General features: G+C 71.1%; 48 protein-coding genes and 2 pseudogenes (1 of these 50 running past the window's edge). 23 read left to right on the forward strand and 27 right to left on the reverse strand.

Annotation, left to right across the window (positions count from 1 at the left end; all coding sequences use genetic code 11):
- Nucleotides 1-813 (reverse strand): lytic polysaccharide monooxygenase auxiliary activity family 9 protein (locus STRTUCAR8_RS36390; RefSeq protein ID WP_006381336.1); only part of this gene is annotated, 813 nt, incomplete at its 3' end.
- A 415-nt stretch (nt 814-1228) separates the two neighbouring features.
- Between STRTUCAR8_RS36390 and STRTUCAR8_RS36395 the strand changes: the two genes are divergently transcribed.
- Entirely contained in the window at nt 1229-3034 is a 1806-nt protein-coding gene (locus STRTUCAR8_RS36395) for a S8 family peptidase (protein WP_006381335.1), read from the forward strand.
- A 142-nt stretch (nt 3035-3176) separates the two neighbouring features.
- Here STRTUCAR8_RS36395 and STRTUCAR8_RS36400 read toward each other — a convergent pair whose 3' ends face one another.
- Nucleotides 3177-4028, reverse strand: a complete 852-nt coding sequence (locus STRTUCAR8_RS36400; RefSeq protein WP_006381310.1) for an NAD(P)H-binding protein — start codon at nt 4026-4028, stop codon at nt 3177-3179.
- Nucleotides 4025-4666 carry a ScbR family autoregulator-binding transcription factor gene (locus STRTUCAR8_RS36405; protein WP_006381293.1) on the reverse strand — a complete coding sequence of 214 codons (642 nt, stop codon included), beginning with the start codon at nt 4664-4666 and terminating at the stop codon, nt 4025-4027. Before STRTUCAR8_RS36405 ends, STRTUCAR8_RS36400 begins: the two co-directional genes overlap by 4 nt.
- Nucleotides 4667-4925: 259 nt before the next feature.
- Between STRTUCAR8_RS36405 and STRTUCAR8_RS36410 the strand changes: the two genes are divergently transcribed.
- The 5 genes from STRTUCAR8_RS36410 to STRTUCAR8_RS36430 all read left to right on the forward strand — a co-directional run bounded on the left by STRTUCAR8_RS36410 (nt 4926) and on the right by STRTUCAR8_RS36430 (nt 11253).
- Complete coding sequence (locus tag STRTUCAR8_RS36410) at nt 4926-5822, forward strand: ScbA/BarX family gamma-butyrolactone biosynthesis protein (protein WP_044473507.1); 897 nt, start codon at nt 4926-4928, stop codon at nt 5820-5822.
- Between the two features lie 72 nt (nt 5823-5894).
- Nucleotides 5895-6545: a ScbR family autoregulator-binding transcription factor gene (locus STRTUCAR8_RS36415; RefSeq protein ID WP_044473511.1), complete on the forward strand. Its 651-nt coding sequence runs from the start codon at nt 5895-5897 to the stop codon at nt 6543-6545.
- Between the two features lie 237 nt (nt 6546-6782).
- Nucleotides 6783-8015, forward strand: a complete 1233-nt coding sequence (locus tag STRTUCAR8_RS36420) for a damage-control phosphatase ARMT1 family protein (RefSeq protein ID WP_006381323.1) — start codon at nt 6783-6785, stop codon at nt 8013-8015.
- 146 nt (nt 8016-8161) lie between these two features.
- Nucleotides 8162-10315, forward strand: coding sequence for a germacradienol/geosmin synthase Cyc2 (cyc2, locus tag STRTUCAR8_RS36425; protein ID WP_006381318.1), 2154 nt, complete (start codon nt 8162-8164; stop codon nt 10313-10315).
- A 260-nt stretch (nt 10316-10575) separates the two neighbouring features.
- Entirely contained in the window at nt 10576-11253 is a 678-nt protein-coding gene (locus STRTUCAR8_RS36430) for a PDZ domain-containing protein (protein ID WP_006381304.1), read from the forward strand.
- 10 nt (nt 11254-11263) lie between these two features.
- Here the strand turns inward: STRTUCAR8_RS36430 and STRTUCAR8_RS36435 are convergent, their stop codons facing one another.
- Complete coding sequence (locus tag STRTUCAR8_RS36435; RefSeq protein WP_006381334.1) at nt 11264-12019, reverse strand: metallophosphoesterase; 756 nt, start codon at nt 12017-12019, stop codon at nt 11264-11266.
- A gap of 191 nt (nt 12020-12210) precedes the next feature.
- Between STRTUCAR8_RS36435 and STRTUCAR8_RS36440 the strand changes: the two genes are divergently transcribed.
- The gene (locus STRTUCAR8_RS36440; RefSeq protein ID WP_006381340.1) at nt 12211-13344 is read left to right on the forward strand and encodes an aminopeptidase P family protein; all 1134 of its coding nucleotides are present in this window, start codon (nt 12211-12213) and stop codon (nt 13342-13344) included.
- Nucleotides 13345-13399: 55 nt separating this feature from the next.
- A complete protein-coding gene (locus STRTUCAR8_RS36445) occupies nt 13400-14368 on the forward strand; it encodes an aminoglycoside phosphotransferase family protein (protein WP_006381333.1) in 969 nt (322 codons plus the stop codon).
- A 71-nt stretch (nt 14369-14439) separates the two neighbouring features.
- Here STRTUCAR8_RS36445 and treZ read toward each other — a convergent pair whose 3' ends face one another.
- The gene (treZ, locus tag STRTUCAR8_RS36450; protein ID WP_006381306.1) at nt 14440-16185 is read right to left on the reverse strand and encodes a malto-oligosyltrehalose trehalohydrolase; all 1746 of its coding nucleotides are present in this window, start codon (nt 16183-16185) and stop codon (nt 14440-14442) included.
- A gap of 183 nt (nt 16186-16368) precedes the next feature.
- Between treZ and STRTUCAR8_RS36455 the strand changes: the two genes are divergently transcribed.
- The 3 genes from STRTUCAR8_RS36455 (at nt 16369) to STRTUCAR8_RS36465 (ending at nt 18866) form a co-directional block, all read left to right on the forward strand.
- The gene (locus STRTUCAR8_RS36455; RefSeq protein WP_044473512.1) at nt 16369-16920 is read left to right on the forward strand and encodes a DUF1707 and FHA domain-containing protein; all 552 of its coding nucleotides are present in this window, start codon (nt 16369-16371) and stop codon (nt 16918-16920) included.
- A 165-nt stretch (nt 16921-17085) separates the two neighbouring features.
- On the forward strand, nt 17086-18411 hold the full coding sequence (locus tag STRTUCAR8_RS36460; RefSeq protein WP_044473513.1) for a M14 family zinc carboxypeptidase: 1326 nt from the start codon (nt 17086-17088) through the stop codon (nt 18409-18411).
- The gene (locus tag STRTUCAR8_RS36465) at nt 18408-18866 is read left to right on the forward strand and encodes an SSI family serine proteinase inhibitor (protein WP_044473508.1); all 459 of its coding nucleotides are present in this window, start codon (nt 18408-18410) and stop codon (nt 18864-18866) included. The genes STRTUCAR8_RS36460 and STRTUCAR8_RS36465 overlap by 4 nt, the downstream gene beginning before the upstream one ends.
- A gap of 41 nt (nt 18867-18907) precedes the next feature.
- On the opposite strand, the gene STRTUCAR8_RS36470 is transcribed toward STRTUCAR8_RS36465, so the two are convergent.
- The 3 genes from STRTUCAR8_RS36470 to glgX form a co-directional block, all read right to left on the reverse strand.
- Nucleotides 18908-20167 carry a M14 family zinc carboxypeptidase gene (locus STRTUCAR8_RS36470; RefSeq protein WP_006381321.1) on the reverse strand — a complete coding sequence of 420 codons (1260 nt, stop codon included), beginning with the start codon at nt 20165-20167 and terminating at the stop codon, nt 18908-18910.
- A gap of 305 nt (nt 20168-20472) precedes the next feature.
- Nucleotides 20473-22869, reverse strand: a complete 2397-nt coding sequence (gene treY, locus STRTUCAR8_RS36475) for a malto-oligosyltrehalose synthase (RefSeq protein ID WP_006381296.1) — start codon at nt 22867-22869, stop codon at nt 20473-20475.
- A 110-nt stretch (nt 22870-22979) separates the two neighbouring features.
- Nucleotides 22980-25124 carry a glycogen debranching protein GlgX gene (gene glgX, locus STRTUCAR8_RS36480; RefSeq protein WP_006381342.1) on the reverse strand — a complete coding sequence of 715 codons (2145 nt, stop codon included), beginning with the start codon at nt 25122-25124 and terminating at the stop codon, nt 22980-22982.
- A gap of 191 nt (nt 25125-25315) precedes the next feature.
- On the opposite strand from glgX, the gene STRTUCAR8_RS36485 reads away from it, so the two are divergent.
- The 4 genes from STRTUCAR8_RS36485 (at nt 25316) to STRTUCAR8_RS36500 (ending at nt 29767) form a co-directional block, all read left to right on the forward strand.
- Complete coding sequence (locus STRTUCAR8_RS36485) at nt 25316-26140, forward strand: hypothetical protein (RefSeq protein ID WP_006381320.1); 825 nt, start codon at nt 25316-25318, stop codon at nt 26138-26140.
- A gap of 78 nt (nt 26141-26218) precedes the next feature.
- Nucleotides 26219-27547, forward strand: a complete 1329-nt coding sequence (locus tag STRTUCAR8_RS36490) for a copper amine oxidase (RefSeq protein WP_006381339.1) — start codon at nt 26219-26221, stop codon at nt 27545-27547.
- Nucleotides 27548-27662: 115 nt separating this feature from the next.
- The gene (locus STRTUCAR8_RS36495) at nt 27663-28901 is read left to right on the forward strand and encodes an SAV2148 family HEPN domain-containing protein (RefSeq protein WP_006381324.1); all 1239 of its coding nucleotides are present in this window, start codon (nt 27663-27665) and stop codon (nt 28899-28901) included.
- A 143-nt stretch (nt 28902-29044) separates the two neighbouring features.
- The gene (locus STRTUCAR8_RS36500; protein WP_006381330.1) at nt 29045-29767 is read left to right on the forward strand and encodes a 3'-5' exonuclease; all 723 of its coding nucleotides are present in this window, start codon (nt 29045-29047) and stop codon (nt 29765-29767) included.
- 79 nt (nt 29768-29846) lie between these two features.
- Here STRTUCAR8_RS36500 and STRTUCAR8_RS36505 read toward each other — a convergent pair whose 3' ends face one another.
- Nucleotides 29847-30821 carry a DMT family transporter gene (locus STRTUCAR8_RS36505; protein WP_006381303.1) on the reverse strand — a complete coding sequence of 325 codons (975 nt, stop codon included), beginning with the start codon at nt 30819-30821 and terminating at the stop codon, nt 29847-29849.
- Between the two features lie 94 nt (nt 30822-30915).
- On the opposite strand from STRTUCAR8_RS36505, the gene STRTUCAR8_RS36510 reads away from it, so the two are divergent.
- A complete protein-coding gene (locus tag STRTUCAR8_RS36510) occupies nt 30916-31818 on the forward strand; it encodes a LysR family transcriptional regulator (RefSeq protein WP_006381319.1) in 903 nt (300 codons plus the stop codon).
- Between the two features lie 86 nt (nt 31819-31904).
- On the opposite strand, the gene STRTUCAR8_RS36515 is transcribed toward STRTUCAR8_RS36510, so the two are convergent.
- Nucleotides 31905-32771, reverse strand: a complete 867-nt coding sequence (locus STRTUCAR8_RS36515; protein WP_044473509.1) for a phosphotransferase enzyme family protein — start codon at nt 32769-32771, stop codon at nt 31905-31907.
- Between the two features lie 204 nt (nt 32772-32975).
- Between STRTUCAR8_RS36515 and STRTUCAR8_RS36520 the strand changes: the two genes are divergently transcribed.
- The 4 genes and pseudogenes from STRTUCAR8_RS36520 to mgt all read left to right on the forward strand — a co-directional run bounded on the left by STRTUCAR8_RS36520 (nt 32976) and on the right by mgt (nt 37296).
- Nucleotides 32976-33917 (forward strand): carbohydrate ABC transporter permease, encoded by a 942-nt coding sequence (locus STRTUCAR8_RS36520; RefSeq protein WP_006381341.1) that lies wholly within the window; start codon nt 32976-32978, stop codon nt 33915-33917.
- Entirely contained in the window at nt 33914-34747 is an 834-nt protein-coding gene (locus STRTUCAR8_RS36525) for a carbohydrate ABC transporter permease (protein WP_006381332.1), read from the forward strand. The genes STRTUCAR8_RS36520 and STRTUCAR8_RS36525 overlap by 4 nt, the downstream gene beginning before the upstream one ends.
- Nucleotides 34747-36012 (forward strand): annotated as a pseudogene (locus STRTUCAR8_RS36530) (ABC transporter substrate-binding protein); the annotation flags it as partial. The gene STRTUCAR8_RS36525 and the pseudogene STRTUCAR8_RS36530, both read left to right, overlap by 1 nt.
- Nucleotides 36013-36032: 20 nt before the next feature.
- Nucleotides 36033-37296, forward strand: a pseudogene (mgt, locus tag STRTUCAR8_RS49040) (macrolide-inactivating glycosyltransferase).
- 96 nt (nt 37297-37392) lie between these two features.
- Here the strand turns inward: mgt and STRTUCAR8_RS36535 are convergent.
- Nucleotides 37393-39663, reverse strand: coding sequence for an MMPL family transporter (locus STRTUCAR8_RS36535; protein WP_006381312.1), 2271 nt, complete (start codon nt 39661-39663; stop codon nt 37393-37395).
- A 235-nt stretch (nt 39664-39898) separates the two neighbouring features.
- On the opposite strand from STRTUCAR8_RS36535, the gene STRTUCAR8_RS36540 reads away from it, so the two are divergent.
- Nucleotides 39899-40480 (forward strand): DUF1697 domain-containing protein, encoded by a 582-nt coding sequence (locus STRTUCAR8_RS36540; protein WP_006381309.1) that lies wholly within the window; start codon nt 39899-39901, stop codon nt 40478-40480.
- A 5-nt stretch (nt 40481-40485) separates the two neighbouring features.
- Nucleotides 40486-40884: a nuclear transport factor 2 family protein gene (locus STRTUCAR8_RS36545; RefSeq protein WP_006381313.1), complete on the forward strand. Its 399-nt coding sequence runs from the start codon at nt 40486-40488 to the stop codon at nt 40882-40884.
- A 25-nt stretch (nt 40885-40909) separates the two neighbouring features.
- Here STRTUCAR8_RS36545 and STRTUCAR8_RS36550 read toward each other — a convergent pair whose 3' ends face one another.
- Nucleotides 40910-41746, reverse strand: coding sequence for an aldo/keto reductase (locus STRTUCAR8_RS36550; protein WP_006381294.1), 837 nt, complete (start codon nt 41744-41746; stop codon nt 40910-40912).
- A gap of 49 nt (nt 41747-41795) precedes the next feature.
- On the opposite strand from STRTUCAR8_RS36550, the gene STRTUCAR8_RS36555 reads away from it, so the two are divergent.
- A complete protein-coding gene (locus tag STRTUCAR8_RS36555) occupies nt 41796-42821 on the forward strand; it encodes a ketopantoate reductase family protein (RefSeq protein WP_044473515.1) in 1026 nt (341 codons plus the stop codon).
- 51 nt (nt 42822-42872) lie between these two features.
- Here the strand turns inward: STRTUCAR8_RS36555 and STRTUCAR8_RS36560 are convergent, their stop codons facing one another.
- The 15 genes from STRTUCAR8_RS36560 to STRTUCAR8_RS36630 all read right to left on the reverse strand — a co-directional run.
- Complete coding sequence (locus tag STRTUCAR8_RS36560; RefSeq protein ID WP_006381344.1) at nt 42873-43640, reverse strand: sirohydrochlorin chelatase; 768 nt, start codon at nt 43638-43640, stop codon at nt 42873-42875.
- Between the two features lie 5 nt (nt 43641-43645).
- Nucleotides 43646-44524, reverse strand: a complete 879-nt coding sequence (locus STRTUCAR8_RS36565; RefSeq protein ID WP_006381295.1) for an ABC transporter permease — start codon at nt 44522-44524, stop codon at nt 43646-43648.
- A complete protein-coding gene (locus STRTUCAR8_RS36570) occupies nt 44511-45296 on the reverse strand; it encodes an ABC transporter ATP-binding protein (RefSeq protein ID WP_006381327.1) in 786 nt (261 codons plus the stop codon). The genes STRTUCAR8_RS36565 and STRTUCAR8_RS36570 overlap by 14 nt, the downstream gene beginning before the upstream one ends.
- A gap of 37 nt (nt 45297-45333) precedes the next feature.
- The gene (locus STRTUCAR8_RS36575; RefSeq protein WP_006381326.1) at nt 45334-46437 is read right to left on the reverse strand and encodes an aliphatic sulfonate ABC transporter substrate-binding protein; all 1104 of its coding nucleotides are present in this window, start codon (nt 46435-46437) and stop codon (nt 45334-45336) included.
- Between the two features lie 222 nt (nt 46438-46659).
- On the reverse strand, nt 46660-47997 hold the full coding sequence (locus tag STRTUCAR8_RS36585) for a sulfate adenylyltransferase subunit 1 (protein WP_006381329.1): 1338 nt from the start codon (nt 47995-47997) through the stop codon (nt 46660-46662).
- Between the two features lie 2 nt (nt 47998-47999).
- Entirely contained in the window at nt 48000-48941 is a 942-nt protein-coding gene (gene cysD, locus STRTUCAR8_RS36590; RefSeq protein ID WP_006381345.1) for a sulfate adenylyltransferase subunit CysD, read from the reverse strand.
- Entirely contained in the window at nt 48938-49474 is a 537-nt protein-coding gene (cysC, locus tag STRTUCAR8_RS36595) for an adenylyl-sulfate kinase (RefSeq protein ID WP_006381298.1), read from the reverse strand. The genes cysD and cysC overlap by 4 nt, the downstream gene beginning before the upstream one ends.
- Before the next feature lie 44 nt (nt 49475-49518).
- Entirely contained in the window at nt 49519-50229 is a 711-nt protein-coding gene (locus tag STRTUCAR8_RS36600) for a phosphoadenylyl-sulfate reductase (RefSeq protein WP_006381322.1), read from the reverse strand.
- Nucleotides 50226-50414 carry a hypothetical protein gene (locus tag STRTUCAR8_RS36605; protein ID WP_006381299.1) on the reverse strand — a complete coding sequence of 63 codons (189 nt, stop codon included), beginning with the start codon at nt 50412-50414 and terminating at the stop codon, nt 50226-50228. Before STRTUCAR8_RS36605 ends, STRTUCAR8_RS36600 begins: the two co-directional genes overlap by 4 nt.
- Nucleotides 50411-52105, reverse strand: a complete 1695-nt coding sequence (locus STRTUCAR8_RS36610) for a nitrite/sulfite reductase (RefSeq protein WP_006381317.1) — start codon at nt 52103-52105, stop codon at nt 50411-50413. Before STRTUCAR8_RS36610 ends, STRTUCAR8_RS36605 begins: the two co-directional genes overlap by 4 nt.
- Before the next feature lie 123 nt (nt 52106-52228).
- On the reverse strand, nt 52229-52312 hold the full coding sequence (locus STRTUCAR8_RS55445) for a putative leader peptide (protein WP_309486338.1): 84 nt from the start codon (nt 52310-52312) through the stop codon (nt 52229-52231).
- 106 nt (nt 52313-52418) lie between these two features.
- Complete coding sequence (locus tag STRTUCAR8_RS36615; RefSeq protein ID WP_006381311.1) at nt 52419-52994, reverse strand: GNAT family N-acetyltransferase; 576 nt, start codon at nt 52992-52994, stop codon at nt 52419-52421.
- 179 nt (nt 52995-53173) lie between these two features.
- Nucleotides 53174-54571: a hypothetical protein gene (locus STRTUCAR8_RS36620; protein WP_006381316.1), complete on the reverse strand. Its 1398-nt coding sequence runs from the start codon at nt 54569-54571 to the stop codon at nt 53174-53176.
- Between the two features lie 215 nt (nt 54572-54786).
- On the reverse strand, nt 54787-56064 hold the full coding sequence (locus tag STRTUCAR8_RS36625; RefSeq protein ID WP_044473516.1) for a helix-turn-helix domain-containing protein: 1278 nt from the start codon (nt 56062-56064) through the stop codon (nt 54787-54789).
- Between the two features lie 351 nt (nt 56065-56415).
- Nucleotides 56416-57035: the end of an acyl-CoA dehydrogenase family protein gene (locus STRTUCAR8_RS36630; protein ID WP_006381328.1), read on the reverse strand. 1015 nt of this gene lie beyond the right edge of the window; 620 of the gene's 1635 nt are visible here — the last part of the coding sequence; its start codon lies beyond the right edge, outside the window; its stop codon occupies nt 56416-56418.

The raw sequence follows: 57035 nt of genomic DNA on the forward strand, positions 1-57035 counted from the left end.
CGCCTCTTCCGTGTCCGCGGCCCGGGCGGGCTGCTCGGCAGGCGTCGCCGGAGCGGTGGGATCGGCCGAACCGGACCGCGCCGGGGACGGGGTGGTGGCCGACGGGGCGGACGCGCCCGAGCCGCCGGTGCCACCCGAGACGCCTGCGTTGCCCTTCGCTGCCGGGAACACCACGTCCGAGCACGAGTAGTACGTGTCCGGCGTACTGGAGTTCTGCCAGATCGTGTACAGGACATGGCGGCCGGTCCGGTCGGACGGCAGTGTCATCCCGATGCGGTACGCGTCGCCCGTCATCGCGGGATCCTTGACCTCGGCGAACGGCCGGTCCGGCAGGTCGGACCACTTCAGCGGGCCGGTCGGGTCGTACCCGGGCTTCGTCAGGAACATCTTGAACGTGCCGGTGTGCGGGATCGTCGAGCGGTACGTCATCGTCAGCCGCGCTCCCGGCGTCAGCCTGGTCGAGGGCCAGTCGGAGCGGGCCAGGTCGAGTCCCCGGTAGTCGGGCAGGCCGCCGCTGCACAGCCGGCCGTCGGGGATCACCGCGCGATCCCGGCCGCCTACGTTCGCGACCCGCAGGTTGTCCCAGAAGGTGAAGGGCGCCCCGCCGTTCGCGGTGACCGCCGCCCGGCAGGCCGCCGTCGTGGCCAGGCCGCCGCCGTCGGGGGAGCAGGCGAAGGCGCGGCTGACCGGCTGCGTCGGCGCACCGTGCGCCTGAGCCGGACCCGCCGCCGACAACGTGAGCAACAACGGCGCCGCGAAGGCGGCGGCCCCCGCGAGTGCGGCGGCCGGGAGCGTGCGGCGGTGGGCGGTCATCCGGGACGTCTCCTCGACCAGGGGAACAGAGCTGCTGCGGGCCGACCCGAGTAACAGGTCTGCTTTCGGGCAGTACGGGAAGCGGGCGGCCCGCGTTCAGCCGGCGGGCGGCGCCGGCAATCCGCGCGCAACCCGCCCAACCCGGTCAACTGGCCGTCGTACAGGGGCGGTTTCCGGCGTTCGAGGGTGGTGATCCGGACCGATCGAGGGTTTCCCCTGTATCCGGATGACCTTCCCTTTGCCTACTGTTCCACCACAGCCGCCCCACAGGTAACCCCGGAACGGGCCGCTCGCGCTTGGCCGGCCGCCGCGCCGCTTTTCGAACCGCACCCCCCGCCGCTTCGACGACGAAGCGAATCGCCCGCCACTCCTCGCTGCCCGCGCGGCTCGGAGTACGGCCCCGAAAGGCAAGCCCTTGCGTTCTTCACTTACCCGTGTCACCGGGCGGAAGCTGATATCCGTCGCCGCCGTCTCCGCGGCCCTGGTGGCCGCGGCCACCACGTCGGTCGCCGTCGCCCAGGAGCCCGCCGCCCCCGGCGCCACCCTGGACGCCACCGCGCAGGCGGTCGCCGTCCCGGCCGAGCGACTCATCGTCGGCTACAAGGCCGGCGCCGCCGAGGCCACGTCGAACCAGGCCGCCGACGCCGACGCCGCCGCCAAGGGCAAGGAGGCCGGCGAGAGCCTGGACTTCCAGCGCCGCCTCGGCACCGGTGCCGCCCTCGTCGACCTGGGCGAGGAGCTCAGCAAGACGGACGTCGCCGACGTCATCGCCGAGTACCAGGCCGACCCGCAGGTCGCCTACGTCGTGCCGGACCGCCTCAAGAAGCCGATGGCGGACCCGAACGACACCGAGTACGCCAAGCAGTGGGACCTCTTCGAGTCCACCGCGGGTATGCGCGTCCCGGGTGCCTGGACCACCTCGACCGGCACCGGCGTGACCGTCGCCGTCATCGACACCGGCTATGTCACGCACTCCGACGTCGCCGCGAACATCGTCGGCGGCTACGACTTCATCTCCGACACCGCGGTCTCCGTGGACGGCAACGGCCGTGACAGCAACCCGGCCGACCCCGGCGACTGGTACGCCGCCGGTGAGTGCGAGCAGACCGAGGGCAGCGACTCCTCCTGGCACGGTACGCACGTCGCGGGCACCATCGCCGCCGTCGCCAACAACAGCAAGGGCGTCGCGGGCATCGCGTACAACGCGAAGATCTCCCCGGTCCGCGCGCTCGGCAAGTGCGGCGGCTACGACTCCGACATCATCGACGCCATCACCTGGGCGTCCGGCGGCACCGTCTCCGGTGTCCCGGCCAACACCAACGTCGCCAAGGTCATCAACATGAGCCTCGGCGGAGGCGGCGCCTGCTCCGCGGCGACCCAGAGCGCCATCACCGGCGCGGTCAACCGCGGCACCACGGTGGTCGTCGCGGCCGGCAACGAGAACGCGAACGCCTCCACCTCCAACCCGGCGAACTGCAACAACGTCATCACCGTCGGTGCCACCGGACGCACCGGCGCCCGCGCCTCGTACTCCAACTACGGCTCCGTCGTGGACATCTCGGCCCCCGGTGGCGAGATGAGCACCGGCACCGCCAACGGCATCCTCTCCACGCTGAACTCCGGCACGAAGACCCCGGGCACCGAGTCGTACGCCTACTACCAGGGCACCAGCATGGCCACCCCGCACATCGCGGGTCTGGTCGCGCTGATGAAGTCGGCGAACTCCTCGCTCACCCCGGCGCAGATCGAAACGGCCATCAAGAGCAACGCCCGTGCCCTGCCCGTCAGTTGCTCGCTCGGCTGCGGCGCGGGCCTGGCCGACGCGACCAAGACCGTGCAGGCCGTGAGCGGCAGCACCGGTGGCGGCACGACGGGGACCGTCTTCTCCTCCTCCACCGCTGTCTCGATCCCGGACAACAGCTCCGCCATCGAGTCCTCGATCGCCGTCACCGGCCGGACCGGCAACGCCCCCTCGGCTCTCCAGGTCGGCGTCGACATCACCCACACCTACCGCGGTGACCTGGTCATCACGCTGGTGGCGCCCGACGGCTCGACGTACCCGCTGAAGGCCTCCAGCACCTCGGACTCCGCCGACAACGTGAACACCACGTACACGGTGGACGCCTCCAGCGAGACCGCCAACGGCACCTGGAAGCTGCGCGTCCAGGACGTGGCCGCCTCGGACACGGGCAAGATCAACAGCTGGAAACTCACCTTCTGAGCTTCCGGCCAACGGCCCCTCGGGCCGAACCACCCGCCGGTTCAGGCGAACTGACGGTGTGACACGAACGGGCGGGTCGGTCGGCGTGGATGGACGCCGGCCGGCCCGCCGTCGTGCGTGGACGGTCCCGTACGCCCCTTGCTCAGCCGCCGAACTCCGCCAGATGCTCCGTCGCCCACTCCCGATACCCGCGCCCCGGCCGCCCGAGCAACTCCTGTACGTCCGGCTCCACTTGCCCCTTGCCCCCGTCCCGCCCCCGCGCCGCACTCTCCACCAGGGCAAGGGCCACCGGCTCCGGATGGCGCGCGAGCAGCCCCCGTAGCAACTGAGCCTCCGTCAGTTCCATGAATGTCAGCTGCCGCTGCAGCAAGTGGCCCAGGATCTCGGTCTGTTCCGCCGGGGTGATGCCCGCGGGACCGGTCAGGGCGTAGGCCCGCCCAGCGTGGGCTTCGGGGTTGGTGAGGGCCTGGACCGCCGCGTCGGCGATGTCCCGCGGGTCGACGTTCGCGTTCCGCGAGGCGCCGTCGAGACCCCGGACGACCCCTTCCTCCTGGACGGAGCGGGCCCAGCCCAGGGTGTTGGACATGAAGGCGCGCGGACGCAGGAAGGTCCACCCCAGGCCGGAAGCGCGCAGCAGCCGCTCGTTCTCCCGCTGCCAGTCCGTGATCAGGTCGATGGCGGCGGGCTCGGTCACCGCCTGGGCCGACAGCTTCACCACGTGGGACACCCCCGCCGCCCGGGAGGCCGCCACGAAGTTCCTGTCCTGGGCCGGCGCCAGCGGGTTCGCGGTGACGAGGAGAGCGGACCGCACGCCGACCAGCGCCGCGCGCAGCCCGGCGGGGTCGTCGAAGTCCCCGCGCACCACCTCGATTCCGGGACCGGCGAGGGTGACGCGCTCCGGGCGGCGGGTGAGCAGGCGCAGCGGGCCGGCGCCCGACAGGCGTTCGGCGACCAGACGGCCGACGGTGCCGGTGGCCCCCGTCAGCAGGATCACGCGACGGGGACCGGAGAGAGGATGCGGACACCGCGATCGGCCCGGCTGTCCAGTCCGAGCAGGAGCCCCGGTACCGCGATGCCGGGCAGGATGTGGGACCACAGGACCGAGATACGGTGCGCGAGATCCGCCCGGTCGGTCAGGGCGCGCGACATCAACTGGATGCCCGCGAAGCCCCCCACCAGCAGCTCCACCGTGTCCCGAGGATTCACCGTGGGCAGCAACTCGCCCTGTGCGCGGGCCTGTTCCATCAGTACGGCCAGCCGCTCCCCCCACTGCCGGAACGGGCCGCTGTGGTCGACCCCGGGGGGCGTCGCCTGGTCCACCGTCAGCCGCACACTCCCTCGCAGCAGGGAGTCGGTCAGCAGCCGCTGTGCCACGACGAAGGTCATGTCGATGATCTCCTGCAGCTTGCAGGCCTGTTCCGGGACCGTGCCGAACGGCACCTGCTCGTCCAGCACCGCCTGGGCGAGCGATTCCTTGGAAGGGAAGTGGAAGTACAGGGCACCCTTGGTGACCTCGGCCCGCTCCAGCACCATCGAGATGGTCGTGGAGGTGTAGCCGTGCTCGTCGAAAACCGCGCCCGCGGCTTCCAGGATCGCCCTGCGCGTCCTGATGGCGCGCTCCTGTTTCGCCATAAGAGGCCCTCCCTGGCGCCCAGTTGGCCGGTGTCCCTGTCAGTCCCGAATTGGTGCCGTGCCGATGCGTGACGGTGTGTCGTCAGATGCGCCGGAACCCGCCGATCATAGGGCCGGACCGACTGATCTCGTTGAAAACAAACCGGTCGCCTCGTACTCTATCGCTCACGAAGCGGGCGCCTTTCCGTCTGCCACGCCATAACGGGGGGACCGAGGAGAGACATTGCTTCCAGCGCCGCAGTCTGCAGAAACCCCAACCATGACGGCGAGTGTTCCGCGTCAGCTCGTGCACCGCGCGTCGATCGCGGAGACGTTTCCGACGGGTTGGACCCGCACAGAAACCGACCGCTTCAGCGTCTCCGCGCAGTGGCCGCGTGTCCACTGTTTACACGTGTCGCCGGATCGGACGGCATACGATCCGCTGCTCGTCGTGGAGACCGTGCGGCAGGCCGGAACCCTGCTCAACCACACCGAGTACAAGGTGCCGTTGGACCACCAGTTCGTGCTCCAGGAGTTCCGGATCACCACGTTCGCCGAGCACCTGGGCGTGGGACCGGCCCCGGCCGAACCCGTCGTCGACATCACCTTCTCCGACGTCCGCCATCGAGGCAAGCGCCTGGTGTCGGCCCGCTACGAGGCCGACGTACGGCTCGACGGTGAACGGGTCGCCCACGCCGACGTCGCCTTCACCTGTACCAGCGGCGCCGTATTCAGCAGACTGCGCGGCGGCCGTACGGCGGCCACCGTGACGCCGCTGCCCCTGCCGCCGGGGCTGGCGGCCGCCGACGTGGGCCGGGACTCGGCGGCGGACGTGGTCCTGGCGCCGCCCCAGCAGGACGACGGTAACTGGCAGTTGCGAGTTGATACCGGTCATGCTGTTTTCTTTGATCATCCTCTCGATCACATACCGGGCATGCTGCTCCTCGAGGCCGCACGGCAGGCCGCGCTGGCGCGAACGGGCCTAGGCAGCCGACGGATACCGGTGTCGTTCGACACGACCTTCCATCAGTTCGCCGAACTGGACCTACCCACCTGGATCGACTCGACGGACGAGGGTGGCGGAGCCCTGAAGGTGGTGGGAACCCAGGAGGGACGCACGATTTTCGAGTGTGTGGTGGGTACCGCTGAGCGGTCGGCTATCTTGTACAGGCAGTAAGAAACAAACGGCATATCCCGTTTTTCTTCGGGGAGTTCGGGAGCACCGCGACGGTGGAGAGGGGTGGCGTCGATGCCGAGGCAGTTACGCGCCGAGCAGACTCGCGCGACGATCATCACGGCCGCGGCCGACCTGTTCGACCGTCATGGCTACGAATCGACCAGCCTGAGCGACATAGTCGAGCACGCCCATGTCACCAAGGGCGCCCTCTACTTCCATTTCGCGGCGAAGGAGGACCTGGCCCACGCCATCCTGGAGATCCAGTCCAGGACCTCCCGGCGGATGGCCAGGGACATCGACGGCCGCGGCTACTCCTCGCTGGAGTCGCTGATCCGCGTCACCTTCGGGATCACGCGGATGGCCGTCGAGGGTCCGATCGCCAGGGCGGGCCTGCGCCTGGCCGCCGGTGACGTCGCCGTACGGCCTCCGCTGCGGCACCCGTTCCGCGAGTGGTCGGAGATGGCCTCCGGGAAACTCCTCGGCGCTGTCAAGGAGTCCGACGTCCACCCTGATGTCGATGTCGACGCGATGGCGCACTCCCTGGTCAGCTTCTTCGTCGGCAGCCGCATGGTCAGCAGGGCGGTGGAGCCGGTGGCCCGCCAGCCCCGCCGGACGGCTGACATGTGGCGGCTCACCATCCGGGCCCTGGTGCCCACGCCGAGGCGGGCACGGTATCTGGGCCTGGTGGCGCAGCTGGAGCGGGAGCTACGCGCGGTGGCGTGAGGCGGGCGGAGCGGCCCGGCTTATCCGGTCAGCGGGGCGAGCTGCTTCGCACGGCTCGGCCCCGGCACGTAGCTGGTCGTCGCCGGCGGGCACCCGGGTCGGCGGCGCCCGCGTGCCACCGGATGGTCGGCGCCCGTGTGTATCCGGCCGTACGGGCGGTACACCTGCCTTCGGTCACCACGCCTGCGCGCGGTGGCCCCTCCGGGCCGCGCGTTCTCCGGCGGTACGGTGAGGCGTATGCCTGCCTCCGACTCCATGTCCCCGCCCGTGATCCTCGGCAACGAACCGGGCTCGTTCCCCTGGAGCGTCCTGGCCGAACGGCATCCCGCGCTGATCCAGAAGGTGCGGGACGCCTTCCCCTACGGCCCGGAGCAGCACCGCGCACTCGACGCGCTCCTCAGGAACTGCACCGAGGGCCTCGTCGAACCGCTCCCCGCCGATGCGGAGGACCGGCGGCAGTGGGAGGAATGGGGCACCCGGGAGTACGTCGGCCGGTCCTGGTTCGACGTGCCGTGGCTGTGGGCGGAGGGGTACTTCTACCGCCAACTCCTCGAAGCGGTCGGGTACTTCGGCGGCAGTGGGAGTGGTGGGACCAGTGGGAGTGGTGGGGGCGAGGGTGCCTGGCGGGGGATCGACCCCTTCCGCCCGTTCAAGCTCGCTGAACTGGACGCCCCCGAGACCGACGAGGAACTGGCCGCGCTCGACGATCTGGTGAGTCGGCCGGAGGAGGAACAGGCGCGCGCTCTGCTCCACGGGTCGCTGTGGGGCAACCGGGCCGACCTCGGCTTCCGGCTCTCCGGCGCGGACGAGGGAGGGGAGGCGGCCGGACTCGTCGCCGACGACAGCGAGGCACTCTGGGCGCTGCTCCGGTCCGCCCGCCCGGGCACCGGCACGGTGTGTCTGGTCGCGGACAACGCGGGCCGGGAACTCGTCCCCGACCTGCTGCTCCTGGATCACCTGCTGACCCGGGGATACGCGGACCGGGCCGTCCTGCATGTCAAACCGCACCCGTACTTCGTCTCCGACGCGACCACCGCCGACGTGGTCGACGCCCTGCGCCGGCTGACCCGCGCCCCGGGCGCCGCCGCCTCGTACGGGCGGCGGCTCTGGTCCGCACTGGCCGAGGGCCGGCTGGTGGTCCGCGCCCACCCCTTCTCCTGCGCCCCGCTCCCGTACGCGGCGATGCCCGGCGACCTGCGCGAGGAGTTCGCCTCGGCCAAGGTCACCCTGATGAAGGGCGACCTGAACTACCGCCGCCTGGTGGGCGACCGACTCAGGCCCCCCACCACGCCGTTCGCGGACGTCACCGCTTACTTTCCCGGCCCCGTGGCCGCCCTGCGCACCCTGAAGTCGGAGGTGATCGTCGGCCTCGACGCCCGTACCGAGGCGGCGCTCGTCGCCGCGGAGGGGCAGCGCTGGCGGACGAGCGGTACGCGTGCGGTGATTCAGGTGTCGTCGGTTCAGCCGTAGCCGGTTCAGATGTCGTCGTGGTCGTCGCATGTCGAGTGAACTCACAACGCCCGTCCGGAATCCCGGAATCGAGCCTGATTCACGCGATGGTGTGATCATGTGCCGCCCGGTGGATGGCTCGTCCGGGGCAGGGGTAGGGCCCGCCCATGACACAGCCGTTCGTACTCCCGCACTTCTACATGCCGTATCCCGCGCGCCTGAACCCGCATCTGGACGAGGCACGCGCCCATTCGACCGTCTGGGCACGGGAGATGGGAATGCTGGAGGGCTCGGGCGTCTGGGAGCAGTCCGACCTCGACGCGCACGACTACGGGTTGCTGTGCGCCTACACGCACCCCGACTGCGACGGCGCCGCCCTCTCGCTCATCACCGACTGGTACGTGTGGGTGTTCTTCTTCGACGACCACTTCCTGGAGGTCTTCAAGCGCAGCCAGGACCGGGACGGCGGCAAGGCCTATCTGGACCGGCTGCCCCTGTTCATGCCGCTCGACCTCTCGACCCCCGTGCCCGAGCCGCAGAATCCGGTGGAGGCGGGCCTCGCCGACCTGTGGGCGCGCACCGTACCGGCGATGTCCGTGGACTGGCGCCGGCGGTTCGCCGTCGCCACCGAGCATCTGCTCAACGAGTCGATGTGGGAACTGTCCAACATCAACGAGGGGCGGATCTCCAACCCTGTCGAGTACATCGAGATGCGCCGCAAGGTCGGCGGCGCGCCCTGGTCGGCGGGGCTCGTCGAGTACGCGACCGCCGAAGTGCCCGCGTCCGTCGCGGAGTCGAGGCCGCTGAGGGTACTGATGGAGACCTTCTCGGACGGCGTCCACCTGCGCAACGACCTGTTCTCCTACCAGCGGGAGGTCGAGGACGAGGGCGAACTGAGCAACGGCGTGCTCGTGTTGGAGACCTTCTTCGGGTGCACCACCCAGGAGGCCGCCGAGACGGTCAACGACATCCTCACCTCACGGCTCCACCAGTTCGAGCACACCGCGCTCACCGAGGTGCCCGGGCTCGCCCTGGTGAAGGGCCTCACGCCGGACCAGGTCGCCGCGGTGGCCGCGTACACGCAAGGACTGCAGGACTGGCAGTCCGGCGGCCACGAGTGGCACCTGCGCTCAAGCCGCTACATGAACGAAGGCGCCCTGGAGGAGTCGCGGCCGTTCGCGTTGAGCGGGTTCGGGACGTCCGCCGCCAACATCGGCGCACTCCTGGCCTCGGCCGGAGCCGAACGGCTGCGCGCCTACACGCACGTGCCCTACCAGAAGGTCGGCCCGTCCCTGCTGCCCGATTTCTACATGCCGTTCGGGCTCACTCTGAGCCCCCATCTGGACGGCGCCCGGTCCCGCCTCGTCGAGTGGTCGCACGGCATGGGCATCCTCCAGGAGGGTGTCTGGGACGAGGACAAGCTGGCCGCGGCCGACCTGCCGCTGTGCGCGGCCGGCATCCACCCGGACGCGACGTCCGACGCCCTCGACCTCAGCTCCGCCTGGCTGGCCTGGGGCACTTACGGCGACGACTACTACCCCCTCGTCTTCGGTCACCGCCGCGACCTGGCCGCGGCTCACCTGTGCACCGAGCGACTCTCCGCCTGTATGCCCGTCGAGGGCGACGCCTTCCCCGTCCCGGTCAACGGCATGGAACGCGGCCTCATCGACCTGTGGCGGCGTACGACGGTCGGGATGACCCCCGACCAACGGCGCACGTTCCGAGCCGCGGTGGACAAGATGACCGAGAGCTGGGTGTGGGAACTGGTCAACCAGACCCAGAACCGCATCCCCGACCCGGTCGACTACCTGGAGATGCGCCGCGCCACCTTCGGTTCGGACCTCACGGCGAGTCTGTGCCGCATCGGCCACGGCCGGGCGGTCCCTCCTGAGGTCTACCGCAGCGGCCCCGTCCGTTCGCTGGAGAACGCGGCCTTCGACTACGGGATGCTCATCAACGACGTCTTCTCCTACCAGAAGGAGATCGAGTACGAGGGTGAGATCCACAACGGCATCCTCGTCGTCCAGAACTTCTTCGGCTGCGACTATCCGACCGCGCTCGGCGTCATCCACGATCTGATGACCCAGCGCATGCAGCAGTTCGAACATGTCGCCGCCCATGAATTCCCCGTCATGTACGAGGACTTCAAGCTCACGGAGGAGGCGCGCGCGACCATGGACGGCTATGTGGACGAGCTGCGGAACTGGCTGGCCGGCATCCTGAACTGGCACCGGCAGGTCCCCCGCTACCAGGCCGACCACCTGGCCCGCAGGTCCCACGGCTTTCTGCCGGACCACAGCTCGGCGCTGTCGATCCGCTGAGGACCCCTGGCCCACCGGGTCGGCGGCATGCCAGGACGCGGGCCTCCTCAGGGAGGTGCGCGTCCGGCGGTGCGCGGGTCGGGACGTAGTGGTCCGCGGCGACGAACCGGCCGAGGTTCACCGACGTGGCCGTGGCCCGCGGACAGCGGGACCGGGTTCGGACGCCTATGGCTGCCCATGTCCGACGCCCTGTCAGTCTCACTCGTTCGTGGCTCGTGGGGCGCCGGTGCGCCGGGTAGAGCACCTGGCGGAGGCGAACCATGGAACAGACTGCGCTGCGTCCCAAGCCGATGCCCGGGCAGGAACGGGCAGGTGGCACCACATCCCGTCCGGCCCGGCGCCCACATGCCGCGCGCCGACGTGGCCGACGGCTGGTGACCCTTCTGTTCGGGTTGTTCGTCGGGACCGTTCTGGTCCTCGCGGGCGTCGGGCTCGGAACGCTCGGCGCCACCGTGATCGGCATGGGCAAACTCGCAGACCTGCAGCGTCATGCGGGAGGGGACGGGCGGGCCGGGCAGTCGGGGGAGGCGCCGGGCTTCCGGGGCGGGAAGCCTGCCGGGTCCGGTTCCGGGGGCGGGTCCGAGTCCCGGTCCGAGTCCGGATCCGCGTCGGGTACCGGCCCGTCCAAGTCGCCCTCGGGCGGCGCGAGTCCGGCCCTCTCACCGTCGGCGGTCACCGCGACGCTCGGTGTCGAGGCCGTGGACGCGGAGAAGGCGGGTGCCCTGGTCGTCGGCGTCCATGTGCCGGGTCCGGGCTACACCGCCGGCCTCGTCCGGGGCGACGTGCTTCTGGCGTTCGGCGAGACGCGGGTCGACTCGGCGGCCGGTCTCGCCCGGGCGGTCGCCGCCGCCCGACCCGGCACGGAGATCACTGTGACGGTCCGTCATGTCGGCGGCGGATACCAGCAGTTGGTGGCGATTCCGGGCATCGTCACCTGACCGCCCTCCGTCACACCACCACCCTGAAGTGGCTGGTCAGCCGCCCGGTGTCGTCGAGTATGTGAAAGGCGAGGCCGACCGGCGCGTCCCGGTCGGCGGGCTGCTCGCCCTCCCAGGGCAGCCGGAGGGTCCAGGTCACCCCCGGGCCGACGAGCAGAGGCCGGCCACCGAAGACCGTGGCCGCCGGCGTGTGCGCGTGACCGGTGATGAGCGCGGCGATCTGGGGCCTGCGCTCCATCAGGGCGGCCAGGCGCCCGGGTTCGGACAGCCGGTAGGCGTCCGGCAGGGGGTGGTGCAGGGCGACGGGCGGGTGGTGGAAGGCGAGCAGCGCCGGGACGCCGTCGTCCAGTTCGTCGAGCGTCGACTCGATCCAGTCGTACGTCTCGTCGGCGAGGGCTCCCTCGTCCTCGCCCGGCACGCTGGAGTCGCACATCAGAACGGCGGCGTCGTCGAAGACGTGCGCGCTGTTGACCGGCTCCTCGGCGGCGGGCAGTCCCAGCAGCGCTTTGCGGTAGGGGGTGCGGCTGTCGTGGTTGCCCGGGCAGGTGAGGACCGGGAAGGGCGCGTCGCCGGTGCGCAGCCCGAGGAGGTGCGCGGCCTCCTCGTACTCGGCCTCCGTGCCGTGGTCCGCGATGTCCCCGGTCACCAGCAGGGCGTCGACATGCCCCGGCAGCTCCCACAACCGGTCGCGCACCCGTTCGGCACGCGCCGTGGACCGCGCGGTTCCGTCGAGGTGCAGATCGCTGATGTGAGCGAGTACGAGCATGGACTTCCGCCTCCCTTAATGGTTATGGCAGATCTAAGCATTAGTTCTAATGGTTGCTCAACTCTCATCCGTTAGCAGAAGGGGTGGGAGGCGAGTGAAGCAGGTGAGGGGAGCCGTCAATCGGCTCGCGCCACCCCGTGCATCCGGGCAGGATGCTGCCCGTAGCCCCTCGCCCTTCCACGGAGGCCCGGATGCCAGGCAGCACGCCCGCGCCCTTCACCGCCGACGACTACCGGGCCCGGCTCCGGCGCGCCGCCCGGGCGGCGGAGGACGCGGGGCTCGCCGGACTCCTCGTGACGCCCGGACCCGACCTCGTCTGGCTCACCGGCTACGCGCCCACCGCGGTCACCGAACGCCTCACCCTGCTGGTACTGGCCGCCGGGCAGGACCCGGTCCTCGTGGTCCCCGCACTGGAGGCCCCGGACGCGGCACAGGCGCCGGGGGCGCCCGCTCTGGCCCTGAGCGACTGGACCGACGGCAAGGATCCGTACGCGGCCACCGCCGCCCTCCTCGACGGAGCGGGACGTTTCGGAGTCAGCGACAACGCGTGGGCACTGCACCTGCTGGCACTCCAGACGGCGCTGCCCCGCAGCTCGTACGTCTCACTCACCGAGGGACTGCCGATGCTGCGCGCGGTGAAGGACGCGGCGGAACTGGCGCGCCTGGCAGCCGCGGGCGCGGCTGCCGACGCAACGTACGACGAGATCCGGAAGGTTCCCTTCGGCGGACGCCGGGAGAGTGACGTCGCGGGCGAGCTGGCCGGCCTGCTGCGGCGGTTCGGCCACTCCCAGGTCGACTTCACGATCGTCGCCTCCGGCCCCAACGGCGCGAATCCGCACCACGAGGCCGGCGACCGCGTCATCGAGCACGGCGACATGGTCGTCCTCGACTTCGGCGGCCTTCTGGACGGCTACGGCTCCGACACCTCCCGCACGGTCCACGTCGGTGAACCGGACGCCGAGCAGCGCAGGGTCCACGACATCGTGCGCGAGGCCCAGGAAGCGGGCTTCCGCGCCGTGCGGCCGGGCGCCGCGTGCCAGGACGTCGACCGGGCGGCTCGCGCGGTCATCACCGAGGCCGGGTACGGCGAGTACTTCATCCACCGCACGGGCCACGGCATCGGCGTCACCACGCATGAACCGCCGTACATGATCGAGGGCGAGGAACGCCCCCTCGTCCCCGGCATGTGCTTCTCCGTGGAGCCCGGTGTCTACCTGCCCGGGCGCTTCGGCGTACGCATCGAGGACATCGTCACGGTGACCGACGACGGTGCCGGCGGCCGGCGCCTCAACAACACGACCCGCGAGATGGTCATAGTGGACTGACCCCGCACCAGGAGCCCCTTTTCCGCCCCCATCCCCGGACGACAGCGGCGCGATCATGACCCAGGTACCGACACCCACCGCGGACACGGTCCGCCGACTGGTCCGTTCCCTGCTCGCGGACGGCACCGTCGGCGGGCCTGGCGGTGCGACGGGTACCACCGGCCCCGACGTCCGGCCGGCCGACGCGGGCGGGCCGGGCGGCGAGCACTTCACCTGGTGGGTCGGCTCCCGGCACGTGCTGCGCCTGGCCCCCGACCGTGAGGCGTCCGCGCGGCTGCGCCGCGAACCGCGCCTGCGCGACCTCGTTCGCCCGCACATCGGCGTCGCCGTCCCCGTCGGCGTGGCACACGGCGAGTGGGCCGCCGGACTGGCCTACACGCTGGACACCACGGTGCCCGGCGGCTCGGCCGAGGAGCACGACATCTCCGCCGTCGGCGAGGCCGACCTCGCCGCGCTCCTCACGGGGCTGCGCGAGGTACCCGTACGCCAGGCCGAGACGCTCGGCGTGCCGCGGGTCGGGCCACGCTCCCTGGAGGCGCTGCGCCGGGCCGCCGCCGCCGCGGCCGAACGCCTCGCCGCGGCCGACGAGTTCGACCCCGTACTGCTGCACCAGCTGACCCCGTCCGCCACCACGCAGCTCGCGGCGCAGGCCGGAACCGCGGTCCTCGTCCACCACGATCTGCGGGGCGAGCATCTCGTGGTGAGCGCCGACGGACGGGTGCGCGGTGTCCTCGACTGGATCGGCGCGGTGGTCGGCGACCCGGCCGAGGACATCGCGGGCCTCGCCCTCGCGGTCGGCTCGCCAGCGGCCGTACGCGCCGCCACCCTCGCCGGCTACGCCGCCCGGCCCTGCCTGCGTGGTCTGTGGCTCGCCCGCTGCGACACGGTCGTCCGCCTCGCCGAGAGCCTCGCCCGGCGCGACGCGGGCCCACAGTCGCTGCTGAGAGTCCAGCTGCGGCGCGCGTGGGAGGCGATCCTCCTGGAACGGGTGACGGAGCTGAGGGAGGCGGACGAGGAGGGTTAGGGACAGGGGGGTGGGGATGCGGGGGCGCGTAAACGCCTACGCAAGCGTCTACGCGAGCGCCTGAGACGCGCTCACCCCTGCTCCAGCACCACACAGGACTCCCCGGGGACGTGCAACAACCCGTCCGCGCCCGGGAGTTCGACCGGCTCCCAGGCGGCCAGCACCCGCGCCCGTCGCGGGCCCAGGGGAATCGCCGCCGGCTTCGGGGCGAGGTTCGCGACCACACGTACGTCCCCGCGCCGGAAGGCGAGCCAGCGGGCCTCCTCGTCGTAGGCGACCTTGATGTCCGAGAGATCGGGGTCCGTCAGGTCGGGCTGGGCGTGGCGCAGGGCGATCAGGTCCCGGTACCAGGCCAGCACGCGCGCGTGCGGCTCACGGTCGGGCTCCGACCAGTCGAGGCAGGAGCGGTCGCGGGTCGCCGGGTCCTGGGGGTCCGGAACGTCCTCCTCGGCCCAGCCGTGCGCCGTGAACTCCCGTCGCCGGCCCCGCCGTACGGCCTCCGCGAGCTCCGCGTCCGTGTGGTCGGTGAAGAACTGCCACGGGGTGCCGGCCGCCCACTCCTCGCCCATGAACAGCATCGGTGTGAACGGCCCGGTGAGCATCAGGGCGGCGGCGCAGGCGAGCAGCCCGGGGGAGAGGGAGGCCGACAGGCGGTCCCCCTGGGCGCGGTTGCCGACCTGGTCGTGGGTCTGGGTGTAGCCGAGCAGCCGGTGCGCGGCGACGCCGGCGCGGTCGAGCGGGCGGCCGTGCAGACGGCCCCGGAAGGTCGAGTACGTGCCGTCGTGGAAGTAGCCGCCCGTGAGCGTCTTGGCGAGTGCTTCGAACGGGGCCCGCGCGAAGTCCTCGTAGTAGCCCTGCGCCTCACCGGTCAGTGCGGTGTGCAGGGCGTGGTGGAAGTCGTCGCTCCACTGCGCGTGCAGTCCGAGGCCGCCGCCCGCGCGCGGGGTGACGATCCGCGGGTCGTTGAGGTCGGACTCGGCGATCAGGAACAGCGGCCGGCCCAGGTCGGCCGCGAGGGCGTCCACGGCCGTCGACAGCTCCTCCAGGAAGTGGCACGCGCGCGTGTCCCGCAGCGCGTGCACCGCGTCGAGGCGCAGCCCGTCCAGCCGGTAGTCGCGCAGCCAGGCCAGCGCGCTGCCGAGCAGATACGCGCGCACCTCGTCCGAGCCGGGCGCGTCCAGGTTCACCGCGGACCCCCAGGGCGTCTGGTGCGTGTCCGTGAAGTACGGGCCGAAGGCGGGCAGATAGTTGCCGGACGGTCCCAGGTGGTTGTGCACGACGTCCAGGACCACACCGAGGCCGAGCGCGTGCGCCCGGTCGACAAAGCGCTTCAGCGCCTCGGGGCCGCCGTACGGCTCGTGCACGGCCCACAGGGACACCCCCTCGTAGCCCCAGCCGTGCCGACCCGGGAACGGGCACAGCGGCATCAACTCGATGTGGGTGACGCCCAGTTCCACCAGGTGGCCGAGCCGCTCGGCCGCCGAGTCCAGCGTGCCCTCGGGCGTGTACGTGCCGACGTGCAGCTCGTACAGGACCGCGCCCGGCAGTGCGCGGCCGGCCCACTCGGTGCGCCAGGTGTGGCGGCCGTGGTCGACGACCGCGCTCAGCCCGTCCGGGCCGTCAGGCTGGCGGCGGGAGCGCGGGTCGGGCAGCACGGGGCCGTCGTCGACGGCGAAGCCGTAACGCGACCCGTCCACGGCCTCGGCCTCGCCGGACCACCAGCCCGGGCGCTCCGGATCGCGCTCCAACGCGCGCGTGGCCGAGTCGCACTGGAGCGTCACACGACTTGCCTGCGGTGCCCACACCTCGAAGTGCACGGACGGATCCCCTTACTCTGCCGAGCGGTGCTCACCGGGAGGTAGCCCGTCCCATGGTGCTTCAAACGCCGACGCCCCGCGCTCGCATCCTCTCGTTTGCCTGAGGTGTCGTCAGGCCGGCCCGCGGAGCACCCGTTTCTGCGTTGTGTGGACACCCCGGGCGCGCTGCCCGACAATCACGAAGTGACATCGTCCTTCGAGTTCCACACGTACCCGGCGCGCCTCTCCGACGCGGAGCGCGACCGGGCGCTGAAGGCACTCCGCGACGGGGTCGCTCTGGGGCGGCTCTCGCACGACACGTTCATCCGGCGCATGGAACTGGCGCTGGTCGCGCGGCGGTCCGACGAACTGGCCCTCCTCACCGCCGACCTGCCCACCGAGAACCGGCTCTCCCGCCTGGTGTTCGGGACGGTCGAAGCGGTCTCCGGCTTCACGGTACGGCTGCGCCGGGCCTGGCAGTCCGAGCGGCTCCCCAAGCTGCTCCTGCCCCATCCCGGCAACGGCCACCCCCTGCGCATAGGGCGCGACCCCGCCAACGGTCTGCGCCTCACCCACGAGACGGTCTCGCGCGTCCACGCCGAACTCCGGCACCAGGGTGGCCTGTGGGTGCTGCGCGACCTCGGCTCGACCAACGGCACGACGGTGAACGGGCGTCGTGTGATCGGTGCGGCCGTCGTCCGCGACGGCGACCAGATCGGCTTCGGGCACATGGCGTTCCGCCTCTCGGCGGAGTGACAGCGCTTGCCATGCCCCTGCTCCGGCGGGAGCGATTCACTTTGCGTGCCGTGGTGTTGACGTAACCTCCGAGTCGTGACTGACTGTGCGTGCGCCATGCACACCAAGTGAACCGACGGCCCCGCTGTGGAGGTTGCCCTGTCGCCGCTCCACCGCTACCCGTCCGTGGACGAGCTGGCCGACCGGGCCGCCGCGCTCGTCGCCCGTCATCCCGCCGACGCCCGGCTGCGCACCATCGGCACCTCGCGCGCGGGGACGCCCCTGCGGCTGCTCTCCGTGGGGCACGGCAGCCGGCAGGCCCTGATCGTCGCCGGACCGCACGCCAACGAGCCCGTGGGCGGTGCGACCGCCCTCCGGCTGGCCGAACGGGCCCTCGCCGACCCCGGACCGACCGTCCGCGCGGACGCCACCTGGAACCTGCTGCTGTGCCTCGATCCCGACGGCTCGCGCCGCAACGAGGGCTGGCTCGCGGGTCCCTTCACCCTCGGCCACCACTTCCGGAACTTCTTCCGGCCCGGCTTCCTGGAGCAGCCCGAGTGGCTGCCCGACGGCGCGGCCGGGGCCGCACTGCCGGAGACCCGCGCGCTGCTCGCCGTCCAGGACGAGCTGCGGCCGTTCTTCCAGTGCTCGCTGCACGGCGTCGACGTCGGCGGCGGCTTCGTGGAACTCACGCGTGACCTGCCGGGTCTCCCGCAGCGCGTCGCCGAGACGGCGGCCCGGCTCGGCGTCCCGCGCGAGCTGGGCTCGTACGACACCCTGTACTGGCCCCGTCTGGGACCCGCCGTGCACCGGATTCCGCCGCCGGTACGGGGCGACCTGGCCGCGGCCATAACGGAGGCCGCCGTCGAGTCGACCTGGTTCCACCCGCACCGGCACGGCACGGTGACGGCGATCGTCGAGGCGCCCATGTGGGGCGTGGCCGCCGTGGAGGACGACACACCGCCCGTCGACGCCGACGCGGTACTGCGCACCGTCAGCCACACGCTGCGGCACGACACGCGGTACCTGGAGGGGGTCCTCGGCCGACTGCGGCCCCACCTCGCGCGCGTGCCCGACGCGGACCGTCTCCTCGCCCCGGTGGACGACTATCTGCTGGTCTGCCCCGGTCTCGCCGACGCCTGGGACCCCGACACCGACGACGGCACCGCGGACCGGCTGCCACCGCTCAGCAACGCCCACCTGGCCACCCTGCGCATCGCCGGGCGGCGGCTGTCGCTGCGCACCGCGGGGCTGCTGCACCAGTTGGCGCGTGGTGCCGGTCCGGTGGCCGCGGACGTCCTGTGCGCGCTCGACAGGGTGATCGACGAGTGGTGCGCCGACTACCGCGACGGCTGCGGGGCGCGGTGGATACCGGTCGCCCGGCAGGTGGAGTACCAGTCGCGGGTGGTGCTCGCCGCGTTCGAACTGGCGGGCCGCCGCGCGCGCGTGGGCTCCCGTTCGGGTGAGTCGGGGTGGGGTGCGGGGGCCGCGGTGCCGATGCACAGGGAATGACCCACACCATCAGCACCGGCGACACGACCCGACCCGACCGCGTCAACAGGACCGTCAGCACCGCGCGCGCGGTGCGCGGGGCCCTGCTGGCCGTCGGCCTCCTCGTCGCGGGCTCCGCGCCCGCGCAGGCGGTCACCCGGGAGGACGTCCGGGACAACTGGCTCTACGTCACCGTCAGCCGGGGCGAGCCGGACGCCGGTGACACCCGCGGGACACTGGTGCTGTGCGACCCGCCCCAGGGGCACGCGCAGGCTGCCCGCGCCTGTGCGGACCTCGCGGCGGCGGACGGCGACATCGGCCGCATCCCGCCGAGGAAGACCCTCTGCCCGATGCTGTACTCGCCCGTCACCGTGCACGCGCGGGGCGAATGGAACGGGATCCCGCGGGAGTACGACAGGACGTTCTCCAACGGATGCGAACTGGGCGCGAGGACCGGCGCCGTGTTCGCCCTGTAGCGGCCACGCAGGGCGCCCTGACAGAGCGAACCCGGTCTCGCCTAGCCCCTCCGAGGGGCTCCCTCGCGCGCGTGCCGTGCGGCGGCCATCACCGTACGGGCCTGGTGCTCGACCTGATGGTCCAGCGGCACCCAGCGCGCCCGGAAGCGGACCATGAAGGCCTCGCTCCAGGCCGCGACCAGGTGTTCGAGGGGCGGTACCGCGCGGTCGTCGGTCTCCCGCAGGACCCGCAGCAGCATCGCGGCGGCCCGCAGCGGCAGCCGGCGGCCGAACGCGTCCACGCTGCCGACGTACGCCATCGTCGTGTCGGCGGGTGGCGTGTGCGTCCAGTCGGCGGCCAGCCCGGGCACCAGTTCCAGCGCCCACTGGGCGGCCCGCAGCAGCGGTCCCTCGGCGTCCGTCAGCCGGGGCCGCGCGTCGGCGAGGACCCGGTCGACCTCCATGCCGTCCCGCAGCAGCCGGCCGGCGAGCCGCCGTATCGCCGCCGCCGGCGCCGGATGCGGGGCCGGGTCGTCCACCAGGTCGCTGGCCCACATCGGCACCTCGACGACCGCGGTCAGACCGCCGTACCGGTGAGCGTGGTACCAGGTGCTGTGCCGGGCGTCGTCCGGCATGCTCGGGTACGCCGCGTCCGTGCCCGGCGCCGGCATCACGTGCACGCCGGGCCCCGACGCGGGCCAGCCCGCCGCGTCCGAGGCACCGGTCTCGACCGGGATGTGCAGTTCGGCCGCCGACTTGGCGAACGGCTCGGCGAGACCGGGGACGTCCTTCGTCAACTGCACCCAGCTGCCGCCCACGTCGGTGCCGTGCAGGGTGACCTGGAGATAGGGCCGCAGTTCGTCGATGACACGGGTCAGGGCGAGGGTCTCGGGCGGCAGCCGGTCGGGCGGCAGCACGGAGGGCGCCCACTCCGGCTGCTCGGGGCCGGCGGGCCGGTAGAAACCGAGGTGGTAGTCGAGCAGGCTGCGCGGCGCCGGAGTGACGTGCAGGCTGGCACCGTCAGGGTCCGCGCACAGCAGGAAGTGCCAGGAGGTGCCCGCCCGCAACTCGCGGTCGTGCACGGTCCGTTCCGCGAGTGCGAGGAGCGTGGAGCCCCCCGTGGGTTCGTTGGCGTGGGCACCCGCGACGACGAGTACGGCGTGTCGTGCGTGGCCCACGGACAGCAGATGCAGGGGCCGTCCCGCGCGGGAGGAGCCCACTTGAGTGAAGGTGCACAGACCCGGCCGGTGAGCGGCCAGCGCCCGTGCGGACGAGACGAGTTCGTTCACACTGGGGTAACGCAGCTCCGGCAGGAGACTCACCCCCGTCTGGTCCACCCGGCGTCGCAATCCGCAGTACCCCATGGCGTCCAGGAACTGTCAAGGAGGTAGCGGGGGCGGCTCCAGGGGGCGCCAAGAAGCATTCACCCCCGACGGCGAGGACGGGGACGGTCGGCGGCAGCGGCCGACCGGGACATCCGCCGCGCGGGACGGCCGCGCAGAGCCCGGCGAGGGTGCTCACCACCACACGCCGGTAGTCGCAAACGCGCGCCGTAGTGCGCGCTGCTGTGCGCCGGGCGCTCGAGCGCTGGCAGGGGCGCGCGCCGAAGGGTTCGCGCCCTGGGGCCTCACTCCTCGCCGACACGCTCCAGAAGAGCCACCGGCAGCCGTGCGAAAAGCTCCTCCACGCGCGCGTGCCCGGTGAACTCCCGCTCCGGGGACAGCAGATCGGCCCACCGGCCCGGCGGCAGCGGCAACCGCGTGTCGTCCCAGCCGCCCGCGTCCGCCAGCCGCGACGACAGCCGGGTGACCGCCGTGACCACCTCCCCGGAGCGCGCGAACGCCACACAGTGCGCCGCCGCCGGACCCTGTGCGACGAGCGGTGTGTACGTCCCCGTGTCGCCGAACACCGCCGGACGCCGCGCGCGCAGCCGCAGTGCCGTCGCCGTCAGGCCGTCCTTCTCGCCGGGGGCCTCCGGAGGGAACCGGACGGGACGGCGGTTGTCCGGGTCCACCAGCGCCAGGTACTCGCTCTCCGTGCCCTGGTAGAGATCCGGCACGCCCGGCATCGTCAGGTGGACCAGGGCCATGCCCAGGACGTTCGCCCGGATGTACGGCTCCAGGGCGCCCCGCAGCGCCGTCACGTGCTCGCCGGGCGCCCCGCACGGGCCCGCCGCCACGAACGCCGCCACCGCCTCCTCGTAGGCGGGTTCCTGCTCCGTCCAGGCGGTGTGCAGGCCCGCCTCCCGGATGTGCTTCAGCAGGGCGCCCTGGAGACGCTCCGTGTCCGCCGGGCCCAGGCCGAAGGCCGTCTGCCAGGCCGCCCACGCCAGTTGGGCGTCGGGCAGCCCCTCACCGGTGCGCGTGACCTCCGCCAGGACGTCGGCCCATCGCTGCGGGCACTCGGTGAGCACGGCCAGCGCCGCGCGTACGTCGCCGCTGCGCTTCGTGTCGTGCGTCGACAGCACCGTCCCCGTGGCCGGCCAGTCGCGCTGCACGCGCGCGCAGTAGGCGTGGAAGTCCTCCGGGGACACCGCGGGGCTGCCCGGACCGCCGCCGACCTCGGTCGCCGACAGCAGCGGCACATAGCGGTAGAACGCCGTGTCCTCCACGGACTTGGCCCGCAGCGCCGACGACGTCTGCGCGAACCGGTCCCGGAACTCCACCTGCTCGGGGTCGTTCGCGGCCCCGCCCGCCGCCCGCCCCAGCAGCAGGTCCCGTACGACCTCCACGGCCTCGCCCTCCTGCGGGACGGCGAACGCCTGGCGGGCCTCCGCGGCGGCCACCTCGGTGACCACGGAGGCCGTGTCCCCGGGGGTGTAGGGGCGGTAGACCTCCATACGGACCAGTAGCTCACGCAGCGCCGTGCGCAGGGCCCAGGGGGCACGGTCGCGCAGCGCGGGATCCGGGGAGGCGGCGCAGAGACGGTTCGCCACGCGGGTCAGCCGGTCCACCTCGGTGGCCAGCTCATGCGTCACCACCTTGTACGCGGCCCGCCGTACCGTCGCCTCCCAGTGCCCGCCCCGGTCGGCCTCAGGAGCCGCGAACCGCCGGTACTGGCCGAGGAGCTCGCCCGCGCCCGCCGGGTCCGTGAACAGGCCGTCCAGGTGCCGCAGGGCGTCGTAACCGGTGGTCCCCGCGACCGGCCAGTCCGCCGGCAGGTGCTCCCCGTCGGCCAGGATCTTCTCGACCACGGTCCAGCGGCCCCCGGTCGCCTCGTGCAGACGGCGCAGATACCCGCCCGGGTCCGCGAGCCCGTCCGGATGGTCGACCCGCAGCCCGTCCACCACGCCGTCCGCGAGCAGCTCCAGCAGCTTCCCGTGTGTCGCCGCGAACACGTCGGGGTCCTCGACCCGTACCCCGATCAGCTCCGAGATGCTGAAGAAGCGCCGGTAGTTGAGTTCGGTGCGCGCCAGCCGCCACCACGCGGGGCGGTACCACTGCGCGTCGACGAGCTGGGGCAGCGGCAGCTTCTCGGTGCCCTCACGCACGGGGAGGACATGGTCGTGGTAGCGCAGGACGTGACCCTCGTACCCCAGGTGCGCGTCCTGCCACCGCTCGACCTTCAGCTGCTCCCACTCCGTGCCCAGCGGCTGCCCGAGCACCGGCAGCAGCAGGCGCCCGCCCTGCGCCTCCCAGTCGATGTCGAACCACCGCGCGTACGGTGACCCGGGGCCCTCCCGGAGCACCTCCCACAGGGGGCGGTTGTGCCGCGGGGACATCGCCATGTGGTTGGGCACGATGTCGGCGACCAGGCCGAGACCGTGCTCCCGCGCGGTACGCGCCAGCGCGCGCAACCCCTCCTCGCCGCCGAGCTCACCGCGCACGCGCGCGTGGTCCACGACGTCGTAGCCGTGCGTCGAACCCGGCACGGACTCGAGGAACGGCGACAGATGCAGATGCGAGACGCCGAGCGACGCCAGGTACGGCACGGCGTCCGCCGCGGCACCGAACGGAAACGCGGGCTGGAGTTGCAGCCGATAGGTGGCCGTCGGCACGACCGGCTCAGAACGCTCAGGTGTCATGGAGACCTACGTACCCGCCCCACCGCCTTTCGTGTCATCGACTCCTGCGTACGGCCGCCGAAACGGCCCTCCACGCGCGCGTGGAGGGCCGTAGGCCGGGCGGGGGCGGACTAGGCCGGGCGTTGCAGCACCGTCAGGCTGTGGTCCAGGAGGGTCAGGCGGTCGCCCGCCGCGACCTTCGCGCCCGTGCCCGGTGCCACGCCCTCCGGGAGGGCCGTGTCGACCACGACCTGCCATTGGCGGCCGTGGTTGACCGGCACCACGAACTCCAGGGTCCTCGGCGAGGCGTTGAACATCAGCAGGAACGAGTCGTCGGCGATGCGCTCCCCACGGGCACCGGGCTCCGAGATGGCGTTGCCGTTGAGGAACACGCTCATCGCGCCCGCCTGTGACGAGTCCCAGTCGCGCTGGACCATCTCCTCGCCCGCCGGAGTGAACCAGGCGATGTCGGACAGCTCGTCGTGGGTGCCCTCCACGGGGCGGCCGTGGAAGAAGCGGCGCCTGCGGAAGACCGGGTGGTCCCTGCGCAGCCACACCATCGCGCGCGTGAAGTCCAGGAGTCCGGCTCCCTCCTTCCCCTTCTCGTCCTCGTCCTCGTCCCGGTTCTGGTCCGGCCACCGCACCCAGGAGATCTCGTTGTCCTGGCAGTACGCGTTGTTGTTGCCGCCCTGGGTGCGCGCGAACTCGTCGCCGTGGCTGATCATCGGCACACCCTGGGACAGCATCAGTGTCGCCATGAAGTTGCGCAGCTGGCGTGCGCGCAGAGCCAGGACGTCGGGGTCGTCCGTCTCGCCCTCCGCGCCGCAGTTCCAGGACCTGTTGTGGCTCTCGCCGTCCCGGTTGTCCTCGCCGTTGGCCAGGTTGCGCTTCTCGTGGTACGACACCAGGTCGTTGAGGGTGAAGCCGTCATGGCACGTCACGAAGTTGATCGAGGCGAGCGGACGGCGGCCGTCGTCCTGGTAGAGGTCCGAGGAGCCCGTGAGCCGGGACGCGAACTCCGCGAGCGTGCGCGGCTCGCCCCGCCACATGTCCCTCACGGTGTCGCGGTACATGCCGTTCCACTCGGTCCACAGCGGCGGGAAGTTGCCCACCTGGTAGCCGCCCTCGCCCACGTCCCACGGCTCGGCGATCAGTTTCACCTGGGACACCACGGGGTCCTGCTGGACCAGGTCGAAGAACGACGACAGCCGGTCCACCTCGTGGAACTGCCGGGCCAGCGTGGCCGCGAGGTCGAAGCGGAAGCCGTCGACGTGCATCTCGGTGACCCAGTAGCGCAGCGAGTCCATGATCATTTGGAGTACGTGCGGGGACCGCATGAGCAGCGAGTTCCCGGTCCCCGTGGTGTCCATGTAGTAGCGCTGGTCCTCCATGAGCCGGTAGTACTGGGCGTTGTCGATGCCCTTGAAGGAGAGGGTCGGGCCGAGGTGGTTGCCCTCCGCGGTGTGGTTGTAGACCACGTCCAGGATGACCTCGATACCGGCCTCGTGCAGCGCCCGCACCGCCGACTTGAACTCCCGGACCTGCTGGCCGCGGTCACCCCAGGAGGCGTACTCGTTGTGCGGGGCGAAGAAACCGATCGTGTTGTAACCCCAGTAGTTGTTCAGGCCCATGTCCACCAGACGGTGGTCGTTCACGAACTGGTGCACCGGCATCAGTTCCAGCGCCGTGACGCCAAGCTTGGTCAGGTGTTCGATGATCGCGGGGTGGGCGAGCGCCGCGTAGGTGCCGCGCAGCTCCTCGGGCAGCGCCGGGTGACGCATGGTCAGGCCCTTCACATGGGCCTCGTAGAGCACCGTGTGGTGGTACTCGGTGCGGGGGCGCCGGTCGTCGCCCCAGTCGAAGTACGGGTTCACCACGACGGACGACATCGTGTGCGGCGCCGAGTCGAGGTCGTTGCGCCGCTCGGGCTCGTCGAAGTGGTAGCCGTACACCTCCTCGCCCCAGGTGACCGAACCGCTGATCGCCTTCGCGTACGGATCGAGCAGCAGCTTCGCCGAGTTGGTCCGCTGGCCGCGCTCGGGCTCGTACGCGCCGTGCGCACGGAAGCCGTACCGCTGGCCCGGCATCACGCCCGGCAGATACGCGTGCCGGACGAACGCGTCGCTCTCCCGCAGTTCCACCGCGGTCTCGGAGCCGTCGTCGTGGAGCAGACACAGCTCGATCCGGTCGGCGGCCTCCGAGAAGACCGCGAAATTGGTGCCGGCGCCGTCGTACGTGGCACCGAGTGGATACGCCTCTCCTGGCCAGACCTGCATGCGCTCGACTCTTTCAGTTGTGGTCCGCCGCTGGGGCCTGCTCCCCTCCGAGTCTCCCCGAAAGTGATGGAACCACCTACGACTTACGTCCCTCTTACCGGTCGACCAGTGCGTACCCGCATACGCGGGTATGTCAAAACTTTTCCTTCTTCACGTACTCCCTGGGCAGTGAGGGGGAGTAAGGGGACAACGTGCGCAAGATCGTGCGCCGCCACCTGGGCAAGGTGGTGGCGGGGACGGGTATCGCGGTGGCCGGTACGGCCGTCATGATCGCGGTGACGCTGCCGGGAGCGGCGGGGGCCGACGAGTCGGGAGGCACCGGGACCGCCGGGAGTACGGCGAGCACGGGCGGGAGCGCGGGGGAGTCCGCGCAGCAGCAGGCCGCCGCGCCGCCCGGTGTCGTCGAACAGGTGCCCGCCGAGGGCGAGAAGGGCACGGGCCGCGATCCGCTCACCGACGGTGAGACGGCGCGGGTCGAGCGGATCGCCCTGAACCGGCAGTTGCTCGACTCCGGTGAGAACGTCGAGGGGAAGCGCGGCCCGCAGCGGATCGGCATCGACCTCGCCGAACCCGAGGCCGCCGAGGTGGACGACCCGAACGCGCCCCGGCGCGCGGACGTGTCGTACTACGACTACAAGGACGACACCCTGGTCACCAGGACCGTCAACCTCGACACCGGCAAGGTCGAGCGGACCGGCACCCAGCACGGCGTACAGCCGCCCCTGAGCCGCGCCGAGACGGCCGAGGCGACCGCGCTCCTGATAGCCGACCCGCTGGGCGCGGGCCTGAAGGCCGACTACAAGGACGCCACCGGCTCGGAACTCACCTCGCCGGACCAGTTGCTCGTCACCAGCATGGTGTACCGGGCCACTCCGGGCGCCCAGCCCGCCGTGCTCGGCACATGCGGCGACCACCGCTGTGTGCGGCTCTTCCCGAAGGTGAAGAACGGGTCGTGGATCGACGCCCGTTCGCTCGTGATCGACCTGAGCGCCCGCAAGGTCGCCAAGCTCGGCTGACCCCTGGGCGAGCGGCCCTCGGTTCACTTCTCAACCTCCTTTTACCTTCCCCAGCTCTCTCCAGGGAGTCACGTCTTCATGCGCGTCAACAACAACAGCCGTACCCGAGGGCGGGCGACGGCCGGGCTCGTCGGCCTCTCCGCGGTCGCCCTGTCCGCCGGCCTCACCTCGGCGGCGGGACCGGCCATCGCCCAGCCGAAGGCCGGACCTGTGCCGCCCGCCGAGTGCAGCGCGCCCTACCGCATCGAGAAGAAGCTCGCCACGGGCACCACCTGGCGGATGTGCTACCGCTACGAGAGCGAGGCCGGGCTCGTTCTGGAGAACGTCTCGTACCAGCCCCCCGGCGAGGCCCAGCCGATCAAGGTGCTCAACTCCGCGCGGCTCGGCCAGATACACGTCCCCTACGACGACGGAAACGCCGAGTACCAGGACCTCACGGCGGCCGGCTTCGGCCAGGGCCTGATGAACCTGGCGGCCGGTGAGTGCCCCGGCGGCACCATCAAGACCGTCAAGGTGCCCGAGGCGTGGGACCCGGACAACGCGAACGTCAAGGGCCTGTGCACCACGACCCGTTCACGCGGCCACGCCTACCGTATGCAGGGCGACACCGCGAACAAGGTCTGGCAGACCCAGGGCAAGGACCTGCTCGTCTACACCGTCAACCAGGTCGGCTGGTACGAGTACATCACCGAGTGGCGCTTCCAGGACGACGGCACCGTCAACATGAACATCGGCGCCACCGGCAGCCTCGCCCCCGAGGACTACGACGCGGGCGACGGCCGCGGCTGGCCCATCGGCAAGGGCGCCAAGGCGTACGCCACCAGCCACAGCCACAACGTCTTCTGGCGGCTCGACTTCGGCCTCGACGGCTCCTCCAAGGGGAAGGTCGAGCAGTACGACTCCGTGGTCAGCCCGCCCGCGAGCGGCCAGGAGGGTCCGACCAACAAGACGACCCGCACCCAGGTCAAGAAGGAACTCGCGGGCGACGCCAAGAACATGCGCTGGTGGCGTGTCGTCAGCGCCACCGGCAAGAACAAGGACGGCCACGCGCGGTCGTACGAGATCGTCCCCGGTGCCACCACCAAGTACCCCGGCCGCAGCTACACCCGGCACGACGTCTACTTCACCGAGTACAACAAGTGCGAGCAGTTCGCCAGCGACAACCTGGGCAACTGCGGTGCCGGCGCCAAGACGTCCGTCGACGGATGGGTCAACGGGCAGACCCTCACCCACCCGTTGGTCTGGGTGAACGTGGGCTTCCACCACATAGCCCGGGACGAGGACCAGCAGCCCATGCCCGTCCACTGGCAGGGCTTCTCCATCGCCCCGCGCGACGTCACGGCTATGAATCCGCTCACTCCCGCCGCCCTCGCCGACCAGAACGGGCATGTCGAAAGCGGTAGTTGAGAAACGACCCTGTCCATCCTGCTGCACCGCCGACCGCTCCCGGAGTACCCTTCCTTGATCGTTGGCCGGGACCGGCCGACGGGGAGAGCTCGGGGGAGCGGAAGGCGGTGCGCGGGTGGGGTCGGGAGGGCTGGAGCTGCCCCCTGGTGACGAGGGTCACGAGGGGAACTCCACAGAGGTCCCGCCCGGCGCGGTGTCCCTGGCACGGCCGATGGAAACGGGCTCCATCGGACCGGAACTGGACTGGGACGCCGACGCCTGGCACGAGGTGCGGACACGCGCCCAGCGGGCCGGCCGGGCCTACATCTGGCTGAACCTGGTCGAGCAGCGGCTGCGCGCGGTCGTGGCCGCCGTCCTGCGCCCCATCTACGAACCCGTCCACGGCGACGAGTGGGTGGTCGCCGCCGCCGGGCCGGCCGGCCAGGAGTGGGTGCAGCGGGCGGTCGCCGTACGTGAAGTCAGCCGCCGCAAGGGCTACTTGCTCGACCCGGCCGACGACAACGTCCTCAGCTTCCTGACCCTCCCCCAGCTGCGCGAGCTGATGGTGCAGCACTGGCCGTGCTTCGAGCCGTACGTGGACGAGCGCCGTGACGTCGAACTCGCCCTGGACGAGCTGGAGGTCACCCGCAACGTGGTCTCCCGCAACCGGGCCCTGTCCGAAGCCGTCCTGAACCAGGCCGAGCGGGCCTCGGGCAAGCTCCTGGAGACCCTCGGCGCGGGCGGCGACGTGCCCTCCGCGCGCCGGCTGCCGGTCGACGCGGTCGAGGACCTGGTGGGCGAACGGTACGGGGACGTGGTCGCCGTACACACCGACCGCGTACGGCTGATGCGCCAGTTCCCGGCCGAGGACATCTTCGGCGGCGCGCGTCGCCTCGACGCCATCGGCATCGGCCTCAACCTGCTCGTGCAGAACTTCTCCGGGCGGCGATTGGTACGGCTGGCGGAGTCCGGCTGCCGGGTGCGACTGCTGTTCCTGAACCCCGCGTCCAGCGCGGTGAAACGGCGTGAGCGGGAACTCGGCATCAAGCGGGGCGAGTTGAGCCGCGCGGTGGAGATGAACATCCTGCACATGCGCCGGGTGCGGTCGAATCTGCGGGACCCCGGCGCCTTCGAGATCCAGGTCTTCGACGAGACGCCCCGCTTCACCGCCTACCTCGTCGACGGAGACGGCTCGGACGGGGTCGCGATCGTGCAGACCTATCTGCGCCGGACACGGGGGATGGAGGCGCCGGTGCTGGTGCTGCGCGGCGGGAGCCGCCTGGTCAAGCCGGGCGAGACGGAGGAGAGCGGTCTCTTCCCGACATATCGCGAGGAGTTCGAGGTGGCCTGGGCGGATTCGCGCCCGGTGTCCTGACGCGCGCGATCCGCCGATGTGCCCCGTCCGACCCGCTCGCCTTCTCGTAAGCGGAACGCGGTCCTCTGATTGTCAGTGGCTCATGGGATCGTGGAGACCACTGGGGGAAAGCACCACCAAAAAGGCATGAAGGGGGGCCAGGCATGGGCTGGCACCATGAGCTGCTGATCGGTTTCGACCTGGAGACGACCGGGACGGACCCGCGCGAGGCACGCATCGTCACCGGCGCGGTGATCGAGGTGAGGGGCGGTGAGCCGCTCGGGCACCGGGAATGGCTGGCCGATCCGGGCATCGAGATCCCGGCGGACGCGGTGGCGGTGCACGGCATCACCAACGAGCGCGCGACCAGCGAGGGCCGGCCCGCCGACCAGGTCGCGGACGCGATGGCGGACGTACTGGCGACGTACTGGAGGACGGGCGTACCGGTGGTCGCCTACAACGCGAACTTCGACCTCACCCTGCTCTCCGCGGAGCTGAGGCGGCACGGACTGCCGTCCCTGCGAGAGCGTTTGGGCGGCCAGGAGTTGGCCCCGGTCATCGACCCGTACACGATCGACCGTTCCGTCGACCGTTATCGGCGCGGCAAGCGCAACCTCGAAGCGGTGTGCACGGAGTACGGCGTCTCACTGGACGCGGCTCACGACGCGTCGGCGGACGCGCTGGCCGCGGCACGGCTGGCGTGTGCGATAGCCGAGCGGCATCCCAAGGTCGCGGCGCTCGGGGCGGTGGAGCTGCATCGGCGTCAGATCGACTGGTATGCGGAGTGGGCGGCGGATTTCCAGAGCTTTCTGCGGCGCAAGGGGGAGGCCGACGCGGTCGTCGACGGGACGTGGCCCGTGCGGGAGGTCGTGGGCGAGGTGGTGTGAGGGGGGACCGTGGGGAGTGTTTCGCCCCCGCCGCCCCTACCCGTCCCATCCTGTTCCTGGGGGCTGCGCCCCCAGACCCCTACGGCCCTGAACGGGCCTTGTCCTCGAACTCCCCCAGAGGGGGGACCCCCAGACGGGCCGGCACGGCAGCCCCAGCCCGGTGGGCGCGTTCCACCGACTGGCCCCAGTACGTGCCCGTGACCATCAGCGTCGCGCCCAGCGCCGTGAGCGGCGTCAGGTGCTCGCCGCCCAGGGCGATTCCGATCGCGGCGGCCCAGATCGGCTCGGTGCCCAGCAGCAGGCTGGCCCGGCTCGCCGAGGTGCGCTGCACGGCCCACGTCTGGGCGAGGAACGCGAACACGCTGCAGAACAGCGCGAGATAAAGCAACTGCGTCCAGGTCCCGGTGTCGGAGCGGACCAGCGCCGGCAGGTCGGGGGCGGCGGCCGGCAGGAACAGGGCCGTGCCGATCACGGTCTGGAGCGTCGTGAGGTGAAGGGGGCGGATGGGTCGGCCCGAGGTGAGTCGTCCGACCAGGGCCACATGGACCGCCCGTATGAGGGCCGCGCCCAGCATCAGCAGGTCACCGAGACGCGGCGCGTGGAAGCCGTTGCCGGACATGAGCAGACCGACGGCCAGGACGCAGACGCCGGCGGCGGCGTAGAAGGCCGGAGGCAGCCCGCCGGGGTGTCCGGCGCGGTCGAGGAGAGGGGTGAGCACGATGGTCAGGCTGATGATCAGGCCCGCGTTGGCGGCGGTGGTGTGGGCGACTCCGTACGTCTCCACGACGAGGACGGCGGCCTGGGTCACCCCGAGCGGCAGTCCGGCCCGCAGCTCCTCCCGGGTCCACAGCCGAAGACCGCTGCCCCGTTTCGGCTCCGTCCCCCGCCCGGCGGCGAGCAGGCCGAGACAGGCGAGCGCGGAGAGGGCGTAGCGCGCGAACAGGACCACGAGGACGGGCAGGGCGGAGGTGGCCGTCTGGGCGGACAGATAGCTGGAGCCCCAGACGAGCGCGACAAGGAGGAGTACCGCGTCGGTACGGCGGGAGTCGGACACGCGACCACAGTGCACCGCCGGTGACCCTGAAGCCCAGGGCCACTCTCTTCAACGATCTTTTAGCTTTGCTACACGGTCTGCCTACACTGTGTCAGTGGACGAACGTCAGCTGCGGATCCTGCGCGAACTCGGTGAGCTGGGCAGTGTCACCGCGGTCGCCGACGCCCTGCTCGTCACGCCCTCGGCCATCTCGCAGCAACTGCGGCTCCTCCAGCGCGCCATCCCGGTCCCGCTCACCGAGCGGCAGGGGCGCCGGCTGGTGCTGACCGACGCCGGACAGGCGCTGGCGGGCGCGGCGACCGAGGTGGAGTCGGCGCTCGCGCGGGCCCGGCACACCGTCGAGGAGTTCCTGGACCGGCCGGACGGGGAGGTGTCCGTCGCGGCGTTCCACAGCGCGGGCGCCGCGTTCTTCCCGCTGCTGCTGCGGGCCCTCGCCGGACCGGACGGGCCGGTGCTCGCCCTGGCCGACGAGGACGTCACGCAGGACGACTTCCCGGCGCTGACCAGGGAGTACGACCTCGTCCTCGCCCACCGCCTGGACCACGCCCCGCCCTGGCCGCGCACGGTGACGGCGACCCCGCTGCTGCGCGAACCCCTCGACGTGGCCATGCCCGCCGACCATCCCCTCGCCGCCAGACGGCGACTGACCCCGAGCGACGTGGCCGACCAGCCCTGGATCGCCGTACACGACGGCTTCCCGATCATGGCGACGATCGAGGCCATCGCCACGGCGGCGGGCCGTCGCCCCCGTCTCGCCCACCGCATCAACGAGTTCACGGTGGCGGCGGAGGTGGTCGCCGCCGGAGGAGGCCTCGCCCTGATGCCCCGCTGGACCTCCCGCCCGCACCCCGCCCTGGTCCTCAAACCCCTCAGCGGCGTCCGCGCCAGACGCCGCGTCGACGCCCTCCACCGCCCGGAACGCGCGGCCCGCAGAGCGGTAAGAACGGTGCTGAAGGAACTTCAGCAGGCAGCACAGAAAATCAGGGCCGAGGAGTAGCGCCCCTTTCAGGGGCGCGGGGAACTGCGCGACAAGCCACACACAACCGGCAGCCGCCCAACAGCATCAACCCCCACCCACAGGCGCTAAAACGGATACCACCGCACAGTCGAATCCCCGCTACGCAACGACCCCACCCGCCGCGAAAACTCCACCAGCGCCTGAGGATTCACCGGCGCATGCTGCGCCACCCACGCACAACTCGCCGTCTCCCGCGCCCCGCGCAGCACCCCGCACCCCTCCCACTCCCGTACGTCCCACCCGTAGGCCTCCGTGAACGCGGCATACGCGTCGGCCGGAAGGGCGTACCGGTCGTGGGAAAGAGCCATGACCACCAGATCGTGCTCGCGCAAATCGGCGGAGAAGGTCTCCAGGTCGACCAGGACCGGACCGTCCGGGCCGATGTGGACGTTGCGGGGAAGCGCGTCGCCGTGGATCGGGCCGGGCGGAAGGTGCGGGGTGAGCGCGGCGGCGGCCGAGGCGAAACCGTCGCGGCGCTCTCGAAGATAGGCGGCGTCCGCCGGGTCGATGGCGTCGCCCGCGAGCCGCAGCCACCGCTCGACGCCGCCCAGGAGTTCGCGGGGCGGCAACGTGAAGGAGCGGGGGAGCGGCAGGGCGTGGACGGTCCGTAGGAGTTCGGCCAAATCCCGGGGCTCGGCGGGCCGTACGGGGTCGGGCAGCCGGTGCCACACCGTCACCGGGTGACCTTCGACGAGGTGCGCCTCCGGGTCGGCCGCGCGTACCGCCGGGACGCCCGCCTCGGCGAGCCAGAGCGCGATGGCCAGTTCCCGACGCGCACGGTCGAGGAGTTCGGTGTCGCGGCCCACCTTGACGACCAGGTCACCGGCGGCGAACACCGCGTTCTCGCCCAGCGCGAGGAGCCGTGCCTCCGGTGCCGTGCCGGGCAGTACGCCCGCCGTGGCCAGTACGTCCCGGGCCCGTGCCTCGTCCATCGTCCGCCTCCCGCGCAGTCCCTCGTACCCGGCTGTAGCCACCCGGGTACGTCCGTGTACGTCCGCGAACGGCGTCGGGTTCACGCCATCCGCCGGTCAGTGTCGCATTCGTACTGGTGGGGGCGTGTGCGCGGTGCCTTGACGGGTTACCAGGGCTTCACGACCATGACGGGGCCATACCGGGCGACCGAAGGAGCCGATCACGTGACATTGGCGACCGGAACGAGGCGGCCGGTCAAGCAGGCGACCCGCGCCGGACCGGACGGCGGCCGGTCGCTCGGCGGCCATGGCGCCTGGTTCCTGGTCCTGCCCGCCCTGATCCCGATCCTCGTCCTGAGCGTGGGACCGCTGCTGTACGGGATCCTGCTGGCGTTCACCGACGCCCAGTCGGGCCGGACCACGTCCACGCGGTGGATCGGCACCCTCAACTTCCAGGACCTGCTGCACGACACCCTGTTCTGGGAGTCGTTCCGGATCGGGCTGGTCTGGGCGGTCGGGGTGACCGTGCCGCAGTTCCTGCTCGCCCTCGGCCTCGCCCTTCTCCTCAACCAGGAGTTACGGCTGCGCTGGCTGGCCCGCGCCCTCGCGATCATCCCGTGGGCGATGCCCGAGGTCGTCGTCGGCATCATGTGGCGGCTCGTCTACAACGCCGACGCGGGCGTCCTCAACGAGACGCTGCGCGATCTGAGCCTGGGTGACGGCCGCGACTGGCTCAGCGGCCTGACGACCGCGCTGCCCGCCGTCATCGTCGTCGGCGTCTGGGCGGGGATGCCGCAGACGACGGTCGCTCTGCTCGCCGGGTTGCAGAACACCCCGCGCGAACTGCACGAGGCGGCGGCCATGGACGGCGCCGGTGCCTGGCGTCGCTTCCGGACCGTCACCTGGCCCGCCCTGCGGCCCATCGCGCTGGCCATCACCTCCCTCAACCTGATCTGGAACTTCAACTCCTTCGCCCTGGTGTACGTCCTGACGAACGGCGGCCCCGGCGGACGTACCCGGCTGCCGATGCTCTTCGCCTACGAAGAGGCCTTCCGCTACGGCCAGTTCGGCTACGCGGCGGCGATGGGCTGTGTGATGGTCGCGCTGATCTCCGTCCTTCTCGCCGTGTTCCTCGTCGGCCGGCTGAGGGGAGGCGAGGAGAGTTGAGGACGAGCACGAGCGCCCGCGTCGGCCAGTACGCGGCCCTTCTCGCCTATCTCGCGTTCCTGGCCCTGCCGTTCCTCTGGCTCCTGTCCACCGCCTTCAAGTCCCCGCGTGAACTGGGCAGTCTGCACCCCACCTGGATCCCGAGGCACCCGACCCTCGACAACTTCCGCCAGGCGTTCGACGAACAGCCCCTGCTGCACGCCGCGTCGAACTCCCTGCTCGCGGCTGCCTCGGCCGCACTGGTCGCCGTACTCCTCGCGACCCCGATGGCCTACGTCATCGCACGGCACCGCACGCCGCTCGGGCGGGCGGCGACCGGGTGGGTGGTGGTCAGCCAGGCGTTCCCGTTCGTGCTGGTGATCATCCCGCTGTTCCTGGTGCTGAAGAACCTGCGGCTGATCGACTCCGTCTTCGGGTTGGTGATGGTGTACGTGGTGTGGTCGCTGCCGTTCGCGCTGTGGATGCTCGTCGGGTATGTCCGGGCCGTGCCCGTCGAGTTGGAGGAGGCGGCGGCCGTCGACGGTGCCGGCCGGCTGCGCACGCTGGTCTCCGTCACGGCGCCGCTGCTGGCGCCGGGGATCGTGGCCACGGCACTGTTCGCGTTCGTCACCGCCTGGAACGAGTTCTTCTTCGCCCTGGTGCTCCTGAAGACGCCGGAGAAACAGACCCTGCCGGTCGTCCTCACGCACTTCATCGGCGCGGAGGGTGTGGCGGACCTCGGGCCGCTGGCCGCCGCCGCGTTCTTGGCGACGCTGCCCTCGCTCGTCGTGTTCGCGCTCATCCAACGCCGTATCACCGGCGGCATGATGGCCGGGGCGGTGAAGAGCTGATGCGCGCGCGATGGCTCCTCGTCCTCGTCCTGCTTCTCGCCGGCTGCACGGGCGGCGGTGGCGACACCGCCGACGGCCGGATCACCCTCCGCTTCCAGTCCCTCGCCTGGCAGGACGAGTCCGTCGCCGCCAACAAGGCGCTGGTGAAGGAGTGGAACGCGACCCACCCGAACGTCAAGGTCGAGTACGTCCAGGGGAGTTGGGACAGCGTCCACGACCAGCTGCTCACCTCCTTCGAGGGCGGCGAGGCCCCCGACATCATCCACGACGCCTCGGACGACCTGGCGGACTTCGCATACGGCGGCTATCTCGCCGATCTGCGCGAACTGCTGCCCGACCGGCTCAAGTCCGACATCCCGCAGCGGAGTTGGGACACGACGACCTTCGGGGACGGCGTCTACGGTGTGCCGTTCCTCCAGGAGCCGCGCGTGCTGATCGCCAACAAGAACTGGCTGCAGAAGACGGGAGTACGGATTCCGACCCCCCGACAGCCCTGGAGCTGGCCGGAGTTCAGGCAGATCACCCGACAGCTCAGCGGCGACGGCAAGTACGGAGTGGCCTGGCCGCTCAAGGAGCCCGTCTCCGCCACGCTCAACCTGTCGCTGTCGGCGGGCGGGCAGCTGTTCCACCGGGACGCCGACGGCAAGGTGACCGTCCGCTTCGCGGCCCCCGAGCAAGTCGTCCCCCGTACGATCCACGACCAGGTCAACTCCGATGACAGCGCGTCGAGTTCGACGCTGGGCAGCGGCGGCTCCGACACTCTGCCGGGGTTCTTCGGCGGCAGGTACGCGATGGTTCCGCTCGGCTTCTCCTACCGTCAGCAGATCGCGCAGCAGGCGCCGAAGGGCTTCGAGTGGCAGGTGCTGCCCGCACCGGCGGGCGCCGACGGACTCACCCAGGGCGTCAGCCCGCAGACCCTCTCCATCGCCGAGGACAGCCGGCATCAGCGGGAGGCGGCCGAGTTCGTCGACTTCCTGCTGCGCCCCGAGAACATGGTCCGTCTCGCTCTCGGCGACTGGATGCTCCCCACCGGCACCGAGGCGCTGAAGTCCCCGGCCCTGCGCACCCGGAAGAACGGCTGGGCCACCGGCACCGCCCTGGCCGCCCACCTGCGCTCGGCCCCCGCCCAGTCGGTGCGGGGATACCCGGAGTGGAAGGACAAGGTCGCGACCCCCGCTTTCCAGGAGTACTACAGCGGTGCGATCGACCTCGCCCATCTGCGAAAACGGCTGGAGGAGGACGGGAACCTGGTGCTGGCGCGCTACAACGGTGAACCGCCCCGAGAATCAAGTTGCACGAGACGTCTCGTCTCGCTTACGGTCGATGCCATGACCCCAGCCCACATCGCCATGTTCTCCATCGCCGCGCACGGTCACGTGAACCCCAGCATCGAGGTGATCCGCGAACTGGTTGCGCGGGGCCACCGAGTCACGTACGCGATTCCGCCCGCCTTCGCCGAGAAGGTCGCCGAGACCGGGGCAAGGCCCGTGCTCTACGAGTCCACGCTGCCCGGGCCCGACGCCGACCCGGAGGCGTGGGGCACCACCCTCCTCGACAACGTCGAGCCCTTCCTCGCCGACGCGATGCAGGCACTCCCGCAGCTCATCGAGGCGTACGAGGGAGGCAAGGTGGGCGAGGACGGTCAGCGGGACGTGCCGGACCTCGTCCTGCACGACATCACCTCCTATCCGGCCCGCGTCCTCGCCCACCGCTGGGGCGTGTCCGCGGTCTCCCTCTCGCCGAACCTCGTCGCCTGGGACGGGTACGAGGAGGAGGTCGCCGAGCCGATGTGGGCCGAGCCCCGGCAGACCGAGCGGGGGCGGGCCTACTACGAACGGTTCGAGGGCTGGCTGAAGGAGAACGGGATCAACCGGCACCCCGATCCCTTCACCGGCCGCCCCGCCCGCTCCCTCGTCCTGATTCCCAAGGTGCTGCAGCCCAACGCCGACCGCGTCGACGAACGCGTCCACACTTTCGTCGGCGCCTGCCAGGGCGACCGCTCCGAACAGGGCGACTGGCAGCGGCCCGCCGACGCCGAGAAGGTGGTCCTGGTCTCGCTCGGGTCCGCCTTCACCAAGCAGCCGGAGTTCTACCGGGAGTGCGTGCGGGCCCTCGGTGACCTGCCGGGGTGGCACATGGTGTTGCAGGTCGGCCGCCATGTCGACGCCGACGAGCTGGGACCCGTACCGGACAACGTCGAAGTACGTTCCTGGGTACCGCAGTTGGCGATCCTGCGGCAGGCCGACCTGTTCGTCACGCATGCCGGCGCCGGCGGCAGCCAGGAGGGGCTGGCCACCGCCACGCCGATGATCGCCGTACCGCAGGCCGCCGACCAGTTCGGCAACGCCGACATGCTGCAGGCGCTCGGAGTCGCCCGTCACGTACCCATGGCGGAGGCGACCGCCAAGGCGCTGCGCGCCGCCGCCCTCGCGCTCGTGGACGATCCGGAGGTCGCCCGGCGGCTCGCGGAGGTTCAGGCCGGGATGGCGGCGGAGGGCGGCACCCGGCGGGCCGCCGATCTGATCGAGGCCGAGCTGCCCGGAGCGTGAACGGGAAGAGGGCCCGTTGGCTCCCCGGTGACCAACGGGCCCTCAGTTCAAGGGATGTGCAGGGTGTTCAGAGGGCTGACGAGCGAGCGGAGTGACTCAGACTCCGACCCGCTCACCCTCCACGGCGGGCGGCGGAGGCGATGACAGGGTCTCCGTCGCCTCGTCGTGCGTCAGGTCCGGCAGACGGTTCAGCCACTTCGGGAAGTACCAGTTGCGCTCGCCCAGCAGAGCCATCACAGCGGGCAGCAGCACACCCCGGATGATCGTCGCGTCGATGAGCACCGCCGCCGCGAGGCCCACACCCATCTGCTTCATGGACTGCATCGACAGGGTCCCGAAGATGGCGAACACGGCGACCATGATGACGGCGGCACTGGTGACGACCCCGGCCGTGGTGACCACCCCGTGCTGGATCGCGTCCTTCGTCGTACGGCCCCGCAGCCGCGCCTCGCGGATACGGGAGACGACGAACACGTGGTAGTCCATCGAGAGGCCGAAAAGGATCACGAACAGGAACAGCGGCAGCCAGGTGATGATGGCGCCCACGCCCTCCGCGCCCACCAGCGACGCGCCCCAGCCGTGCTGGAAGACGGCGACCAGGATGCCGTAAGCAGCCCCGACCGACAGCAGGTTGAGCACGATCGAGGTGATCGCGATGGTCAGGGAGCGGAACGACAGCAGCATCAGCAGGAAGGCGAACACGACCACGAAGGCGAACACCGGGGCGACCGCGCCGGCCAGTTGGTCGTTGAAGTCCTTCGAACCCGCTACCTGACCGGTGATCGGCGCCGAGAGGCCGTCGACCTTGCCCAGGGTGGCCGGGCGCACCTCGTCGCGCAGCTTGTCCAGGCTCTCGCCCGCCTTGTCCAGGTCGGAGCCGCCGACCAGCGGGACGTACACGAAGGCGATGTTCTCGGCGTCGTGCAGCTTGATGTCCACCGGGCCGCGCGAGGCGCCCGAACTGATCGCCAGCGCACGGAAGTCGGCGAGCGCGGACTTCACGTCGGCCGCGTTGATGTCCTTCGCCTTGACGATCACCTCGGCCGGGTCGGAGCCGCCGGGGAACGCGTCGTTGACGCGGTTGTACGTGCCGACGATCGGCAGTGAGTCGCCGAACTCCTGGTCCAGGGTGAGGTTCTGGGTCTTCATGCCGAGCGCGGGCGCGGCGACGGCGAGCAGCGCGCCGGCCGCGACCACCAGCGAGACGGCAGGCCTGGCGAGGACGACCTTCAGTACGGCCGTCCAGAAGCGGCTCTCCCCGTTGCCCTTGCCGCGACCGTCGTTCTTGCGCCGCTTGTCGGGGTGCAGGAACGGGATCCTGCCCTTCTCGACCCGCTCACCTAGCAGCGACAGCAGCGCGGGAAGGACGGTCACCGAGCCGACCATGGCGACCGCCACGACCATCAGGGAAGCCAGGCCCATCGCCTCGAACGTGGCGAGCCCGGTGAACAGCATGCCCGCCATCGCCACGCACACCGTGACACCGGAGACGATGATCGCGCGGCCACTGGTCGCCGCGGCGATCCGCAGCGCGGCCTCCGGACTGCGGCCCGCCGCCCGCTCCTCGCGTTCCCGGCGCAGATAGAACAGGCAGTAGTCGACACCGACGGCGAGGCCGACGAGCAGCATCACGGAACTGGCGGTGTCGTCCATCGGCTGAATGTGGCTGACGATGCCCATCAGGCCCATCGTCGCCATGATCGCGGTGATCGCCAGTGCCACCGGCAGCAGGGCCGCGACCAGCGCGCCGAACGCGATCAGCAGAATGCCGAGGGCCACCGGTACGGCGGACAGTTCGGCCTTCTTGAAGTCGTCACCGAAGGCGTCGTCGAACGTCTTGTTCATACTGGCGCCGCCGATCTCCTCGATCCGCAGCTCCGAGTGGTCCTTCTGGACCTCCGCGACGGCCTTGAGCACCGGCTCGACCCGGTCGCCCGCCGTGTCGGCGTCGCCTCGCATGTCGAACTGGACGAGCGCGCTGTGCCCGTCCTTCGAGAGGGTGTTCGTGTCGTACGGCGACTGGACGTCGGTGACCTTGCCGGTCCCGTCGACCGCCTTCATGACATCGGTGACGGCGGCCCGGAACGCGGTGTCCGTGGCCTTGACGCCCGTGTCCTTCGCCTGGATGAGGACGGTCTCGCTCGCGGGTTCGTCGATCCCGGCATCCTCGATGATCTTGGCGGCCGTGTGGGTCTCGCCCCCCAGCTGGTCGCTCTCCTTGACCTTGACGCTGCCGGCGGCCGAGCCGAGCCCCATCGCCAGGACGACGAACAGCACCCAGATCCCGACGGCCGCCCAGCGATGCCGGGCGCTCCAGCCGCCGGCCCGGGCGGCTATGCCGCGTACCCGCGTTTCTCCGTTCCCCATGTCGGGCTTGCCCCCTCGTATGCGGCGACAGCCCCCTGCCATCACCTTTAGTTCGAAGGTAGGGGCCGAATAAGACCATCTCCTCGTGCTCCCCGGTGAGGTACGGCAGGCCGAAGTCCTCCCCTCGGATGCCGGTGTCTCCCCACTGGGTAGGACAGCGGTCCCCTACATCTAAAAGATGATCTCGGGGTGGTTCGTGAGGGGGAGTGTCAGTGGGCCGCCCTATGGTGTGCGGATGACGACAGGTGAACAGGCCACGAGGACCTACGCGGCGCTGCTGCGCGGTATCAACGTGGGCGGCAACAAGAAGGTCCCCATGGCCGAGCTGCGCACCCTGCTGGAGGGCCTCGGGCATGGCGGTGTACGGACGTACCTGCAGAGCGGCAACGCCGTGTTCGCCGCCGGTCACGGGGACGAGGAGTCCCTCGCCGGGGAGATCTCGAACGCCATCGCGCGGCACTTCGGATTCACCGTCGACGTGATCGTGCGCGACCACGCACACCTGCGGGCGATCAGGGACAACTGCCCCTTTCCGGCAGCGGAGTTGGAAGGCAAGCAACTCCACGTCACCTACTTCTCCACCCCCGTCGACGACACCCGCTTCGCGGACATCGACCAGCCCGCCCACCTCCCCGAGGAGTTCCGGCTCGGCGACCGCGCGCTGTACCTCTACGCACCCGACGGCCTCGGCCGCTCCAAGCTCGCCGAGCAGCTCGCCAAGCCCCGGTACCTGAAGGGCCTGATCGCGACCACCCGCAACTGGAACACCGTCGTGAAACTGGTGGAAATGACCGAGGACGGGACCCCGGGCAAGTGAGTCGGATGAGCGACGGCCACCATGACGGGGGCCGCGACCCGGCCGTCGACGCCGCCATCGAGGCCGAACTGTGGCTGCTCGACCCGGAGGTCCGCGCCTCACCCGAGCTGACCGGAGCCCTGCTGCATCCCGGGTTCCACGAGTTCGGTGCCTCGGGGCGGCACTGGGACCGGGCGTCGATCATCGCGTCCCTCGCCGCGACCCCCGAACCGGGCGCCCGCCCCTTCGCCGTCTCACACCTGAAGGGCGTACGGCTCGCCCCCGACCTGGTCCACCTCACCTTCGACACGGAGAGCAACGGCCGCCGCGCCCACCGGAGTTCACTGTGGCGCCGGGACACCGAAGGCGGCGACTGGCTGCTGTACTTCCACCAGGCGACCCCGTTCGGCGACACCGATCGGTGACGTGATGTGACGCCGGTCGACCGGTCTACCGGCTGTCCAGGCGCGCCAGTTCGGCGCCGGACAGCCGTACGGTCGCGGCGTCCAGGTTCTCCTCCAGGTGTACGAGGGAGCCCGTGCCCGGAGTGGGGCAGAGCACCGGGGAGTGGTGCAGCAGCCAGGCCAGCGCGATCTGGGCCGGGGTCGCTCCGTGCGTGGCGGCGATCTCCGCGCACACCGGGTCGGTCGCCAACTCGCCGTTGCCCAGCGGAAACCACGGCAGGAACGCGATGCCGTGCGCCTCGCACAGCTTCAGCAGCGGCTCGGAGGAGCGGTCGAGGAGGTGGAAGCGGTTCTGGACCGAGGCGATCGACGTCAACTGGCTTGCCGCCCTCAGCTGTTCGGCCGTCACGGAGTCGAGCCCGACATGCCGGATCTTGCCCTCCGCGCGCAACTCGTCGAGCGCGCCCAGCTGTTCGGCCATCGGAACGCTCGGGTCGAGCCGGTGCAGCTGGTACAGGTCGATGGTCTCGCGCCGCAGCCGACGCAGGCTCGCCTCACACATCGCGCGCAACCGCTCGGGCCGGCCGTCGATGTGCCAGGCGTCGGGTCCGGTCCGTACGACACCGCCCTTGGTCGCGACCAACACCCCGGCCGGGTACGGGTGCAGGGCCTCGGCGACGAGTTCCTCGGCGATCGACGGGCCGTAGTTGTCGGCGGTGTCGATCAGCGTCACACCATGGTCGACGGCCCGGCGCAGTACGGCCACCGCGTCGGCGCGGTCGCCTCGCGGGCCCCAGTAGCCGGGGCCCGTCAACTGTGCCGTGCCGTAACCGAGACGGCGCACCGGGAACTCGCCACCGATCGTGAATCTTTCCGAAGCCATACGGTGGACGCTACCTGTGCGGTGCACGCACCATGGCAGGCTGGCCGCCATGCGCTACATCATCATCGGAGCAGGGGCGGTCGGCGGTGCCGTCGGAGGGCGGCTGGCCGGGGCCGGGCACGAGGTCGTTCTCGTCGCCCGGGGCGCCCAGTACGAGGCGCTGCGCGAGCACGGGCTGCGGCTGGTGACGCCGGACGGGACGCACACGTACCGCCTGCCGACCGTCGACGGACCCGCCGGACTCGGGGAGTTGCGCGCCGACGACGTGCTCGTCCTCGCCGTCAAGACGCAGGACAGCGAAGCGGCCCTGGCGGACTGGGGGCCGGTACCCGTCGCCGGCGGCGGTACGGCGGCCGAGCGGCTCCCGCTGCTCTGCGCACAGAACGGAGTCGAGAGCCCGCGGCTCGCGCTGCGCCGCTTCCGGCGGGTGTACGGCGTCTGCGTCTGGCTCCCCGCGGCCTACGAGGAACCCGGCGTCGTCTCGGCCGCGGGCGCCCCGCTCACCGGCATCCTCTTCCTCGGCCGCCACCCGCACGGCACCGACGACACCGTCCGCCGGATCGCCGCCGACCTGGAGAAGACGGCGGCGATCGAGGCGCCGGTCGTGCCGGACGTGGCGCGCTGGCAGTACGCCAAACTCCTCACCAACCTGGGCAACGCCGTCCGGGCGCTCAGCGGTGCGGCGGACAGCGAGGAGAGCGAGCGGCTGCGCGGGCGGGTGTACGCCGAGGGCGAGTCGGTGCTCGCGGCGGCCGGAATCCCGTACGCGAGCGCAGAGGAGGCGAGGGTGAGGCGCGGCGACAAGATCACTCCGCACCCGCTGCCCGGTACCGAGCCCGGCGGCGGCTCCACCTGGCAGTCCCTGAGCCGGGGCACCGGCACGATCGAGACCGACTACCTGAACGGCGAGATCGTGCTCCTGGGACGGCTGCACGGCGTACCGACACCCCTGAACGAGCTGCTGCAACGGCTGGCCGGCACGTTCGCCCGGGAGCGGCGGCCGGCGGGTTCACTGCCCTCGGCGGAACTCGTACGGCTGGCGGACGAGGCAGTCGCGTCCGTTCGAGAGCCCTGAGCGCGTTCGTCCCAGCGGTGTGAGGCGGGAAGATCCGGCGGACGGGAACGCCTACGCGCTCACCGCGGCGCGACCCGCCAGAGGCACCCGCAGCGCCGCCACCTGCTCCTCGTAGCGCCGCAGCAGCAGCCGGGCCACCTCGGGCGCCGGTCCGAGGACGTCGGCGAGGACGTCCGCCCGCGCCGCGCCCCGTGCGATGCGGTCCGGGAGGAAGCCGGGGGCGAGGACGTAGGGCGCGACGGCGACGCGCTCGCAGCCCAGCTCCCGCAGCTCCCGTACCGCGTCCTCGGTGCGGGGGAGGGCCGCGGAGGCGAACGCAGGTCGCACGGCGCACCAACCGGTGTGCCGCCACTCCCGCGCGATATCAGCGATCACTGCGATCGCCTCCGGGTCGGTGGACCCCGCCGAGGCCAGTACGACCCCGGTCGAGGACTTGTCGGCGGGCGTCAACCCCGCCTCGTACAGGCGCCGTTCGAGCGCCGAGAGGAGGAGCGGGGACGGGCCCAGCACCTCCGCCTGGCGGATGTTCAGGCGCCTCGGCGCGTCCCGCAGGACCGCCGGGATGTCCGCCTTGGCGTGGAAGGCGCGGGTCAGGAGGAGGGGCAGGGCCACCACATCCCGTACGCCCTCCGCGGCCAGGGACTCCAACACCCCTTGCACGGAAGGGATGTTGAAGTCCAGGAAGCCGGTCTCCACCCGTAGGCCGGGGCGCAGGGAGCGCACCCGCCGGACCAGGGCGTGCACCGTCGCGGCGTGCCGCGGGTCGCGGCTGCCGTGGGCGATGACGACGAGGACGGGGCGGACCGGCTTCTCGTACATGGGCGTCAGCTCTTCACCAGCAGGCCGCGGGTGCGCAGCACCCACCGCTCCAGCGGACTGAAGATGATCAGGTCGATCGCGATACCGACGAACAGGATGAGGAGGATCGCCTCGAACACCATGGCCATGTCGCTGGCGGTGCGGGCGTTCTCCAGCAGCTGGCCGAGGCCCACTCCCAGGTCGGGGAACTGGGCGATGATCTCCGCGGCCATCAGGGAACGCCACGAGAACGCCCAGCCCTGCTTCATGCCCGCCACATAGCCGGGCAGAGCCGCCGGCAGCGTGACGTGCCAGGTGCCCTTCAGACCGGTCGCGCCCATCGTGCGGCCCGCCCGCAGGAACAGCGGCGGGATCTGGTCGACGCCGGACACCAGGCCGTTGGCGATCGAGGGGACCGCGCCCAGCAGGATCACCGCGTACATCATGGAGTTGTTCAGGCCCAGCCAGATCACGGCCGGCGGCACCCAGGCCACCGACGGCAGCGACTGGAGGCCGGACAGGATCGGGCCGATCGCCGCGCGCACGAACTTCACCCGCGCCACGAGCAGACCCAGCGGGGTACCGATCGCCAGTGCCATCAGGAAGCCGAGCAGACCGCGCGAGACGCTGGTCCAGATGTAGCTGATCAGGTCGCCCTGCAGCCAGGCGTCCCGGAAGGCGTCGCCCACGGCCGCCGGTGAGGGCAGCTTGGCGGGGTTGTCGACGATCGGGTACAGCAGGGTCCAGACCGCGAGGAGCACCGCGAGCGCGATGATCGGCGGCAGGATCTTGTTGACGAAGGTCTGCCGGAAGGTCGGCCGGCCGAGGGCCGTGGTCTCCAGCGCGTCGAGACCCGCCTCCACGCTCCCGGCGTCCTGGACCGGTGTCGTGTCAGTGCTGGCCATGACGGCGGATCTCCCCACGCAGTACATCGGTGATCTCAAGGGACAGTTCGGCCACGGGCGCGTCCTCGATACGGCGCGGCTGCGGAATGCCGACCGTCCACTCGCGCGCGATCCGGCCGGGGCGCGACGACAGCAGGATCACGCGCTGCGCGAGCCGTACCGCCTCGCGCACGTTGTGCGTGACGAACAGGACGGAGACCCCGGTCTCCTGCCAGATGCGGGTCAGCTCGTCGTGCAGCAGGTCCCGGGTGATGGCGTCGAGGGCCGAGAACGGCTCGTCCATCAGCAGCAGGTTGCTCTCCTGGGCGAGCGCCCGGGCCAGCGCGGCGCGCTGACGCATGCCACCCGACAGCTCGTGGACCCGCTTGCCGTAAGCGCCCTTCAGCCGGACGAGTTCGAGCAGCTCCTCGGTCCTGCCGCGCCGCTCGGGCTTGGGAACTCCCCTCAGTTTCAGGGCGAGTTCGATGTTCTTGCCCGCAGTCAGCCACGGGAAGAGGGCGTGCTCCTGGAACATCAGGGCGGGGCGCCCGTCCGTCGTGATGGAGCCCGCGCTGGGCTTGTCCAGCCCCGCCACCAGGTTCAGCAGCGTGGACTTGCCGCAGCCCGAGGCCCCCAGGAGGGTGACGAACTCACCCGGCGCGACATCGATGCTGATGTCGTCCAGGACGAGCTGCTGCCCGCCCGGTGTCGCGAAGGACTTCGAGACATGCTCGAGGCGTGCCGCGTGCTCGACCGTCTCGGCGGCCTTGGGGAGAGTCGTTGTCGTGGCCATGGTCGTCACCTCCTGGGAACTCGTCGGGTTTCCTGCGTCAGCTCGTGCCGAGACCGGCGGCGCTGACCGTGCTCTCGCCCGCGGCCTTGAGGACCTTGTTCAGGATCGTCAGGTCGTAGATGTCCTTCAGGTTCGGCTTCTCCAGCAGACCGGCCTTGACGGCGTGCTCAGCCTCGGTGTTGAGGGTGGCGGCCAGCGGGTCGTCGGTGAACTGGATCGACTTCCAGGCCGGGTCCAGGACGGCGGCCGGCAGTTCCTTGCCCGAGTCGATGCCCAGCTGCTTGTTCGCCGCCGCCTTCGCCGCGTCGGGGTTGGCGTTGATCCACTTGTTGGCCTCCACCGAGGCCTTGAGGACCGCCTCGACGGCCTTCGGGTGCTTCTTCAGGAAGTCCTGCCGCACGATGATGTTCGTGATCACGAACTTCTTGTCGGGCCACAGCGAGGCCTCGTCGAGCAGCACCTTGCCGCCCTCGGCGACCAGCTTGGACGCGGTCGGCTCCGGCACCCAGGCGCCGTCCACGGAACCGGACTTGTAGGCGTCCGGGGTGATCTTGTTGTCGGTGCGGACGACCGTGACGTCACCCTTGCCGCTCTGCGCGTCGACCTTCCAGCCCTGGTCCGCGATCCAGTTGAGGAACGCCACGTCCTGCGTGTTGCCGAGCTGCGGGGTCGCGATCTTCTTGCCCTTGAGGTCCTTGACGGACTTGATCTTGTCCGGGTTGACCACGAGCTTCACGCCGCCGGACGCCGAACCGCCGATGATCCTCAGGTTCTTGCCGTCGGACTTGGTGTACCCGTTGATCGCCGGGGACGGGCCGATCCAGCCGATGTCGATGGACTGGGAGTTGAGCGCCTCGATCTCGGACGGGCCGGCGTTGAAGGTCGCGTACTTCGCCTTCGTGGCGCCGAGCTCCTTCTGGAAGAAGCCCTTCTGGTTGGCGACCAGCGCGGTCCCGTGGGTCAGGTTCCCGAAGTAACCGATCCTGACGGAGTCGAGTCCGTCGATCTTCTCGGCACCGGCGGCGACCTTGGCGGTGTCGTCGTCCTTCGCCTGGGAGCCGTAACCGCAGGCGGCGAGGGTGAGGAGAGGGAGCGCGGCTATGACCGCGAGACTGCGGCGAAGAGCGGAGCGTGCAGGCACGGGAGGTGTTCCTCTCGGAGGCCCGGCGGTCACGATCTCTCAGGTCGTGGCCGGGAGGTCGGCAGGTTTTCGTCTACGGCGGTGGGGGGACAGGGCGCGCAAGCGGTGCGCGTACGTCAGCACGCACATCGCGCGACCCCGCCCTGCCCGCTGCCGAGGGCGCCGCTGCCGACGCGGCCGCCCTCCTTCGCGAACGTGGAGAAGTAGTCGGTGGAGTTCATGTCAGAAGTCCCACCCGTCGTCCTCGGCCTCGTCCTTGACGGGCTCCGGGGACGCGAACGACTCGCCGACCATGCCCGCGGTGAGCGTGGTGCCGTCGTTCGGGTCGATCAGGATGAACGAGCCGGTGCGCCGCGAGTCGGCGTACGAGTCGACGGGCAGCGGCTCGGCGGTACGGATCTTCACCCGGCCGATGTCGTTGGCGACGAGCTGTCCCGGATGCGGGTGCAGGGACAGGTCGTCGAGCGTGAGCCGGGACGGGATGTCCTTGACGATCGCCTTGACCGTGCGGGTGCCGTGCTTGAGGAGCACTCGGTGACCGACCGTCAGCGGCGCGTCGGCGACATGGCACACGGTCGCCTCGACGTCCTGCGTGGTCGGCGGCGCGTCCTTGCTGGGCACGATCAGGTCGCCGCGCGAGATGTCGATGTCGTCCTCCAGGAGGACGGTCACCGACTGCGTCGTGTAGGCGATGTCGACCGCCTTGCCGAGCAGGTCGATACCGGCGATCCGCGACGCGTGGCCGGACGGCAGGACCGTCACGGACTCGCCCACGCGGAAGGAACCGGCGGCGATCTGGCCCGCGTAACCCCGGTAGTCGGGGTGTTCGGCGGTCTGCGGCCGGATCACGTACTGCACGGGGAGGCGGGCGTGGCAGTGGCTCAGGTCGTGGGTGACCGGGACCGTCTCCAGGTGCTCCAGGAAGGTCGGCCCGCCGTACCAGTCCATGTTGGCGGACGGGTCCACCACGTTGTCGCCGGCCAGCGCAGAGATCGGGATCGCGGTGATCTCCGGGACGCCCAGTTCCAGCGCGTACGCCGTGAACTCCTCGGCGATCGCGGCGAACACGGACTCCTGGTAGCCGACGAGGTCCATCTTGTTGACCGCGAGGACGATGTGCGGGACGCGCAGCAGCGCCGCGAGGGCCGCGTGCCGGCGGGTCTGCTCGACGACGCCGTTGCGGGCGTCGATCAGGATCACCGTCAGCTCGGCCGTGGAGGCACCCGTCACCATGTTGCGGGTGTACTGCACGTGACCGGGCGTGTCGGCGAGGATGAACCGGCGCTTCGGCGTCGCGAAGTAGCGGTACGCGACGTCGATCGTGATGCCCTGCTCGCGCTCGGCGCGCAGACCGTCCGTGAGCAGTGCGAGGTCGGGGGTGTCCTGGCCGCGGCTCGCCGAGACGCGCTCGACGGCCTCCAGCTGGTCGCTGAGGATCGACTTGGAGTCGTGCAGCAGCCGGCCCACGAGGGTGGACTTGCCGTCGTCGACGGAACCGGCGGTGGCGAACCGCAGGAGCGTGGTCTCGGACAGTTCCGTGAGTTCCGTGGTCGTGGTCATGGCTAGAAGTACCCCTCGCGCTTCCGGTCTTCCATCGCGGCCTCGGACAGTTTGTCGTCGGCGCGGGTGGCACCCCGCTCGGTGAGCCGGGAGGCGGCGATCTCGGCGATGACGTCGTCCAGTGTCACCGCGTCGGAGTCGACGGCACCCGTGCAGGACATGTCGCCGACCGTGCGGTAGCGGACCTGCCGCTTCTCGACGGTCTCGTCGGACTTGGGGCCGCCCCACTCGCCGGCGGTCAGCCACATCCCGGCCCGCTGGAACACCTCACGCTCGTGCGCGAAGTAGATGTCCGGCAGCTCGATGCCCTCGCGGGCGATGTACTGCCAGACGTCCAGCTCGGTCCAGTTGGAGAGCGGGAAGACCCGGACGTGCTCGCCGGGCGCGTGCCGGCCGTTGTAGAGGTTCCACAGCTCCGGGCGCTGCCGGCGCGGGTCCCACTGCGAGAACTCGTCCCGCAGCGAGAACACCCGCTCCTTGGCGCGGGCCTTCTCCTCGTCGCGCCGGCCGCCGCCGAAGACGGCGTCGAACTTCTCGGCCTGGATCTTCTCCGTAAGCGGCAGCGTCTGCAGCGGGTTGCGCACCCCGTCCGGACGTTCCTTCAGCACCCCGCGGTCGATGTAGTCCTGCACGGAGGCGACGTGCAGCCGCAGCCCGTGCCGCTCGACCGCGCGGTCCCGGTAGTCCAGCACCTCGGGGAAGTTGTGCCCGGTGTCCACGTGCAGCAGCGTGAAGGGGATCGCCGCGGGGGCGAAGGCCTTCAGCGCCAGGTGCAGCATGACGATGGAGTCCTTGCCGCCGGAGAAGAGGATCACCGGCCGCTCGAACTCACCCGCCACCTCGCGGAAGATGTGCACGGCCTCGGACTCGAGGGCGTCAAGGTGGGAGAGGGTGTAGGGGGCGTCCGTCTCGCCCCCGTGCGTCTTGGCAACGGTGGTCGTCATGCCAGTCCCCTCTCGGTGAGCAGCGCGTGGACCGCGGCGGCGGACTCCTGGACGGTCTGGTCCTGCGACTCGATCCGCAGATCGGGCGTCTCGGGCTCCTCGTACGGGTCGTCGACCCCGGTGAGCCCGGTCAGCTCGCCCGCTGCCTGCTTGGCGTACAGACCCTTCACATCGCGTACGGAGCACACCTCGACCGGGGTCGCCACATGCACCTCGACGTACGCGGTGCCGCTCTCCTGGTGGCGCTTGCGGACGGCCTCGCGGCTGTCCGCGTACGGCGCGATCACCGGGACCAGCGTCTTGACGCCGTTACGGGCGAGCAGTTCGGCGAGGAAGCCGATGCGCTGCACGTTCGTGTGCCGGTCCTCGCGGCTGAAGCCGAGGCCCGCCGAGATGAACTCACGGATCTCGTCGCCGTCCAGCACCTCGACGAGGTGGCCCTCCTCGCGCAGCCGGCCCGCCAGTTCGTACGCGATGGTGGTCTTGCCGGCGCTCGGCAGACCCGTGAGCCATACGGTGGCTCCGGTCGTCACTGGTATCTCCTGATCCTCGGGGGTGGCGGTCTCGGTCCGGTTCATCAGCCGTGCAGTCCGCACTCGGTCTTGCCGCGGCCCGCCCAGCGGCCGGCGCGCGCGTCCTCGCCCTCCAGCACCCGGCGGGTGCAGGGCGCGCAGCCGACGGACGCGTAGCCGTCCATCAGCAACGGGTTGGTCAGGACGCCGTGTTCGGCGACGTACGCGTCCACGTCGTCCTGCGTCCAGCGGGCGATCGGGGAGACCTTGACCTTCTGCCGCTTCTCGTCCCAGCCGACGACCGGGGTGTTCGCCCGGGTCGGGGACTCGTCGCGGCGCAGGCCGGTCGCCCAGGCCGCGTACCCCTTGAGGCCGCGCTCCAGGGGCTCGACCTTGCGCAGCTTGCAGCACAGGTCGGGGTCGCGGTCGTGCAGCTTCGGCCCGTACTCGGCGTCCTGCTCGGCGACCGTCTGGACGGGGGTGAGGGTGAGGACGCGGACGTCCATCACGGCTTCGACCGCGTCGCGGGTGCCGATGGTCTCGGGGAAGTGGTAGCCGGTGTCGAGGAACACGACGTCCACACCGGGCATGGCGCGGGAGGCGAGGTGGGCGACCACCGCGTCCTCCATGGAGGAGGTCACGCAGAACTTCTTACCGAAGGTGGCTGTGGCCCACGTGAGAATCTCCAGTGCGGAGGCGTTCTCCAGGTCACGTCCCGCCTGCTCGGCGAGTGCTTTCAGGTCGTCGGTCGTACGGTCTTCCTGAACCGTGGTCATATCTCGTCCCCTCCGGTTTCCCGGTGCTGAAATCCGCGGGCGAGGAGCCCGAGGAACTTCAACTGGAAGGCTCGATTGCAGGCTCCGCATTCCCAGGCGCCGTGGCCGCCTTCGGCGGACTCGCTCGGCCGGAGGTCCTCGTCGCCGCAGTAGGGGCAGTAGAAGGGGGCTGCGCGCTCGCTCATGACAGGGCCTCCTCGGAGGCGCGGGCGGCCCACGTGGCGAACCGCTCGCCGTCCTCGCGCTCGGCCTGGAAGTTCTTCAGCACGCGCTCGACGTAGTCCGGCAGCTCCTCCGAAGTCACCTTCAGACCACGGACCTTGCGGCCGAAACCGGCCTCCAGACCGAGGGCGCCGCCCAGGTGGACCTGGAAGCCCTCGACCTGCTCGCCCGCGTCGTTCAGGACCAACTGGCCCTTGAGACCGATGTCCGCGACCTGGATACGGGCGCAGGCGTTCGGGCAGCCGTTGAGGTTGATGGTGATCGGCTCGTCGAACTCCGGGATACGGCGCTCCAGTTCGTCGATCAGGGAGGCGCCGCGCGCCTTCGTCTCGACGATCGCGAGCTTGCAGTACTCGATGCCGGTGCAGGCCATGGTGCCGCGCCGGAACGGGGACGGCTTGACGGTGAGGTCGAGCGCTTCCAGGCCCTCGACGAGCGAGGCGACCTGCGCCTCCTCCACGTCGAGCACGATCATCTTCTGCTCGACGGTGGTGCTGAGGCGGCCCGAGCCGTGGGCCTCGGCGAGTTCGGCGATCTTCGTGAGGAGCGTGCCGTCCACGCGGCCCACGCGCGGGGCGAAACCGACGTAGAAGCGGCCGTCCTTCTGACGGTGGACGCCGACGTGGTCGCGCCAGCGCTCGACGGGCTGGTCCGGGGCCGGGCCGTCGGTCAGCTTCCGCTTGAGGTAGTCGTCCTCCAGGACCTGGCGGAACTTCTCCACGCCCCAGTCGGCGAGCAGGAACTTCAGCCGGGCGCGGGTACGCAGTCGCCGGTAGCCGTGGTCGCGGAAGATCGAGATGACGCCCTCGTAGACGTCCGGGACCTCGTCCAGCGGGACCCAGGCGCCCAGGCGCTGGCCGATCTTCGGGTTGGTGGAGAGGCCGCCGCCGACCCAGACGTCGAAACCGGGGCCGTGCTCGGGGTGCTCCACGCCGACGAACGCGACGTCGTTGATCTCGTGCGCCACGTCGAGCAGCGGCGAGCCGGAGATCGCCGACTTGAACTTGCGGGGCAGGTTCGAGAAGTCCTTGTTGCCGATGATCCGGCGCTGGATCACCTCGATGGCGGGCGTGCCGTCGATGATCTCGTCCTCGGCGATCCCGGCGACCGGCGAACCGAGGATGACGCGGGGCGTGTCACCGCAGGCCTCGGTGGTGGACAGGCCGACCGCTTCGAGACGGTTCCAGATCTCCGGGACGTCCTCGATGCGGATCCAGTGGTACTGGACGTTCTGCCGGTCCGTGAGGTCGGCCGTGCCGCGCGCGAACTCCTGCGAGATCTCGCCGATGACCCGCAGCTGGTCGGTGGTGAGCCGGCCGCCGTCGATGCGGACGCGCAGCATGAAGTACTTGTCGTCCAGCTCCTCCGGCTCCAGGATCGCGGTCTTGCCGCCGTCGATCCCGGGCTTGCGCTGGGTGTACAGGCCCCACCAGCGCATCCGGCCGCGCAGATCGTTGGGGTCGATCGAGTCGAAGCCCCGCTTGGAGTAGATCGTCTCAATGCGTGTCCGCACATTGAGACCGTCGTCGTCCTTCTTGAACTGCTCGTTCCCGTTCAGCGGGGTGAAGTGTCCCGCTGCCCACTGACCCTCACCACGGTGACGGCTCACCTTGCGGCGGGGCGCGGCGGCAGGGTTCTGCGGGGTGGCGGCCATGATTTTGGTCCTTCGGGACAGGCGGAAAGCGGCTCTTACCTGCGCATAAGGGCGCACGGTCAGACTGGCGCGGCTCTGCGCAGGCTGAGGCAAAGGGAGGAGATCGGCGGTGCTGAGGGCTGGTCAGCTCGCCGGACAGATGGCGCTGGACATGCGGCCGAGGTCGACGTGCCGCCGACTCACCAAGGCAATCCCAGTTCCAGACATGACGGAAGCGTGTCACGGCGATCTGGACACAGTCCAGCATTGTCCGTCATGTGGACACCCTTGTCTCGTACGGTGAGACGAGGGTGTCGTCGGTCACATGGCGGGGTCACGACAGGTCGAACGCCCCCGGCCAGGGCCCGGGTGCGGCGACCTCCGCCTCCTCCTCGACCTTGGTGTCGAAGAGCGCGAAGCCGCGGCGCAGGTAGTTGTCCATCGCGTGCTCACCGTCCTTGCTGCACGTATGCAGCCAGACCCGCTTCGTCGGCGCCAGGCCCGGCCACCGGTCCCCGAGGTCCCAGGCCCGGGCGGCCCCGTACGACAGCAGGTGCCCGCCGATCCGCCGGCCCCGGAAGGCGGGGATCAGCCCGAAGTAGACGATCTCCACGGCCCCGTCGTCCTGGGGCTCGAACTCCACGTAGCCCGCCGGGGTGCCCCGGTCGTAGGCGACCCACGTCTCCACGCCCGGGCGCTCCAGGTACTCCTGCCAGCGGGCGTACGTCCAGGTCAGCCGGTCGGTCCAGCGGATGTCGCCGCCGACCGAGGCGTAGAGGAAGCGGCTGAACTCGGGGGAGGGGGCTTCGGCGCGGACGACTCTGACGTCCCCGTCGGGGGCCTCTGCGGGGAGCAGGTCGGTCGGGGCGGTCTGTTGCAGGGACCAGGTGGTCACGGCGATGTTGCTCATAGGGGTCAGGGAACCACGTGTCGTTCGCCTGCGGGCCCGTGGGGGCTGGTCGCGCAGTTCCCCGCGCCCCTATCGGCGCGCTGTCGCGCGGCCGATTCATCCGCTCCCCTGGCGGCGCGCAGTCGCGCGCTCGCTCCGCCCGCGGCCGATTCATCCGCGCCCGGCCCCGCCCTGCGGGCTTATCTCAGGGAGTCGGCGATCTCGGACAGTGGTACGGCGTACAGGACGCGCTCCGGGACCGGGGTGCCGGAGCGGTTGTCCGCCGCCCGTTCCGTCAGGGACCAGACCTCGCCGGTGCCCTCCCAGTAGGAGAGGGACTCGGCGTGCTCGCCCCAGCAGCGGCGGGACTCGTCGTCGGAGCCGCAGCGGGCGGCCTTCGCGCCGTCGTCGTCCAGTCGCCACAGGGTGCCGTGCCGGTCCTTGGAGCCGGGGGCACGACCGACGTACCAGTCCGCCTTCTCCTCGCCCGCCGACCGGTACGACAGGACGCCCTGGATGCCCGTGGCCTTCGTCGAGAAGGCCTCGACCGCGTTCACCCGGCCGAAGGCGTTCGCGGCGAGGAGGCCGGAACGGTCGCCCGCGCGGCTGAACGAGTAGCGCCACAGGCGGCTGCGCTGATCGGCGTCCGCCGGGAACCACTCGCTCGCGACCAGGCTGTCGGGCGTGGAGCTGCGGTCCAGGGAGAGCGAGCCGAAACAGGGGGCGCCGTCGTCGGCCGCCGGGTCGCACGCACCGCCGGTGAGGCTGTACGAGGCGACGGCGGGCATGACGTACCCGTAGCCGTGCGCCGACCAGCCGCCGGACACCCGTCCGACCGCCGGACTGCTGACCGAGGCGCGCTGGATGCGGTTCATGTCGTAGACGTACAGGGACTTGCGGTCGGTGTCCGCGGCGGAGGCCGTGACCAGCAGCTTGTCCTGGTACCAGACCATGCCGGAGATCGAGGACTCCAGCTTGCGGTAGTTCGAGCCGTCCTCCGTCGGGACGACCAGGAGCACCCAGCGGTACGTCATGTCGCTCAGGTCGTTCGCGTCGATGACGGCGACCCGCGCCAGGCCCCGGGAGACCTCGGGCTCGTCCGGTTTGGCGTCGTTGTGCGTCCAGCCGGAGAGGATCACACGGTTGGCGCCCCAGCGGCCGTCCTCGTCCGCGTCACCGGAGGTGGTCACGGACTGCGGCAGCCAGCGCCGGCTGGCGGCGTCGGCCTCGTCCCAGCAGTACGCGCGGGTGGCCGTCGGGGCGACGGGCAGCGCCTCGGTCTCGGTCGGGGCACACTCGTCCGCGGCGCGCATCGTGCGGTTGGTGTGCTCCAGGACGGTGCTCACGCCCACCGTGCCGCCCATGGAGGTGGCCAGCCGGTCGAGCGAACTCTTCGACGCCAGATGCTCCTTGAGCTGGAAGTCCTTCAGCTCCGCGGCGGACGTCAGGGACTTCAGGGGCCCCGGGTTGTCGCTGCTCACGGCCTGGGAGGCGCTGACGATGGTGGCCGCGGCGGTGAGGGCGAGGGCGGTTCCGGCGAGGGCGCCGCGCAGCGCTCTGCCCCTTCTCTGCCTGCGGTGTCTGCCGCGATGTTTCATTCATCCTCCCGAGGCAGGCCAACTGCGGCTCGCGGTCCGTACGTTGAAACCGGGGACGCAGTGTGGGGGGCCGTGGGAAGGATGGTACGTCAGGGGGCGCCGGGCCTGGTCGAATACGCCGGAATCCATGCGCTTGTGTTGCGTTCGGGGGCCGTTCGGACGTGTTTGTTCACCCCGGCGTCACAGCCGGGTCACTGTGTGTCGTCCGGCGCCGTTCAAACCCCGGCCGCCCCCTCCGTCGCCCGGCCCCGTGCCACGGCCGTGGCCGTCGAGTGGGGCAGCAGATCGCGGGGATCGTCCGGGAGGAGGACGTCCACTTCCGTGTCCTCGCTGAAGCGGTACGGCCGGTGGTCCAGAAACGCCCCGAGATACCGCCGTATCCGCGACATCTCCGCGCGTACGGTCACGGTGCGGGCCGGGTCCCCGAACACGTCGTCGGCCAGGCCCGCCGCGCTGCGGCCCGCCGGGTGCAGGGCCAGGAGGTACAGCAACTCGGCGTGCCGAGGAGTCAGTTCGTGGGTCCAGGAACCCGCCGGCCCCGACACCGTCACCGACCAGCGGCGTGGCCGGCCCAGGTCCAGGACGATCCGGGAGGCGCCGCGAGCCTCGGGCTCGGCGGCGCGGATCAGCCAGCCGCCGGCCAGCGGCTCCACCGAGCACAGTCCCAGCGCCGGCAGCCAACGTCGGCCCGGGGACAACGACTTGGGCAGGGCGACGCGGCTCGTGTACGGCATTCCGGTGATCGCGGCCGTCCAGCCGTCCCGGTCCACCGCCAGAGCCCGCCCGCCGAGCCGCGCCAGCACCGGCGCCGCCGCCGACCGCAGCCGCTCCAACGACTGGTGGTGCCGCTCCCGCAGCCGCGCCTCGGCGAGCTTGGCGACCGAGTCGACCCAGGCGAGCGTGGCCGGATGCATCGTCTCCAGCGGCCCGCTGACATCGACCACGCCCAGCAGCCTGCCGTCGCGCGGGTCGGTGATCGGGGCGCCCGTGCACGTCCAGGTGGCGAGCGACCGTACGAAGTGCTCGGAGGCGAAGACCTGGACGGGGCGCCGGGCGACCGCCGGGGTGCCCACGCCGTTGGTGCCGACGACCTCCTCGGCCCAGTCGGCGCCGGGCTCTATCCCGAACCTGTCGGCCCTGCGCAGCACCGGTGTACTGCCCTCGCGCCACAGCACCCGGCCGTCCTCGTCCGCGACGAGCATGATGTGCTGGGTGGCGTCCGCGACCGACAACAGCCCCTGCCGCAGCACCGGGAGAACATGCCGCAGCCGGGACGTCTCGCGCCGCCGCGCCAACTCCTCGTGGGTCAGCAGCCCCGTCTGGACGCCGTGGTCGGGGTCGACGCCGCTGCGCAGCACGCGGTCCCAGGACTGGTCGATCACCGGGCGGGGTGCCAGTCGCGGCCGCTGTCCGGTGAGGCGGGCCGCGCGTACGTCACTGAGCAGCCGCGCCGCATGCGCCGTGTCACGGGCGGCCATCCGCGCGACGTCCATCGGCGGCTTCGCCACTGTGTCCTCCCGGCTCGTATTGACTCGATGTCTCATGGTGCCGCCCCGGGGGCGCGGAAGACCACACTCCGCACACACACGCCAACAAGTTGCAACCCCCTGCAACCCTGGTGAACCGCCCTGCGGTGGCTGAAACTTGGGCGACGCCGTGCGCGGTGTCCGTGCTCCCGAGCGATGCGGGGCAAGTGAGCGGGGGTGGTGCCGTGTCGGCGCAGCACCACTCCCGCGACAGGCTCCGCCGGTAGTGCGGTTATTTGGCTGCCGGCCGGTAGGGGCTTGTCGCGCAGTTCCCCGCGCACCTGTCGGGCGCTGTCGCGCCTACGACAGGCCGGATACTCAGCCCACCGGTCGGGCTCGGTCCACCACCTCTGCCAGGTTCAGGGTGTGGGGGAGGGTGCCGAAAGCGTTGCCCCAGTCGCCGCCCAGGCGGGAGGCGCAGAAGGCGTCGGCGGTTTCGGGGGGTGCGAACCGGACCAGAAGTGAACCCTGCAGGACCAGCGCGATCCGCTCGACCAGCCGTCGCGCCCGGCCCTCGATGCCTTCCAGGTCGGCGAGTTCGGTCAGCAGGTCCTTGATCGCGCCGTCCAGCCGGTGGTCCGCCCCGCGCGCCTTCCCGACCTCCTGGAGGAACGCGTTGAGCGCGGCGGGCTCCCGCTGGATCGCCCGCAGCACATCCAGCGCCTGTACGTTCCCGGCGCCTTCCCAGATCGAGTTGAGCGGCGACTCGCGCAGCAGCCGGGGCATACCCGACTCCTCGACGTAGCCGTTGCCGCCCAGACACTCGGACGCCTCCACCACGAGCGGGGTGCAGCGCTTGGTCACCCAGTACTTGGCGGCCGGCAACGCGAGCCGCAGGAACGCCCGTTCCTGTTCTCCGCCGTCGTCGTAGGCGGCGGCCAGGCGCAGCGCGAGCGTTGTCGCCGCCTCTGACTCCAGGGCGAGATCGGCCAGTACGT

The sequence above is a fragment of the Streptomyces turgidiscabies Car8 genome, assembly GCF_000331005.1.
Classification (GTDB): Bacteria; Actinomycetota; Actinomycetes; order Streptomycetales; family Streptomycetaceae; genus Streptomyces; species Streptomyces turgidiscabies.

Excerpts from the sequence above, each read along its gene's own strand:
- STRTUCAR8_RS36405 (WP_006381293.1), bottom strand. The coding sequence starts at position 4,666 with ATGGCGAAACAGGAGCGCGCCATCAGGACGCGCAGGGCGATCCTGGAA.
- STRTUCAR8_RS36410 (WP_044473507.1), top strand. The coding sequence starts at position 4,926 with ATGACGGCGAGTGTTCCGCGTCAGCTCGTGCACCGCGCGTCGATCGCG.
- STRTUCAR8_RS36415 (WP_044473511.1), top strand. The coding sequence starts at position 5,895 with ATGCCGAGGCAGTTACGCGCCGAGCAGACTCGCGCGACGATCATCACG.
- STRTUCAR8_RS36420 (WP_006381323.1), top strand. The coding sequence starts at position 6,783 with ATGCCTGCCTCCGACTCCATGTCCCCGCCCGTGATCCTCGGCAACGAA.
- cyc2 (WP_006381318.1), top strand. The coding sequence starts at position 8,162 with ATGACACAGCCGTTCGTACTCCCGCACTTCTACATGCCGTATCCCGCG.
- STRTUCAR8_RS36430 (WP_006381304.1), top strand. The coding sequence starts at position 10,576 with ATGGAACAGACTGCGCTGCGTCCCAAGCCGATGCCCGGGCAGGAACGG.
- STRTUCAR8_RS36435 (WP_006381334.1), bottom strand. The coding sequence starts at position 12,019 with ATGCTCGTACTCGCTCACATCAGCGATCTGCACCTCGACGGAACCGCG.
- STRTUCAR8_RS36440 (WP_006381340.1), top strand. The coding sequence starts at position 12,211 with ATGCCAGGCAGCACGCCCGCGCCCTTCACCGCCGACGACTACCGGGCC.
- STRTUCAR8_RS36445 (WP_006381333.1), top strand. The coding sequence starts at position 13,400 with ATGACCCAGGTACCGACACCCACCGCGGACACGGTCCGCCGACTGGTC.
- STRTUCAR8_RS36465 (WP_044473508.1), top strand. The coding sequence starts at position 18,408 with ATGACCCACACCATCAGCACCGGCGACACGACCCGACCCGACCGCGTC.
- treY (WP_006381296.1), bottom strand. The coding sequence starts at position 22,869 with ATGACACCTGAGCGTTCTGAGCCGGTCGTGCCGACGGCCACCTATCGG.
- glgX (WP_006381342.1), bottom strand. The coding sequence starts at position 25,124 with ATGCAGGTCTGGCCAGGAGAGGCGTATCCACTCGGTGCCACGTACGAC.
- STRTUCAR8_RS36490 (WP_006381339.1), top strand. The coding sequence starts at position 26,219 with ATGCGCGTCAACAACAACAGCCGTACCCGAGGGCGGGCGACGGCCGGG.
- STRTUCAR8_RS36500 (WP_006381330.1), top strand. The coding sequence starts at position 29,045 with ATGGGCTGGCACCATGAGCTGCTGATCGGTTTCGACCTGGAGACGACC.
- STRTUCAR8_RS36515 (WP_044473509.1), bottom strand. The coding sequence starts at position 32,771 with ATGGACGAGGCACGGGCCCGGGACGTACTGGCCACGGCGGGCGTACTG.
- STRTUCAR8_RS36535 (WP_006381312.1), bottom strand. The coding sequence starts at position 39,663 with ATGGGGAACGGAGAAACGCGGGTACGCGGCATAGCCGCCCGGGCCGGC.
- STRTUCAR8_RS36540 (WP_006381309.1), top strand. The coding sequence starts at position 39,899 with ATGACGACAGGTGAACAGGCCACGAGGACCTACGCGGCGCTGCTGCGC.
- STRTUCAR8_RS36545 (WP_006381313.1), top strand. The coding sequence starts at position 40,486 with ATGAGCGACGGCCACCATGACGGGGGCCGCGACCCGGCCGTCGACGCC.
- STRTUCAR8_RS36550 (WP_006381294.1), bottom strand. The coding sequence starts at position 41,746 with ATGGCTTCGGAAAGATTCACGATCGGTGGCGAGTTCCCGGTGCGCCGT.
- STRTUCAR8_RS36555 (WP_044473515.1), top strand. The coding sequence starts at position 41,796 with ATGCGCTACATCATCATCGGAGCAGGGGCGGTCGGCGGTGCCGTCGGA.
- STRTUCAR8_RS36560 (WP_006381344.1), bottom strand. The coding sequence starts at position 43,640 with ATGTACGAGAAGCCGGTCCGCCCCGTCCTCGTCGTCATCGCCCACGGC.
- STRTUCAR8_RS36565 (WP_006381295.1), bottom strand. The coding sequence starts at position 44,524 with ATGGCCAGCACTGACACGACACCGGTCCAGGACGCCGGGAGCGTGGAG.
- STRTUCAR8_RS36570 (WP_006381327.1), bottom strand. The coding sequence starts at position 45,296 with ATGGCCACGACAACGACTCTCCCCAAGGCCGCCGAGACGGTCGAGCAC.
- STRTUCAR8_RS36585 (WP_006381329.1), bottom strand. The coding sequence starts at position 47,997 with ATGACCACGACCACGGAACTCACGGAACTGTCCGAGACCACGCTCCTG.
- cysD (WP_006381345.1), bottom strand. The coding sequence starts at position 48,941 with ATGACGACCACCGTTGCCAAGACGCACGGGGGCGAGACGGACGCCCCC.
- STRTUCAR8_RS36600 (WP_006381322.1), bottom strand. The coding sequence starts at position 50,229 with ATGACCACGGTTCAGGAAGACCGTACGACCGACGACCTGAAAGCACTC.
- STRTUCAR8_RS36605 (WP_006381299.1), bottom strand. The coding sequence starts at position 50,414 with ATGAGCGAGCGCGCAGCCCCCTTCTACTGCCCCTACTGCGGCGACGAG.
- STRTUCAR8_RS36610 (WP_006381317.1), bottom strand. The coding sequence starts at position 52,105 with ATGGCCGCCACCCCGCAGAACCCTGCCGCCGCGCCCCGCCGCAAGGTG.
- STRTUCAR8_RS55445 (WP_309486338.1), bottom strand. The coding sequence starts at position 52,312 with ATGTCTGGAACTGGGATTGCCTTGGTGAGTCGGCGGCACGTCGACCTC.
- STRTUCAR8_RS36615 (WP_006381311.1), bottom strand. The coding sequence starts at position 52,994 with ATGAGCAACATCGCCGTGACCACCTGGTCCCTGCAACAGACCGCCCCG.
- STRTUCAR8_RS36620 (WP_006381316.1), bottom strand. The coding sequence starts at position 54,571 with ATGAAACATCGCGGCAGACACCGCAGGCAGAGAAGGGGCAGAGCGCTG.
- STRTUCAR8_RS36625 (WP_044473516.1), bottom strand. The coding sequence starts at position 56,064 with ATGGACGTCGCGCGGATGGCCGCCCGTGACACGGCGCATGCGGCGCGG.